At 65.7% G+C, this 56,774-nt stretch carries 49 protein-coding genes, 1 tRNA gene and 1 pseudogene (2 of these 51 cut by a window edge); 18 read left to right on the top strand and 33 right to left on the bottom strand.

Annotated elements, in window-relative coordinates; all coding sequences use genetic code 11:
• Positions 1-993, bottom strand: the 5' portion of a protein-coding gene (locus tag QTI04_RS10590; RefSeq protein WP_286615562.1) for a beta-ribofuranosylaminobenzene 5'-phosphate synthase family protein. Its footprint begins 63 nt before the window's first position; 993 of the gene's 1,056 nt are visible here — the first part of the coding sequence; the start codon lies at positions 991-993; the stop codon falls past the left edge of the window.
• A gap of 173 nt (positions 994-1,166) precedes the next feature.
• A complete protein-coding gene (locus QTI04_RS10585) occupies positions 1,167-1,556 on the bottom strand; it encodes a 4a-hydroxytetrahydrobiopterin dehydratase (RefSeq protein WP_286598640.1) in 390 nt (129 codons plus the stop codon).
• Between the two features lie 102 nt (positions 1,557-1,658).
• Here QTI04_RS10585 and QTI04_RS10580 point away from each other — a divergent pair, with 102 nt between their 5' ends.
• Together QTI04_RS10580 and QTI04_RS10575 are read left to right on the top strand one after the other, a co-directional pair.
• Entirely contained in the window at positions 1,659-2,459 is an 801-nt protein-coding gene (locus tag QTI04_RS10580) for a pentapeptide repeat-containing protein (RefSeq protein WP_286615561.1), read from the top strand.
• 68 nt (positions 2,460-2,527) lie between these two features.
• A complete protein-coding gene (locus QTI04_RS10575) occupies positions 2,528-3,316 on the top strand; it encodes an SDR family NAD(P)-dependent oxidoreductase (RefSeq protein WP_286615559.1) in 789 nt (262 codons plus the stop codon).
• Between the two features lie 17 nt (positions 3,317-3,333).
• Here the strand turns inward: QTI04_RS10575 and QTI04_RS10570 are convergent, their stop codons facing one another.
• The gene (locus tag QTI04_RS10570) at positions 3,334-3,546 is read right to left on the bottom strand and encodes a hypothetical protein (RefSeq protein WP_286615557.1); all 213 of its coding nucleotides are present in this window, start codon (positions 3,544-3,546) and stop codon (positions 3,334-3,336) included.
• 123 nt (positions 3,547-3,669) lie between these two features.
• Here QTI04_RS10570 and QTI04_RS10565 point away from each other — a divergent pair.
• Positions 3,670-3,746 (top strand) — tRNA-Arg (locus tag QTI04_RS10565).
• Between the two features lie 10 nt (positions 3,747-3,756).
• Here QTI04_RS10565 and QTI04_RS10560 read toward each other — a convergent pair.
• The gene (locus QTI04_RS10560) at positions 3,757-4,581 is read right to left on the bottom strand and encodes a helix-turn-helix domain-containing protein (RefSeq protein WP_286615737.1); all 825 of its coding nucleotides are present in this window, start codon (positions 4,579-4,581) and stop codon (positions 3,757-3,759) included.
• 74 nt (positions 4,582-4,655) lie between these two features.
• On the opposite strand from QTI04_RS10560, the gene QTI04_RS10555 reads away from it, so the two are divergent.
• Positions 4,656-5,903 (top strand): MFS transporter, encoded by a 1,248-nt coding sequence (locus QTI04_RS10555; RefSeq protein WP_286615735.1) that lies wholly within the window; start codon positions 4,656-4,658, stop codon positions 5,901-5,903.
• A 23-nt stretch (positions 5,904-5,926) separates the two neighbouring features.
• On the opposite strand, the gene QTI04_RS10550 is transcribed toward QTI04_RS10555, so the two are convergent.
• A complete protein-coding gene (locus QTI04_RS10550; protein WP_286615555.1) occupies positions 5,927-7,804 on the bottom strand; it encodes a hypothetical protein in 1,878 nt (625 codons plus the stop codon).
• Between the two features lie 236 nt (positions 7,805-8,040).
• Here QTI04_RS10550 and QTI04_RS10545 point away from each other — a divergent pair, with 236 nt between their 5' ends.
• A complete protein-coding gene (locus tag QTI04_RS10545; protein WP_286615554.1) occupies positions 8,041-10,233 on the top strand; it encodes a polysaccharide biosynthesis tyrosine autokinase in 2,193 nt (730 codons plus the stop codon).
• Here QTI04_RS10545 and QTI04_RS10540 read toward each other — a convergent pair whose 3' ends face one another.
• From QTI04_RS10540 to QTI04_RS10485, 12 genes are all read right to left on the bottom strand, one after another.
• Positions 10,234-11,061: an FkbM family methyltransferase gene (locus QTI04_RS10540; RefSeq protein ID WP_286615552.1), complete on the bottom strand. Its 828-nt coding sequence runs from the start codon at positions 11,059-11,061 to the stop codon at positions 10,234-10,236.
• 37 nt (positions 11,062-11,098) lie between these two features.
• Positions 11,099-11,995: a glycosyltransferase family 2 protein gene (locus tag QTI04_RS10535; protein ID WP_286615550.1), complete on the bottom strand. Its 897-nt coding sequence runs from the start codon at positions 11,993-11,995 to the stop codon at positions 11,099-11,101.
• Between the two features lie 12 nt (positions 11,996-12,007).
• Entirely contained in the window at positions 12,008-12,892 is an 885-nt protein-coding gene (locus tag QTI04_RS10530; protein WP_286615546.1) for a glycosyltransferase family 2 protein, read from the bottom strand.
• Between the two features lie 3 nt (positions 12,893-12,895).
• Positions 12,896-14,083 carry a glycosyltransferase family 4 protein gene (locus QTI04_RS10525; RefSeq protein WP_286615545.1) on the bottom strand — a complete coding sequence of 396 codons (1,188 nt, stop codon included), beginning with the start codon at positions 14,081-14,083 and terminating at the stop codon, positions 12,896-12,898.
• Between the two features lie 19 nt (positions 14,084-14,102).
• A complete protein-coding gene (locus QTI04_RS10520) occupies positions 14,103-16,250 on the bottom strand; it encodes a glycosyltransferase (RefSeq protein WP_286615544.1) in 2,148 nt (715 codons plus the stop codon).
• A complete protein-coding gene (locus QTI04_RS10515) occupies positions 16,231-17,793 on the bottom strand; it encodes an oligosaccharide flippase family protein (RefSeq protein WP_286615542.1) in 1,563 nt (520 codons plus the stop codon). Before QTI04_RS10515 ends, QTI04_RS10520 begins: the two co-directional genes overlap by 20 nt.
• Complete coding sequence (locus QTI04_RS10510) at positions 17,780-19,264, bottom strand: hypothetical protein (RefSeq protein WP_286615540.1); 1,485 nt, start codon at positions 19,262-19,264, stop codon at positions 17,780-17,782. Before QTI04_RS10510 ends, QTI04_RS10515 begins: the two co-directional genes overlap by 14 nt.
• A gap of 12 nt (positions 19,265-19,276) precedes the next feature.
• Positions 19,277-20,377, bottom strand: a complete 1,101-nt coding sequence (locus QTI04_RS10505) for a glycosyltransferase (protein ID WP_286615539.1) — start codon at positions 20,375-20,377, stop codon at positions 19,277-19,279.
• Positions 20,378-20,413: 36 nt separating this feature from the next.
• On the bottom strand, positions 20,414-21,835 hold the full coding sequence (locus tag QTI04_RS10500; protein WP_286615537.1) for an undecaprenyl-phosphate glucose phosphotransferase: 1,422 nt from the start codon (positions 21,833-21,835) through the stop codon (positions 20,414-20,416).
• A 332-nt stretch (positions 21,836-22,167) separates the two neighbouring features.
• Positions 22,168-23,736, bottom strand: coding sequence for an AMP-binding protein (locus tag QTI04_RS10495; protein WP_286615536.1), 1,569 nt, complete (start codon positions 23,734-23,736; stop codon positions 22,168-22,170).
• 16 nt (positions 23,737-23,752) lie between these two features.
• Entirely contained in the window at positions 23,753-24,886 is a 1,134-nt protein-coding gene (locus QTI04_RS10490; RefSeq protein WP_286615533.1) for a DUF5938 domain-containing protein, read from the bottom strand.
• Between the two features lie 11 nt (positions 24,887-24,897).
• Positions 24,898-25,701 carry an SDR family NAD(P)-dependent oxidoreductase gene (locus tag QTI04_RS10485; protein WP_286598663.1) on the bottom strand — a complete coding sequence of 268 codons (804 nt, stop codon included), beginning with the start codon at positions 25,699-25,701 and terminating at the stop codon, positions 24,898-24,900.
• A 158-nt stretch (positions 25,702-25,859) separates the two neighbouring features.
• Between QTI04_RS10485 and QTI04_RS10480 the strand changes: the two genes are divergently transcribed.
• On the top strand, positions 25,860-26,567 hold the full coding sequence (locus QTI04_RS10480) for a TetR/AcrR family transcriptional regulator (RefSeq protein WP_286598665.1): 708 nt from the start codon (positions 25,860-25,862) through the stop codon (positions 26,565-26,567).
• Here the strand turns inward: QTI04_RS10480 and QTI04_RS10475 are convergent.
• Complete coding sequence (locus QTI04_RS10475) at positions 26,486-27,418, bottom strand: helix-turn-helix domain-containing protein (RefSeq protein ID WP_286615531.1); 933 nt, start codon at positions 27,416-27,418, stop codon at positions 26,486-26,488. The two genes, QTI04_RS10480 and QTI04_RS10475, sit on opposite strands and share 82 nt — an antisense overlap.
• Positions 27,419-27,529: 111 nt before the next feature.
• Here QTI04_RS10475 and QTI04_RS10470 point away from each other — a divergent pair, with 111 nt between their 5' ends.
• Genes QTI04_RS10470 through QTI04_RS10460 form a run of 3 tightly spaced genes read left to right on the top strand, consistent with a single transcriptional unit; the run spans position 27,530 to position 30,715 of the window.
• Positions 27,530-28,519 (top strand): Bug family tripartite tricarboxylate transporter substrate binding protein, encoded by a 990-nt coding sequence (locus QTI04_RS10470; protein WP_286615529.1) that lies wholly within the window; start codon positions 27,530-27,532, stop codon positions 28,517-28,519.
• A gap of 4 nt (positions 28,520-28,523) precedes the next feature.
• Entirely contained in the window at positions 28,524-30,254 is a 1,731-nt protein-coding gene (locus QTI04_RS10465; protein ID WP_286615527.1) for a thiamine pyrophosphate-binding protein, read from the top strand.
• A 35-nt stretch (positions 30,255-30,289) separates the two neighbouring features.
• Complete coding sequence (locus QTI04_RS10460) at positions 30,290-30,715, top strand: heme-binding protein (RefSeq protein WP_286598669.1); 426 nt, start codon at positions 30,290-30,292, stop codon at positions 30,713-30,715.
• Positions 30,716-30,736: 21 nt separating this feature from the next.
• Here the strand turns inward: QTI04_RS10460 and QTI04_RS10455 are convergent, their stop codons facing one another.
• From QTI04_RS10455 to QTI04_RS10435, 5 genes are read right to left on the bottom strand one after another with little or no spacing between them, the layout of a single operon-like run.
• Positions 30,737-31,711, bottom strand: a complete 975-nt coding sequence (locus QTI04_RS10455) for a tripartite tricarboxylate transporter substrate binding protein (RefSeq protein WP_286615525.1) — start codon at positions 31,709-31,711, stop codon at positions 30,737-30,739.
• 35 nt (positions 31,712-31,746) lie between these two features.
• On the bottom strand, positions 31,747-33,306 hold the full coding sequence (locus QTI04_RS10450; protein ID WP_286615524.1) for a bifunctional 3-(3-hydroxy-phenyl)propionate/3-hydroxycinnamic acid hydroxylase: 1,560 nt from the start codon (positions 33,304-33,306) through the stop codon (positions 31,747-31,749).
• A 4-nt stretch (positions 33,307-33,310) separates the two neighbouring features.
• Positions 33,311-34,174: a fumarylacetoacetate hydrolase family protein gene (locus tag QTI04_RS10445; protein WP_286615523.1), complete on the bottom strand. Its 864-nt coding sequence runs from the start codon at positions 34,172-34,174 to the stop codon at positions 33,311-33,313.
• Positions 34,171-35,082, bottom strand: coding sequence for a VOC family protein (locus QTI04_RS10440; RefSeq protein WP_286615521.1), 912 nt, complete (start codon positions 35,080-35,082; stop codon positions 34,171-34,173). The genes QTI04_RS10445 and QTI04_RS10440 overlap by 4 nt, the downstream gene beginning before the upstream one ends.
• Positions 35,083-35,092: 10 nt before the next feature.
• Positions 35,093-36,148, bottom strand: a complete 1,056-nt coding sequence (locus QTI04_RS10435) for an amidohydrolase family protein (RefSeq protein ID WP_286615519.1) — start codon at positions 36,146-36,148, stop codon at positions 35,093-35,095.
• Between the two features lie 143 nt (positions 36,149-36,291).
• Here QTI04_RS10435 and QTI04_RS10430 point away from each other — a divergent pair, with 143 nt between their 5' ends.
• The 5 genes from QTI04_RS10430 (at position 36,292) to QTI04_RS10410 (ending at position 45,695) form a co-directional block, all read left to right on the top strand.
• Positions 36,292-37,194, top strand: coding sequence for a LysR family transcriptional regulator (locus QTI04_RS10430; protein ID WP_286615518.1), 903 nt, complete (start codon positions 36,292-36,294; stop codon positions 37,192-37,194).
• 95 nt (positions 37,195-37,289) lie between these two features.
• The gene (locus QTI04_RS10425; RefSeq protein ID WP_286615516.1) at positions 37,290-42,608 is read left to right on the top strand and encodes a GAF domain-containing protein; all 5,319 of its coding nucleotides are present in this window, start codon (positions 37,290-37,292) and stop codon (positions 42,606-42,608) included.
• A 1-nt stretch (position 42,609) separates the two neighbouring features.
• On the top strand, positions 42,610-42,951 hold the full coding sequence (locus QTI04_RS10420; RefSeq protein ID WP_286598680.1) for an Hpt domain-containing protein: 342 nt from the start codon (positions 42,610-42,612) through the stop codon (positions 42,949-42,951).
• Complete coding sequence (locus tag QTI04_RS10415) at positions 42,944-43,996, top strand: adenylate/guanylate cyclase domain-containing protein (protein WP_286615515.1); 1,053 nt, start codon at positions 42,944-42,946, stop codon at positions 43,994-43,996. Before QTI04_RS10420 ends, QTI04_RS10415 begins: the two co-directional genes overlap by 8 nt.
• A 175-nt stretch (positions 43,997-44,171) precedes the next feature.
• A complete protein-coding gene (locus QTI04_RS10410; RefSeq protein WP_286615513.1) occupies positions 44,172-45,695 on the top strand; it encodes an alpha/beta hydrolase in 1,524 nt (507 codons plus the stop codon).
• A 43-nt stretch (positions 45,696-45,738) separates the two neighbouring features.
• Here QTI04_RS10410 and QTI04_RS10405 read toward each other — a convergent pair whose 3' ends face one another.
• On the bottom strand, positions 45,739-46,383 hold the full coding sequence (locus QTI04_RS10405; RefSeq protein ID WP_286598684.1) for a Crp/Fnr family transcriptional regulator: 645 nt from the start codon (positions 46,381-46,383) through the stop codon (positions 45,739-45,741).
• A gap of 150 nt (positions 46,384-46,533) precedes the next feature.
• Between QTI04_RS10405 and QTI04_RS10400 the strand changes: the two genes are divergently transcribed.
• A complete protein-coding gene (locus QTI04_RS10400) occupies positions 46,534-48,189 on the top strand; it encodes a phosphatidylserine/phosphatidylglycerophosphate/cardiolipin synthase family protein (protein ID WP_286615512.1) in 1,656 nt (551 codons plus the stop codon).
• 34 nt (positions 48,190-48,223) lie between these two features.
• Here QTI04_RS10400 and QTI04_RS34280 read toward each other — a convergent pair.
• Positions 48,224-48,553 (bottom strand): annotated as a pseudogene (locus tag QTI04_RS34280) (cyclophilin-like fold protein); the annotation flags it as partial.
• An 8-nt stretch (positions 48,554-48,561) separates the two neighbouring features.
• Positions 48,562-49,527 (bottom strand): AraC family transcriptional regulator, encoded by a 966-nt coding sequence (locus tag QTI04_RS10395; protein ID WP_286615510.1) that lies wholly within the window; start codon positions 49,525-49,527, stop codon positions 48,562-48,564.
• A 179-nt stretch (positions 49,528-49,706) separates the two neighbouring features.
• On the opposite strand from QTI04_RS10395, the gene gdhA reads away from it, so the two are divergent.
• On the top strand, positions 49,707-51,050 hold the full coding sequence (gene gdhA / locus QTI04_RS10390; protein WP_286615733.1) for an NADP-specific glutamate dehydrogenase: 1,344 nt from the start codon (positions 49,707-49,709) through the stop codon (positions 51,048-51,050).
• A gap of 30 nt (positions 51,051-51,080) precedes the next feature.
• Here gdhA and QTI04_RS10385 read toward each other — a convergent pair whose 3' ends face one another.
• A complete protein-coding gene (locus tag QTI04_RS10385) occupies positions 51,081-51,254 on the bottom strand; it encodes a hypothetical protein (RefSeq protein ID WP_286598688.1) in 174 nt (57 codons plus the stop codon).
• Between the two features lie 95 nt (positions 51,255-51,349).
• On the opposite strand from QTI04_RS10385, the gene QTI04_RS10380 reads away from it, so the two are divergent.
• Positions 51,350-52,099, top strand: a complete 750-nt coding sequence (locus QTI04_RS10380; protein ID WP_286598689.1) for a metallophosphoesterase — start codon at positions 51,350-51,352, stop codon at positions 52,097-52,099.
• Between the two features lie 5 nt (positions 52,100-52,104).
• Here QTI04_RS10380 and QTI04_RS10375 read toward each other — a convergent pair whose 3' ends face one another.
• The 4 genes from QTI04_RS10375 to QTI04_RS10360 all read right to left on the bottom strand — a co-directional run bounded on the left by QTI04_RS10375 (position 52,105) and on the right by QTI04_RS10360 (position 55,454).
• Positions 52,105-52,587, bottom strand: a complete 483-nt coding sequence (locus QTI04_RS10375; protein WP_286615508.1) for a Crp/Fnr family transcriptional regulator — start codon at positions 52,585-52,587, stop codon at positions 52,105-52,107.
• A gap of 7 nt (positions 52,588-52,594) precedes the next feature.
• Positions 52,595-53,530: a DUF5996 family protein gene (locus QTI04_RS10370; RefSeq protein ID WP_286615506.1), complete on the bottom strand. Its 936-nt coding sequence runs from the start codon at positions 53,528-53,530 to the stop codon at positions 52,595-52,597.
• 20 nt (positions 53,531-53,550) lie between these two features.
• Positions 53,551-54,111, bottom strand: coding sequence for a peroxiredoxin (locus QTI04_RS10365; protein WP_286615504.1), 561 nt, complete (start codon positions 54,109-54,111; stop codon positions 53,551-53,553).
• Positions 54,112-54,188: 77 nt separating this feature from the next.
• A complete protein-coding gene (locus tag QTI04_RS10360) occupies positions 54,189-55,454 on the bottom strand; it encodes an NUDIX domain-containing protein (protein WP_286615503.1) in 1,266 nt (421 codons plus the stop codon).
• Positions 55,455-55,581: 127 nt separating this feature from the next.
• Here QTI04_RS10360 and QTI04_RS10355 point away from each other — a divergent pair, with 127 nt between their 5' ends.
• Entirely contained in the window at positions 55,582-55,779 is a 198-nt protein-coding gene (locus QTI04_RS10355; RefSeq protein WP_286615502.1) for a hypothetical protein, read from the top strand.
• A 24-nt stretch (positions 55,780-55,803) separates the two neighbouring features.
• On the opposite strand, the gene QTI04_RS10350 is transcribed toward QTI04_RS10355, so the two are convergent.
• Both QTI04_RS10350 and QTI04_RS10345 read right to left on the bottom strand, forming a co-directional pair.
• Positions 55,804-56,049 (bottom strand): DNA-directed RNA polymerase subunit alpha C-terminal domain-containing protein, encoded by a 246-nt coding sequence (locus QTI04_RS10350; protein ID WP_286615500.1) that lies wholly within the window; start codon positions 56,047-56,049, stop codon positions 55,804-55,806.
• A 151-nt stretch (positions 56,050-56,200) separates the two neighbouring features.
• Positions 56,201-56,774 carry the 3' portion of a LysR substrate-binding domain-containing protein gene (locus QTI04_RS10345; RefSeq protein ID WP_286615498.1) on the bottom strand. 326 nt of this gene lie beyond the right edge of the window, so 574 of the gene's 900 nt are visible here — the last part of the coding sequence; its start codon lies beyond the right edge, outside the window — the gene reads right to left on this strand; it ends in the stop codon at positions 56,201-56,203.

The following is a 56,774-nucleotide window of genomic DNA, read 5'->3' as shown; positions in this document are numbered from 1 at the left end:
GCCGGACACGACGCGCAGGGTCAGCGACGGGGCGACGATGCCGGCGGCCAGCATGGCGTCGATTGCGGCTTCCGCCCGCGCCTGCGATGGAAAGATCGCGAAGCCGGTCGGGCCCCAGGAACTCTGGCCGATGCCCGCGAGGTGCTCGGCACGGTGCTGCAAGACCCATCCGAGCAGGCAGCCCACGGATTCGCTGGCGAAGGCACGCCCCCCTTGTGCGGACGCGAAGTGCTCGCCCAGAACCTGCTGGATTCGCGTGACGCCGCAAGCAAAGGGCGCGAAGTCGGCGGTGGCGGCGCCTGGCAGCACGCGCATCAGCACCTGGTGGCAGATGTCCGCGGCAAGTGCCTGGGACATGGGCGGCAAGCCGGCAATGCGCCGTTTTTCGTCCTCTCCAGCCAAGCCCTTCTGTGCACAGTCCTGAACGATCAGAACGCGCCAGTCTTCGGGCAGCGGGATGCGCGACAACACGACCGCAGGTGCGCCGTTCTCGCCCGGGCCGCCATCGACGATCAGCCCCCCGTGGTCGAACCCCGCTATGCCGATGCCAGACCGCAGTCCACGACCCAGCCATTGCGCCAGCGTGGCCGTGGGCACACCCACGCCGTGCCACAGCGCGAACGCCCGCCCGATCGCCAGCGCCAATTGCGTGCCCGAGCCGAATCCGGCATGCGCGGGCAATACCTGAAGCAGCCGGAGATGCAGCGGGTCGCGGCGGCCCGTATGGGCTTGCAGCAGGCTTACACAGGTGGCCGCGCGCTCGATTTCAGCATGCGCTGCAGGTCCACTCGCTGTGATCCGGTCGAAGGGCGAGGCGCTGATCTCGACTTCCGTTTCGAAACCGCCAATCACGAGCCCCACGCTGCCAAAACTACGTCCCAGCGAACCGGCAGGGTCGAGAAAACCCAGGTGCAGACGCGCAGGAGCACGCAGCGCAACGGTCGCTGCGCGATCGACGAAACTCGCTTCGGGAAAATTTCGAGGGCGATCCATCGTGTTGGAGGCGGGTTGAAATTCAGTGGTCGTGCAGGGCTTGCAAAGCAAGGTCTGTTCCGCTGATATCTCTCCAGCGACCTCCGGAGACCTCGCGCCCGGCCTTCGCGATGCGGTCCGCCGCTGTATCGACTTGAGGACACTGTGTCACCACGCGGCCTCCTCAGCCGAGGTCAGTCGTACTTCAGGTACTTGAAACGCGGATCGTCCGGGGTGCCTTCGAGCGACGATCCTTCCACGGCACCGGGCTGCCACATCACGACTTCTTCGATCTTTCTGGCGAGTTCGAAGTCTTTCTCGGTGATGCCCTTGGCGGCGTGGTTCATGAGTTTCACCGTGACGAAGGCATATGACACGGTGAGGTCCGGATGGTGCCAGGCCGCCTCCGCGAGATGACCCACGGTATTGACCACCATCAGCGTCCCCTTCCAGCCGCTGGTCTTGAACTTGCGTCGAATCCAACCGTCCTCGAAATACCATTTCGGCAGCTCTTCGGCGAGTCTTGCGGTGGTCTCCTCGGGCGTGAATACCTCGGATGCGGACTGCTTGCGCCATTTGGTCATGACGGCCCCTTGCAAAGTGGCGATCATCGAATGCTATGGCGCCGCCGGCCGCGGCGCTCGTCGACCCTGCGGATAGCCGCGACGCCAAGAGAGGAGTCCCCCATGAACCGCATCCAACACCTTGCGATCTCGGCTCTGTCCACCGCGACCGCGCTACTGGCCGTGGTCGGCACCATGAATGCCGCGGCGGCGGATCTATCGGTGGACCAGGTCAGGGACGCGCTCAAGAACGCATCGCCAGCCAAGCCGGTCGATCTGTCCGGCAAGGACCTCTCGGACCTCGACCTGAGCAAGCTCGACTTTCGCAACGCCAACTTGCGGGGCGTCAGCTTCTTCGGCAGCAAGCTCGTGCTGTCCGACTTCCGCGGCGCGACGCTGGAAGGGGCGAACCTGAACGGTGCCTGGCTGATGGGCACGGACTTCACGGGCGCCAACCTGAACCGCGCGAGCCTGCTTTCGGTCGTCGTTCTCGGTGGCGAGGTCAAGAAGATGCCGATCTTCAAGGGCGCCACCATGACCGGTATCCGGATGATCGCGGATCTGCCGGGGGCCGACCTCTCCGGGGCCAACTTCAGCAATGCCGTCGTCGGCGTCAACATCAAGAACCAGGGGATGGGGCAGATGCGGACCGATCTTGCCGGGGCCAACCTGGCGGGCGCGACACTGGCGGGCGCCGACTTCAATCGATCCCTGATGGCTTTTTGCAACCTCAAGGGCGGCAATCTCCGCGGCGCCAACTTCTTTCGAGTCAAACTGGCAGGCGCCGACCTCACAGGCGCCGACGTAACCGGTGCCGACTTCACCGAGGCTGATCTGGACGGGACGGTCTTTCGCGATGTGAAGGGCTTCGCCGAGGCCAAGGGCATGGACCGCGCCACGAACCTCGACAAGATCATTCGTTGAGCGCTCAGGATGAGTCCCCGTGGCTTGCATCCACAATCGAAGCCCGACCATCAATCCACGGAGCCTGTATGGATCTTCAACTGACCGGAAAGCATGTGCTGGTGACGGGCGGCAGCCGAGGCATCGGCCTCGCCTGCGCTCGCGCTTTCCTTCGCGAAGGTGCGCGAGTCAGCATCGCCGGGCGAACGCCCGCCCACCTCGACACCGCCGCCGCGCAACTGCTTGCCGAAGGACACTCGGTCGGCGGCTACAGCGCCGACCTGAGCGACGCGCGCGCTGCCCTGCACATGCTGGACGCCATACAGGCCGAGTCGGGCCCGATCGACATCCTCGTCAACTCCGCCGGGGCGGCGCGCCGCACGCCTTTCGACGAACTGCAGCCGCAAAACTGGCACGACGCCATGCAGGCCAAGTTCTTCAGCTACATCCATGTGATGGACCCGCTCATCAAACGCATGGGCGAGCGCGGTTCAGGCGCCATCGTGAACGTCATCGGCATGGGGGGCAAGGTCGCTTCGCCGACGCATCTAGCAGGCGGTGCCGCCAATGCGGCGCTGATGCTCGCCACCGCAGGCCTGGCGGCCGCGTACGGCCCCCGCGGCGTGCGGGTCAACGCGGTCAATCCCGCGATGACGCTGACCGACCGTATGGCCGAAGGCATCGCGGCCGACGCGCGTCTGCGAAAGGTGACCGAGGAAGAAGTGCTGCGCGACGCCGAAGCACGCATGCCGCTGGGACGCCTGGCCAAGCCGGAGGACATCGCCAATGCGGTCGTGTTCCTCGCCTCGCCGAGCGCCGGCTACATCTCGGGCGCCGTCATCTCGATGGACGGCGCGGCCGTGCCAATAGTGGTCTGAGCCTGAACCGGGCCAGGTCAACTGGCCGGGAACTGCTCCGGCATCGGCTCGACGGGCGCCGACGGCGGATCCTCATTCTTCGCCTTGTCGCGTCCGAGGTCCTCCATCATTTTTTCGCCAACCTCGTCCTTGCCATCGGAAGGAATCGATTCCTCGAAGGCAATCTCGGGTTCTTCGTTGACTGCGGCCTGTCTGTTCGGTGAATCCGCACGCGTGGTGTCGTTGGTCATGCTGGGCTCCATGGAAAACCCGAGATTTGCACCTCAGACCATCCCGGCAACCGGGCAAACTCGCCACCGACTGTCGGCCGGCGCTGACGGTTTCAGGAGCACCGTAAAATCGCGCTCCCAACTCTGCCCGTAGCTCAGTTGGATAGAGCACCTGCCTTCTAAGCAGGTTGTCGGGGGTTCGATCCCCTCCGGGCAGGCCAATTCAAGCGTTCACGACCACCCTTCAGCAGCAAAGAACTGACTGGGCGTCTGATCGAACTGCTTGCGGAACATGGTGGCGAAGGCGCTGGGACTTTCGTAACCCAGTGCCAGGGCGACGTCGATGACCTTCTCGCCGACCGCCAGGAGTTCCAGCGCGCGCAACAGGCGTGCCTGCTGCCGCCACTGGCCGAAGGTCATGCCGGTCTCCTTCACGAAGAGGCGTTGGATGGTCTTCACGTCCAGCATCAGGCGCCGCGCCCAATCGGCCATCGTGGAGGGGTCGTCCAGGCGCTGTTGCAGCAGTTCGCAAATCCGAAGCAGCCGCGGGTCGGACGGCATCTGCAGGTGCAGCGGAAGTACCGGCAGTGCGCGCAACTCGTCGAGGATGAGGCGCATGAGGCGACCGTCGCGGGTACCCGGCACATAGGGTTGTCGCACCTCCATGGCCGCACGGATGAGTTCACGCAGCAGAGGCGATATGCCCACTGCTTGCGTCCCGTCCAGCAGCTTCGGCGCGGCCTCGGCCGCGACGAGCAGACTGCGCATGTGCACTTCGCCCACGCAGCGAATCTCATGGGTCATGCCAGCCACCATCCAGATGGCGCGCGTGGGCGGCACCACCCACCGGCCGGCGTCGGCTTGAACCACCATGACGCCGCGCACGGCATAGATCAGCTGATGCTTGGTGTGGGCATGGGGCTCGATGTACCAGCCGCCCGGGTAGTCGGTTGCGCGACCGGTGATGGGCGAGGACTCCCCCTCGATCTCTTTGAGCACCTCGGGAAGGGCTTTGGGTCGACGGGACGGGTCCATGTCCTTTTTGCAATGGTTGATGGCCAATTGGCGCAAGACAGGCATTGCGCATCTTCCCATAATCCAGCTCAGATTTCTGACTGAAAGCCCCCTTGATGACGACTTCCGCGACAGCCACCCTCGGCAGCAACGGCACACCCATCGATGCCGTCCCGAGCCCCGCCGCCAGCCCCGCAAAGCCCAAACCAGCCTTCGGCATCCTGGGCGCCATCAGCAGCGCGCACATGGTCAACGACATGATGCAGTCGCTGATCCTGGCGATGTATCCCATTCTGAAGGGCGAGTTCTCGTTGAGCTTCGCCCAGATCGGGCTGATCACGCTGACCTACCAGCTGACCGCCTCGCTGCTGCAGCCGCTGGTGGGCCTCGTCACGGACCGCCGGCCGCAGCCGTACTCGCTGCCCCTTGGCATGTTGTCCACCCTGGTCGGGCTGATGCTGCTGGCCGTCGCGCCCAACTTCAGCGTGTTGTTGCTGGCGGCTGCTTTCATCGGCATCGGGTCGTCGATCTTCCACCCGGAATCGTCGCGCATCGCGCGTCTGGCCTCGGGCGGGCAGCATGGCTTCGCGCAATCGGTGTTTCAGGTGGGCGGCAACATGGGAACGGCCATCGGGCCGTTGCTCGCAGCCGCAGTGATCGTGCCTTTCGGTCAAGGCAGCGTGGCCTGGTTCGGCCTGGCCGTCCTGCTCGGCATCGGCTTGCTGCTGCAGGTGAGCCGTTGGTATGCCGCCCACCACATCGCCGTCGGTGGTAGCAAGAAGGCCGCTGTCGGGTCGCCGTATCCGCGCAAGGTGGTGATTGGCGCCATCGCCGTGCTCCTGGTGCTGATCTTCTCCAAGTATTTCTATGTGGCGGGCCTCAGCAGTTTCTACACGTTCTACCTGATGGAGCGCTTCGGCCTGACCGTGCAGAGCGCGCAGTTGCACCTGTTCTTCTTCTTGTTCGCTTCGGCCGTGGGCACGGTGCTCGGTGGCCCCATTGGCGACCGTATCGGACGCAAGCCCGTGATCTGGGTGTCGATCCTGGGCGTGGCCCCGTTCGCGCTCCTGCTGCCGCATGCCAATCTGTTCTGGACGACGGCGCTGACCATCGTGATCGGCCTGGTGCTGTCTTCAGCCTTCTCGGCGATCCTGGTCTATGCCCAGGAACTGATGCCAGGCAAGGTGGGCATGGTGTCGGGCCTGTTCTTCGGCTTTGCCTTTGGCATGGGCGGGCTGGGCGCTGCGGTGCTGGGACTCTTCGCAGACTGGACCAGCATCGCCTTCGTCTACCAGACCATCGCCTATCTGCCGTTGCTGGGCCTGGTGGCGGCCCTGCTGCCCAAAGGCGTTCGCCGGGCCTGACGCTTTGGGTCCGCTCGACCGGCTCACCGGCTCACCGTCACTCGCCGAATGCTGAACTGCGAATGCGCGGGCCCGTCGGAATCAAGACAGAAGTTGTAGCCATACAGGCCGACGAAACGGGCGTTGGGCACGGTCCATGTCTTCTCATGGAAGGTGGTTCCCTCGACACGGAACCACCCCTCGCTGGATGACACGAGGCCGTTGACGTCGGCCGAGGCGATCAATGCGTCGGATTCGTATCGGAGATTGAAGCCAGGGTCGCCGCGGCCGTGGCCGCGCAGCACGACGGTGATGCGGATCGGCGTGGTGCCATACAACGGCAGGAACGCGGGGTCCACTGCAAAGCAGGCGCCGGGAGTGCCTTCGAGGTTGAACTCGGCGATGTTGTTCACCACGGCGGCGGCGGGCGCGTCTTTCATGAAGACGCCCTCAGGCATGGCGCCGGCCGTCAACTGCACGGATGCAGCAGCGCTGTGGTCACCATTCCAGGGAAACGGCTTGCCGCTGCTGGCGGCAGCTTCGCTCAGCCATTGCTGTGCTTGTGCCGAGCCGGCCGGCGCGACGAGGATCGCGGGGGCCTCGGTGAGCGTGTGATCGCGGGTCGTGGTGGTTGCACCGGTGCGCGGGTCGACCACCGTGATGTCGGATGCCAGCGCCAGCACCGCCGATTGACCGGGCCGCGACCAAGCCGACAGCACCACGCCTTGCGGGCCCGTGAACACAAAGCCGTAGTAGGCATTGCCGGGTTGGGTCCAACCCGCGTAGCGGGGCCGCGCGCCCAGGTAGGTGGTCAGGCTGCGCAGCGCATGCCAGGCGGGCCGCTTCGTGCCGTCGGTGGTCGTCAATCCCATCGTCAGGCCTTCGCTGTCGCTCGGGTCGAACCAGTAGGTGCGCGCCACGCCCTGCGCGAAGGCCATGGTGTAGATCTTGATCAGCGAGTCGCTCTGCCGTTGCGGGCCGTTGCCGCCCGCGGCGGGCGGCGCGGCGGAAAACCCGATCTCGGTGAACCACAACGGCACGGCGGCCTTTTCGGGATCCTTGTCCTGCAGCATCTTGCGCACTCGCGGCACGATGGCCATGAACTGCCCTTCCCAGCCCTGAGGAAGCAAGGAAGCCACTTCGTAAGGATGAAGCGTCACGAAGTCGAACTTGCCCGCGGCACCGGCCGCGATGCTTTCGGCTAGCCAGTTGACGTGGTTGCTCTTGGCGGCCAGGCCGATTTGCACGGTCGGGTCGACTGCCTTCGCCGCATGGAAGGCGACGGCCACCACCTTGGCGTAGGACGCGGGCGATTGGTCGGCCGTGAAGTTGGGCGGCTCGTTCCAGACTTCCCAGTACTTGACCCGGCCCTTGTAGCGTCTGACCTGCGCTGTGACGTACCGGTGCCAGCCCTGAAGATCATTCGCCGGCAGCGCGAAGACGGGGCCGGAACTCCACTGCAGGAAGCCGACCGCCGACATGCCTGCAGCGGTGATTGGCGTCAATCCATCCACGTGGGGCGCAGCATGGAAGCCGCGCACGCTCGTGACGCCGGCATCGGCCATCGCAGGCAGCCAGGCCTCAGGGTTGTATGACAACGCTGCCGACGGCGCCACACCCCAGGGGTCGTCACGGCTTGCGGCGGCTGCCACGCTGTCGGCGGCCCAAGCAGCAGGCGGGCCCATGCGCGACGCCAGCGCCATCAACGCAGCGTTGCGCGCGTTGACCAGTACGCCAGGCTGCGGCTTGTCCAACGCATCCGCCTTGGCAGCAGCGTCGGCTGAGGCGGCCGATGAGGTGTCCAGCGGGCTCGATGATGGTGCATCGCCTCCGCCGCCACAGCCTGGCGACGACAGCACCCACGCGAGCAGAAGCGCCACAGCGGCGAGATGGCGGCGCGGCGCCAGGAGGTCGAGGTCCATCGGTGGAGACTCCTGCTGCGACGGCGGCCGCAAGTTGAACCCGACGATGCTAGCGGGAAGTGAAGAGCATGGCTCACGCTACACGTGAGAAGAAGTAAAGCACGCCCCGCATGACGCTCTTTCCAGACAATCGGCACGAATTCTGCTGACACTCACCTAGCATGTACCGATACCCCATTACCTCGACGCCCGGTGCTCCCCAGCGTGCACTCGCGGCTTCCGGTCAAGACACCGTGATGATCGATACAGAAGACGAGCCGCGCCTGTCCGAGTACAGGGACATCATGATCGACCACAAGTGGCTGATCGTTGGCACCATGGCGTTTGCTCTGCTTGCCGGTCTGACTTACGTGACGTTGGCCACACCGGTCTATCGCGCCAACCTCCTGTTGCAGATCGAAGATTCCGTGCCTGAGAGCAAGAGTTTTGTAACCGAAACTTCCGGCCTGTTCGAGCTCAAGACGCCGGCCACCGGCGAGATCCAGGTTCTTGCATCCCGCATGGTCTTGAACGCGGCGGCAGATCAGACTGAATTGCAGATCAGCGCCGAGCCGCGCTACCTGCCGTGGGTCGGACGGTGGCTCGCCCGCCGCGCCACCGGGCTTTCCGAACCCGGCTTCCTGGGCATTGGCGGCTTCGTGACGGGGACCGAGCGCATCGAGGTGGCCCGCTTCGACGTGCCCCCTTCGCTCGAGGACACCGAGCCCTTCACCATCATCGCCCAGGGTAACGGACGCTTCACCGTGCGCCACGAGTTGCTCGATGCACCGCTCGACGGCGTGGTCGGGCAGCCGCTGCGCAAGGCGCTGCCCGACGGTGTCCTGCAGATCCAGTTGAGCGAGTTGGCCGGCAAGCCCGGGGCCGAATTCAGTGTCTCGGTGGCCTCCCGGCTTCGCGCCATCGAGCGCTTGCAGGAGCGTCTGCAACTGAGCGAACAGGGCCGACAGTCGAACGTCATCGGCGCCACCCTCGAAGACAGCGATCGCATGCGCCTGGGTCGCGTCCTCAATGCCATTGGCGAGCAGTACGTACGACAGAACATGGAGCGCAAGTCGGCAGAAGCCGAGAGAACGCTCGCATTTCTCAACACGCAGTTGCCGGTCTTCCAGCGCCAGCTTCAGGGCGCGGAGGATGCCTTTGCGCGCTTTCGCAACAAGAACGGCACCGTGGACTTCGACGAGGAAGCCAAGGTCTGGCTGAAGAGGACTTCGGACCTTCAGAGCAATCTGCTGGATCTGCAACAACGCCGTCGGGACGCAGAAGTGGCCTTCACTGACCAGGCCCCGCGCATTCAGCTGTTGGACAAGCAGATCGGGGCCGTGCAAAGCGAGCTCAACGGGCTCAATACACGTATCGCCAGCATGCCCAATGCGCAGCGCGATGCATTGAGGCTCGAACGCGATGTGCGCGTCAACAGCACGCTGTACCAGTCCCTGCAGAACAACATCCTGCAGATGCAACTGGTCAAGGAAGGAAAGATCGGCAACGTGCGATTGCTGGACAAGGCCGTGGTGTCCAAGTTCCCGGTCAAGCCGCAGAAGACGCTCGTGCTCGCCTTCGCGCTGCTGCTGGGGGCCCTGGTAGGGCCGGCGCTGGCGATACTGCGCACGCGTATGAGACCCGGCATCCACAATCCGGACGAGATTGCGGCTCACACGGATCTGGAGGTCCATGCTGTCGTGCCTCTCAGTCCCGAGCAAACCCTTCTCGATCGGCGAGTCGACAGGCGCGCGTCCGGCACCGTGCTGGCCGATGTCAATCCCCACAGCCCTTCCATCGAAGCGTTGCGCGCCCTGCGCGTCGGGCTCAAGCCCACCATGGCGGAAGCTTCCAACAATCGCATTCTCATCACGGGTGCCACGCCCGGCGTCGGCAAGAGCTTCATCGCCAGCAACTTCGCGACGCTGCTGGCGCAGTCCGGCAAACGGGTGCTCCTGGTCGATGCCGACCTTCGCCAAGGCGATCTCAGCGGGGCATTCGGCCTCCCGCGCGAAGGAGGGTTGTCCGAGCTGGTCGCCGGCGGGCTCGGCGCGCAACAGGCCATCCATGGCCAGGTGCGTCCCAACCTGGACGTGTTGACCACCGGCAAGCTGCCGGACATGCCCTCCGACCTGCTGGAGTCGGAGGCATTCACCGAGGCGCTCGACTCGCTCTCGTCGACCTACGACCTGGTGGTCATCGATGCCACGCCGGTGCTGGTGGCGGCCGATGCGGCGGCAGTGGCATCGGCGTGCGGCGTCGTGCTGCTCGTGGCGCGGTCCGGAAAGACTCAGCTGGGAGAGTTGAACGAGAGCATTCGACGGCTGGTCCAGGCCGGTGCGTCGGTCAGTGGCGCGCTGTTCAACGGGATGGACTTCAGCCGGCGATACAACGGCAGCCACGGCTACCGCCATGGCGGCTACAGGCACGAGGACTACAAGAAGGCGTAGCTACGAGAGGGTGTTCGAAATGCTGAACACGTTCTCGTTGCGGTAGATGAAGTCCCTGTTTCTTTCCGCGATGGCGCGAAGGAAGTTGTTCGACGTGGCTCGCTTCGGAAGCATCCAGTCGTGCAGTTCGATGATCAGCAACGGGAAGGCATCCAGCCATTCGACGTTCTTCTCGAACAGGTTCTGCTCGAAGCCCTCGATGTCGATCTTGATGATGAAGGGGGTGCAGTCCTTGTATTCAGGGTCGCTCACGATCGAGTTGACGCTGATGATTTTCGTTCTTCCTTCGGCGCTGGTTTCGGTCCGGTAGCCCCAGTTTCCCGCGCCGGGGTCCACGATGTCCGCTCTTGCGTCCGAGTTGCCAATGCCGGCCAGAAGGAACTGGATATTGGGGTCGTGGTTGTTCATTCTCGCCAGTGCCATGTTCTGCTCTTCCGGCTCGATGCAAACGACCACCGAACCCTTGTAGGTCTCTGAAAAATATTTGGTGGCCAGGCCGCTGTTGCCCCCGCAATCGATGATCAGCGGCTTCTTTCCAGAATCGATGATCTTGGCGTGGTACTGCCAGAGTGTTTCCGCGTGATCGGGGCTTTCGAGGGCGTAGTCTTCATTGATGAATATCTGGCGCACCACGGCCACATCGATGTCATCCCTCGACTTGACGGTGAAGAATGATTTGCAGGATCGGTCGTAGATCAGCTGATCCGAAAAGACGCCCGGCGTCAATTTCACGAACCTCGACTTCTTCTTCAATAGCGGGCTTGCGCAGAAGTTGGACAAGCCGTAGGCCCATCGCGCCAGCTCCTTGACGCGCTTCGAATTCGACATGGGTATCAACATCCTTGCAGCTCCTCGTCATGAGTCATCACTTCTGAGATCCAAGGTTGAATGCCTTCTTGAACCTCCCACCGTCGAGGCAGACGCCCGCATACCCTTCGGCGCGGCCCATGGCCACATTCAAGTAATAAAAACCCCGTTTGAGGTTGCCCTTCAGGAGGGACAGGCAAGCACCCCCGATGGGGCGAACGAGGTAGTTCGTCAGATACAGGATTCCGTAGCTGTGCTTTCTGATGACATGCCCCATTCCTCTGGCGTAGCGACGCCCCTTTGCCCGCATGGCGTCGTCCGGATCGCGGGTATTGAGTTCCGGGTGATGGGCATACAGCTCCGGGTCGTAATAGACCTTGAAGCCGGCATGAATGGCTCGAATGGTGATGTCCGGGCCTTCGCACGATTGCCACGGTGTCGACGCACCCACGCCGATGTCTTCGTCGAAGCCTTCGAGTTTCTCGAACACCTCGCGCCTGAAGAAGACAACCCATTCGATCTGGGTGGTGAACACGTTCCGGAGATCGACCGGCTGCGCACTCGTCTCGAACCGGCCGTTGATCGAGCGGCCATCGGGGGCTGCGGCTCGCCCGCAGACAATGTCTGAACCCGTTTCATCGAATCGTCCCAGGACTTTCCTGATCAATGAGGGCGGATACAAGCAGTCGTCGTCCGGAAAACAAAGAATCTCTCCGCTTGCTTTCGCGACGCCCATGTTCCGGCCACGGCTGCATCCCTTGGCATGAGGGCTTCGAAGGTAGTGAATCGGGAAATCGACGCTGACCGCACTGCACGCCATTTGCAGGCGCTCATCGGCGTTTTGATCGACGATGATCAACTCGAAGTCGTTGTGATCAAGCTGCTGCAACGCATGAATGAACTGAAGAACTTCGTCAATCCTGCCGAGCGTTGACATGACCAGTGACACTTTCATGGGGCGCATCTCTCAGAAACGAAGAATGCGCTCGGGGTCGACACGTCCCCGAACCCAGTCCCACACGGCCAGGGCGTTGCCTGCCAATCGACCGCGCCTGTCGACCCAGGGCTCCGGACTCAAGCTGCGCACGAGATTGGCGCCGATGTTTTTCAGGTTGCCGATGAGAGCCTGAAGGGGCGTCATATGGCCTTTGCGCATGATGTAGATGCGATTGGCCACCTGCGAATAGCCGAGGCGCTTGCCCGGGCTGCGCCCCGACCTCTTCGTTCCCAGGTGCACCCCTCTCAGCCCTGTCGCCTGCACGATGTCGCCATGGGGGGCCAGCTGCCTTGAAAAATCCACGTCCTCCAGCCAGCCGTACAAGGGCAGTCGCTCGTCGAAGCGGATGCCGTGCAGCCGCACCGGCGCAAGCCGGATCGCCATGTTGCAGCCATAGGCGTTGAAGATGGGCGAGAGCGACGGCGGGTTCGCATCGAGTCCTGTATTCGTCAGGAAGTGCACCCCTTCTTCGTGGGTGAACCCGGGCCCGAGGATGCCGTCTGCAAGCACCCTGCCCGTGGCCACGACGACCCCGGGGTGCACGGCAAACAGGCGCTCGGTTTCTTGCACGAAGTCTTCGGCAGGCAGGTAGTCGTCGTCGAAGAAGATCATCACATCCGCATCGGACGCATCGATGAGCGCGTTGCGCTGTGCCGAGCTTCCGATGGGGCCTGAGACGAGCCGAGCGGGGCAAGGAAAGCCGTCCAGGCACGTGGGTTCCACGTCCTCCGGCCGGGCCGGGCAGATGAGCAATTCGTCTGGCTGGCGCGACTGCCGCGCAAGGAAACGAATGGCGTCGGCCAGCACTTCGCGCCGGCCGGCAGTGGCGATGGCGACGACGATCTTCAGGCTCATGGATCAGTACGCCGGGAGGTTGTCGGTGCTCACGACGCGCGGGGCGGGTTCGCGTGCTGGCGGCATCAGGCTGTCCGTCAATGCAGCCAACTCGCGGGCGTTCCATGACGCCGCCGTCTGGAAAGCGGCTCGCCCTCGCTCGATGCGCTCCTGCTTGCCCCTGTAAAGGCGCAGCACGGCATCGGCAAAAGCCGATGCGTCACCGTCCGGGGTCACCAGCACGCCATGAAGGTCCGAAGGCCTGATTCCATCGACACCGAATTCCGTGCTGACCGCCGGAATGCCGTGTCCGAAAGCCTCGAGCAGCTTGATCTTGACGCCCGTGCCCTGCGTGATGCTGTTCACGAGGATCGGACCCTCGCGGAATGCATCGCGAAAGCGAGGCACGACACCGTACTTGACGACGCCAGGCGCGTCTGCGAGCTTGCGGCAGATGGTGCCCGAGACGAACAGCCTGAAGTTCGGTTCATGCTGCTGCACAAGGGGCAGGACGTTGTCGACGAACCATGCCAGCGACTGGTTGTTCTGCAAGAAGTCCGACCCGATGAAGGCCGCTCCCGCGCATCGCGACAGGTCGAAAGGCTCATCGATGTCGATGATGTGGCTGACCACCGAGACCGTGTTCGTCGAGGGCGGCAGCACGCGCCGGAAATACTCGGCTTCCTGATCCTGGATGGCCAGCACCCTGTGCGCCCGCAGGAGCCCTCGCCGCTCCTGTGCGATCGGTATGCCACCGGCAAAGCTGTCCTGGGTGTCGACGATTCGGAACGAGTGCGGCCCGAATGCATCGAAAGCACGGGTGAACGTCACGTACTGCGCAATGACGACATCGAAGCCGTGCTGGCGCTCCAGTTTCCTGAGCTGCGACGTGAATCCGGAAAAATAGGTCTCGTCGATATCGCTCTGCAGGAATCGACTTCGGGTCAGTTTTCGCCGGACCTTCCACATGGCCCGGCCGACGTAGTAGGCCGCGTCCGCAACCTGTCCGCGTTCGAGACAATGGAAGTTCCCGGGGCCGAGAAGCGCGACATGCGCTTGCGGATCGAAATCTCCCATTTGCCGCGATGGCAAGAAGACGAAGTGCACCTCATGGCCGCGCTCCTTGCACGTCTTGACCATGTGCAAGGTCCTGACCCTGTTGCCGCCGGTTGCGGGGTAGAGCGGGAATGGTGAAACGAAAACAATCTTCATCTGATTCCTATGCCTGCGCTCAGAAGCGAAGAATCCGCTGGGGATCGACCTGGCCACGCACACAGTCCCACATGGCCAGACAATTTCCTGCCAGCCGACCGCGCCGGTCGACCCAGGGCTCTGGTGACAGGCTGCGCATCGAATTGGCCAACAGGTTTTTCGCCATGTGCTTGAGCGCCAGGGACCAGCGCATCGTCCCCTTGCGCGCGAGGTAAAGGGGATTGGCCACCTGCGAGTAGCCGAGGCGTCGGCCCGGGCTGCGACCCGCGCCCTTGGTACCAAGGTGAACACCGCGCAGGCGCGCCGCCTGGACCACGCTGCCATGCGACGCCAGCTGCCGCGAAAAATCCACGTCTTCCAGCCATGCGTAAAGTGGCAATCGTTCATCGAAGCGGATGCCATCGCTGCGCACGGCCTGCATTCGAATCGCCATGTTGCATCCGTAGCCGTTGTAGGTCGACGTCAACGATCGCAGTTCGACATTCGGCCCGGCTTGATCAAGGATTCGAAGGCCCTCCTCGTAAACAATACCGGGGCCGAGGATTCCGTCGGCGAGCAACTTGCCCGTTGCGACGACCACCCCCGGACAAGTGGTGAACAGCATTTCGACCTCCGCAACGTAGTCGGACGACGGCAGGAAGTCATCGTCGAAGAAGATCACGACATCGGCGTCGCAGGCGTCGAGCAACACATTGCGTTGGAGCGGCAAACCGACCGGACCGCGGAGAACGCGAGCCTCGCCCGGATAAGCCCGCAGGCACAACGGATCGAAGTCCTCGACCCTGGCCGGACAGATCAGCAACTCGTCCGCCATGCGGGACTGGTTGGCGAGCAAGCCGATCGCTTCGGCAACCACGTCCCTTCGTCCTGCAGTGGCAATGGCAATCGCGATCTTGAGGCGCACCGCCTGCGTCAGGACGCATGCTTCCTCGCCGACCGGTGATGGACGGAAGATGGTGTTCGTCGCAGGCGCTGCCTGCATGAGACCGGTGTCGGCGAGCGGTTGACCGAGCACGGTTTCGAGCAAGCGACGTGCGGCCCTGTCCCAGGTGAATTGCGCGGCGTGCGCCCGTCCGCGGTCCCGCATGTCTTCGCGCTCGTCGTCGTCATCGCACATGCGGACAATCTGTCGAGCCCATTGAGCAGGGTCGTGCGGATCGGCCCACAGCACCGCGTCGCCACAGACTTCCGGCAGCGCGCCACACGGTGCGGCGATCGTCGGACACCCGAGCAACATCGCCTCCAGCGGGGGAAGGCCGAATCCCTCCGTCGTGGATGGAAACGCGAGCGCAACAGCCTCTCGCAGAAGGCCCGCCAATTGCTCATCGCTGACGAACCCCAGGAACTTGACGTTGGGTGGAACCGTGTGGCCTTGACTCTCGAAGTCCTCGCGTGTCGCGGGACCGAAGAGCGCCAGCGTCACTTCGCGCAGTGCGGGTGAATGGAAAGCCTTCAGGAGCACCGCAATGTTCTTGTGGGGCTGGACGTTCGCGAGCGCAACGACATACCGCCTGTTTGTCAAGCCGGCCGCCTCGATCTTCGTAGTGTCCGGGACGAGCCGCAGGACGTGGTCGCAGCCGTTGTGGATCACGTGGATCTGCACCGCATCGGCCACGCCGAAATGCGCCAGTTGCTTGCGCGAATACTCGGACACGGTCAGCAAACCCTTGTTGCGTTTGCCCACGCGCGGCAGCACGAACCGGTACCAGGTCCGAAAGGCACGGGAATAGGAAGCGGGCGCGCTGTAGACCTGCGCATCGTGGACCATGGTGAATGCATTGCGATACACGACCGGCCCGATGTTGCACAGGCTGATCAGCGTGTCGCCCTGGGCGTGCCGTGGCAGGACCAGTTGTTCCCACAGGGCGCCGTGCAGTCGATCCACGAAGGGGCCCCTTTCGCCCGCTTGACGGTCGCTTTCCACGCGAATGCGCGAAAGCCGGAGGCTGGCATCCTGCTCGCCCGGCACGATCAAGCGGCACGGCATGGCCGCGGCCAGCGCGGGGTTGTCGACGAGCACTGTGTCCAAGGCCACCAGCAGTTCGCGAGCCACGCGATAGACGCCCGATCGGCTGGTCGAGCGCTGCAGGAACTTGCCGTTGATGACCAGGCTGGGCATGGCCGTGCCTTGGGTGCGCGGCAGCGGGTCAATGGGGTTGCTTGGCATGGGCCTCCATGGCGTCGTTCGGCTTCGCTCGCGTGCGAGCGGCCGTTGGGGAGCGGCGAGCGCGAGCCCTGGCGAAGCGGGCGCGGATGGTGTCGAGCAAGTACCGTTCCAGTCCTGCCGGCCGACCCGCCAGCCGCCACACCAGCAAGACCAGGAGTGCATAGACCAACAGGTACAGCAGGCCGAGGGGCACTGCCCGCACCAACAGTTCAGGCAGACTGGGGGCGGCCATCACCATGGGCTTCGCCAGCCACAGAAGAGCACCCGCAGGCAGCATCGCCATCAGGGGCCGCCACAGGGTCATGAGTTGGGGCGCCAGGCGGGTCTCGATCAGGCGGCGCACGATGAAAAGCGCAGCGACCGTGCCGGATGCGGTGGCAATGGCGCTGCCGGCGATGGCGCCCGGAATGCCGAATTGCACGGCGCCCAGCCAAACGAGCGGCAACCGGACCAGCAATTCGATCAGCGTCCGGACAGCCACCCAACGCGTGCGATCCAGCGTCATGGCCAAGGGTCCCATCAGGATGGCTGGAAGCCCAAGCAATGCGGCCGCACTCATCCAGCGCAGCCATTCCGCCGCCGCAGCCCAGGCCGGCCCCAGCGCCACGCGGACCAGCACTTCAGGCCACAGGAGAGCCAGTCCCATGACGGGGGCCATCAACAGTGCGATGGCGCGAGACAACTGCAGATAGCGTGAACCACCCGCATGGCCGGCCGATGCCAGCGCCTGCATGACGGGGCGACTCAGCGGTTGGATCAGCGCCTGCATGGGGATCTCCGCCAATTGCTTGCCCATCGCGTACTCTCCGAACGCAGTGCTGGTGGTCAGTCTCGGAAGGAGCAATCGGTCGATCTGCCAGTTGAGCGCCATCCCCAACTGGGACATGAAGTTCCATCCGATCAGGCTCGAGAAATGCTCCCAATGGATGAAGGTCAGTCGAGGTCGCAACGGCGCGATGCAATACGACAGGAGCGTGGCCACCAGCGGCGCACACACGGTGGCGGCTGCGATGGCCCAGTAGCTGCGCGTGGTGACGGCAATGGTGACCGATGCGATGAACGCAACGGTCTTGCCAGACAGTTCGAGCACGGCGTCTGGACGGAAGTCGAGGGCACGTGCGTACTCGATCATCCGGGGATTGACGAGGCCACGCATTGCCGGCGCCAGCGCGAGCACCGCGAGCAAGGCCGTCAGCCGAGGCTCGTTGTTGAAGGCGGCGAGCGGCCAGGAAACCGCCAGCAGGAGCAGCCCGACGATGAGTCCACGCAGCAGGCTGAGCGTGAAGGCCGTGTGGAGCATGTCGGGCGTCAGTGCAGGCTCACGGATCAGTGCCGCAGCCATGGGCAGGTCGAACAGGGCTTCGACGATGAACACGGCCGCCATGGCCATGGCCACCAGGCCAAACTCGGCCGGACCCAGGAGACGCGCCAGGCACAGCAACATGGCGAGGTCGATCAGCTTGGCAGCCAGCCGCGTGCCCACCGTCCAGGCGCCAGCCCCGATCGCCCGGCTGGCCATGCTCGTGTGTTCAGTGGCTGGCATGCGCGCTCCGCTCGGTGACAAGGCGGGATGGCCGGTGGCGCGATGCATCGTTGATGCGGCGCACATCCGCGCGCCGCGCCGCGCTCTGCAGTCCCTTGTGCCCGATCGCCATGGCGATCCCGTAGAGGAATGCGTTGAACAAGCCGAAGTCCGGTGTGGTGCCGATCATCAGGCTGGTGAAGAACGGAGGCAGGTACGACCAGCGCACGGCCGACAGCAAGGCCTGCCCTTCCGCGTCGCCCTGCGGCGCCCGTCTCATCAACAAGGTCTGGAGCACGACGAGGAAGTAGAACGCCGCGCCAAGCAACCCGGCATTGCTGGTGAGTGCAACGGCAAAGTTGGAGGCGCGGGTGCCGCCCAGGCCGACGCCCAGACCGTGGGTTGCCACGAGCGCGTGCAAGGACACTTGGGTCCACATGCTGCGTTCTTCGAAGGAGCTGGTAGTGGACTTCTGCAGCACCATCACGTCGAACATCTCGCGCATCGGGGCCAGCATCCGGGGAACCGCGATGACGATCAGGACCAAGGCGCAGGTCGCCGCGGCGCCTAGCCAGAACTCGCTTGCGAGGCCGCGTTGAAGGAGCGGATTGCGGACCGCGGCGACCGCGCGCCAGCACCACTCCGCCGCCGCCGCCGCACCGAAGAGGCCCAGACCCAGGTAAGCCGCGGACGAGGTCGACAACCAGATCAGGAGGAGCAACAAACCCATCAAGACCGGAACCACGCGATCGCGCAGACGGCCCGGCGGCATCGCGCGCCGGAAGAAGTACAGCGACGCCAGGAATGCCAGCGCCAGGCCACCGAAGGCGGAGGCCTCCGGCATCAGGCCGACCACGCGCTTGCTGGTCAGGATTTCCACATCGGTAAGCAAGGCGTAGCTGGCGGTGCGAAAGAGCTCGAGCATCGGCTGGAGCGGCAGGTACTGCGAGGCCAGGTCGAGGCCGCCGGTGAGGACCGTCATCGCCGCACCCAGGCACAGCGCGGCCAGCGCGTGCCGCCGCATGGGTCGCGCGCGCAACAAGCGCGCGAAGCTGAAGACGGTGAGCACCGAAATGCTGATGTAGACGAACTGGGAAACGTTCTGCGTGGTGGGCACCAGCATCGCGGTATCCGCCAAGGCGCCGGCGCGCACCGGCACGATCTCGACAGCACCCGCAAAGAACCTCGGCATGAACATGGTGACGATGCCGGCGACGAGCCAGAAGAGAAACAGCAGCAGCAGGCCGGATGCCTTCAGCGCGGCGTCGAGCGCCTGCGCCAGGCCACGCACGCTGCCCAGCTGCCTCGCGATCAAGAGGATCGCGACGATCGGCGTCGGCGTGAGGGTGAGGCCTCCGGTCAACTCCGTCGGAACTGCTGCGAATGAACCGAAGGGCATGGCGGCGAAGAACAGGTACATCAGTGCCTGCTTCCTCCGGAACAACGTCCAGACGGCGATGCTCCAGAAGACTGCGATGGGAATGGCTTCCACGTGCTTGCCCGGTCAGGTCACAGGGCGCAAGTGACCGGCGACGAGCGAGTCGATGAGTTCGGCCATCCGCGTCCTGAATATCGCGGTATCGAAGGTGCGGGCATGCGCCTGCAGCACGTCCGGACAGAAGGTGTCCTTCATGGCCTCGAAGCGCTCGATCGCGTCGATCACGGCGTCTGCCGACTGATCGTTGAAGAACAGACCGGTGATTCCATCGACGACAGTTTCAAGCGCACCGCCCTTGCCGAAGGCGATGACCGGCCGCCCGCTCGCCATCACCTCCAGCGGAACGATGCCGAAATCCTCCACGCCCGGGAACAGCAAGGCCTTGCAATGCGCAAAGTGGTGCGCCATGGTCGCGTCGTCGACCGCGCCGAGGAATTCGACGCTGGGCCCTGCCAGGCGCCGTAGCGCGGGGTCGGCACCCGCGCCGATAACGACGAGCCGCTTGCCCGTCCGGGTGCAGGCCTCCACGGCGACCTCGACCTTCTTGTACGGCGTGATCTGGCCCGCGCAGAGGTAGTAGTCGCCCGCCTCGGCCGCAGGGGCGAAGCGTGGCAAGCTCACCGGCGGATGCACGACGTGCGAAGTGCGCCGGTAGTAGCGTTCGATTCGCCGGGCCACATAGGCTGAATTGGCGATGAAATGGTCGACGCGGTGCGAAGTGCTCACGTCCCATTGGCGCAGGGATGGCGCCGTCAGCGACATCACGGCGCGCGCAATGGGACCGGACGCCGCACGGTACTGGGGATACAGATCCCAGACGTAGCGCATCGGCGAATTGCAGTAGCAGATGTGGGTCGCGTCGGGACCCGGGATGATGCCCTTGGCAGGGCCCGACTCGACGGAAATGATCAGGTCGTAGCCGGTCAGGTCGAAGGACTCCAGCGCATAGGGCATCAGCGGGAGCATCTTCTTGTAGTGACGCACGCCGCCGATCCTCTGCAGGAACGACGTCGTGATGCGATGACGCCGAAGTTTTTCGGAAATTGCGTCGGGATCGCACACCAGGGTGAAGATGTCCGCGTCGGGGTACAGGTCGCACAGCGCCTCGAGAACCTTTTCGCCCCCGCGCATGCCAACCAGCCAGTAGTGGACCAATGCGACCTTCACGAGAGAACCTTCCTTCGTTGCGACATGGCGGCCATGTCAATAGGCGTTCTTGTTGACGAAGCCCTTGATGACCGTCGAGGCGATGATCTGGAGGTCGAATTTCAGGGACCAGTTCTCGATGTAGAAGATGTCGTACTCGATGCGCTTGGCCAGGTCGGTGGACCCTCTCCAGCCGTTGACCTGTGCCCATCCGGTGATGCCGGCCTTGACCATGTGCTTCTTCATGTAATCGGGGATCTGGTGCTTGAACTGCTCCACGAAGACCGGCCTCTCGGGCCGCGGTCCGACAATGGACATGTCACCGAACAGGACATTGATGAATTGCGGCAATTCATCGAAGCTCGTCTTGCGCAGGAAGGCCCCGACACGGGTGGATCGCGACTCCCCGGGCTTGGCCCAGACGGCGCCGGTTGTCTTTTCCGCGTCCACTGGCATCGATCTGAACTTGTACATCCAGAACGTTTTGTTGTTCCAGCTCACACGTTCTTGCCGATAGAACACCGGGCCCGGCGAACTGAGCTTGACCGCAACGGAGATGGCGAGCATCAATGGCGAGATCAGAACCAGGATCAGCGCGGACAACACCACGTCTTCCACGGCCTTCACCAGGCGCGCCGCGCCCTGCAAAGGGGTCTGTTGCAGTGTGATGACCGGCAAGCCGGCAATTTCTTCCACCGAATGGTTCAGCAAGTGCAGGCCAAACAGGTCCGGCACCAGCTTGATGTCCGCAGTCGAATGCTTCAGTTGACTGAGGGCGTAGGAGATCCTCGGCTGATCGCGCATGGGCAGTGCCAGCCAGACCAGGTCGACACCTCGGGACTCGACAAATCTGCCGAGGTTGTCGATGCCTCCGAGCATTGGAGCGCCGGTCAACTCGCTCCGGTCCGCATGCGTGGCAAACCAGCCGTGGACTTCGATCCCGCACGCATCGTCTCCGCGGATGGCATCGACCAGGCGTTGCGCATCCGGGTTCGCGCCGACCACGACCGAGACGCGTTTGTCGATCCCTTGCACGCTGGTCCACCGTGCGATGGCACGCGCAGCCACTCGCAGAACCATGGCGCCGCCGATGCTGAGACCCAGCCAACCGCCCCACCACAAGCGCGAGGTCTCATGACCATCCCTCATGGCCAGTGCATACACCGCCATGATGCAGAACATGAGGAGCCATAGCGTCACGAGCTTGGCGAACTCCGCGCCCATCGTGCGGCCACGCCAGCGTGGGTACAGCGAACTTCCGTTCAGGACGATGACTGCAAACAGCACGCCCCGACTCAGCGCATGCACATAGTCGGTGCCCAACTCCAGGGAGCCGAAGCGCAGTGCGAAGGCAATCATGCCGCTGATCACGAGAATGGTCACATCCCCCAATCTCAAGACCGCATCCAGCAAGGGATTGAATTTTCCCAACGCTGACAACGGAGTTTCGCGGAAGCCGGTTGCAGACGTAGACAGCATCAGACGTTCTCCGGAGGCCTTGATAGACCAGCGATGTAACCGACAGTAGTCGGGCTTGTTGTCTCCTTCCGCTTCTTGTTGATTCGAAGGGTGCAATATCGGTGCCAGAAGCATGGCCGCGCTCTCTTCGCTTACGCCATGTTCAGCCCCATCCTACAACGCGAGACATGACAGGGCGCACGTTCAGGCACGCAAGAAATTGCAACTGCGATGACTCGTTTTGCGACGATCTGCGATGCTCGTGCGTGCGGGTCGACATCAGCACCGTGAACTCGTCAGCGAAGAATGGTGATCCTTCGCCGTGATGCTTCAGCCTGCAAAGAAGGCTTCGCTCATGATTTCGCCGCGGCGTCGCGCAGCCGTTCGACGAGAGTCGAACGTATGTCCTTCTTCAGCACTTTGCCGACCCTGGAGCGAGGCAGGTCCGGCCAGATCTCGACTTGCTTGGGGGTCTTCACGCTGCCGATGCGTGCCTTGACGAAGGCCTGGATCTCCTCGGCGGTCTTGTCGACGTCGCTGCTGCGACCCGCATGCAACTGCACGACCGCGACGACGCGCTCCCCCCACTTGTCGTCGGGCAGGCCGACCACGGCACTGTCCTGCACGTCCGGGTGCTGCATCAGCGCCTGCTCGACCTCGACCGAGTAGACGTTGAAGCCTCCCGTGATGATCATGTCCTTCGCCCGGTCGACGATGTACAGGAAGCCGTCGGCGTCGAGCCGTCCGACGTCGCCGGTGTGATGCCAGCCGTGGCGCCATACCGCCTCCGTGGCGGCCGGATCCTTGTAGTAGCCCATCATCACCAGCGAGCTGCGAATCACGATCTCGCCGGTTTCGCCGATGGGCAGCAACGCACCGTCGGCGTTCATCGTCGCCACCTGCACGAGGGGTCCGGGCCGCCCTGCCGATGCGAGCCGCCCGCGCGCGACCGATCCGTCGGCGTTGAAATGGTCGCGCGGCGCCATCATCGAGATCATCATGGGTGCTTCGGTCTGGCCGAACAGCTGCGCCATGACGGGACCGATCTTTTCGAGGGCCTCTTCGAGCCGTGACGCCGAGATGGGCGCCGCGCCATACCAGAAGCATTGCAGCGAATCGAGCCGGGTCGAAGCCAGTCGCTCGTGCTGCAGCAGCATGTAGATCAAGGTCGGTGGAAGGAAGGTGTGCGTGACGCGGTGCCGCTCGATCAGCGCGAGAAACTCACCCAGATCGGGCCGGGGCATGATCACGACGCGCCCACCCAGCGCCATCACCGGCAGGCACAGCACGCCGGCCGCATGCGTCAGCGGGGCCAGCGCCAGGTACGTCGGCGGGCCGTCGAAGGGGTAGCCCATCAAGGTCAGCGCCGACATCGTCTCGAGGTTCCTGCCCGACAGCATGACGCCCTTCGGCTGGCCCGTCGTGCCTCCGGTGCCGGCGATCATCGCGAGGTCGTCCGGCGGCTCCACTTCCAGAGCACCGTCGCTCACCCCCTCGACCCACTGCGCCCACGAGGGCGCCCAAGGTTGGGGCGCGTCAAGGCAAACCAGCGTCGTGAGCTTCGGGCACGCGCCGCGAATCTCCTCAACCATCGCCGCATAGTTGCTGTGAAAGATGAGGCAGGTGCAATCGAAAGCATCGAGCACGAAGCGGTTCTCGTTCGCCTCGTTGCGCGGATTGATGGGACACCAGACGGCGCCCGCGCGCGAGATGCCGAACACGCAGGCGAAAGCGATCGCGTCGTTGCTCGCGAGCACGGCGACCTTTTGGCCGGGGCGGATGCCGGACCGCTGGAGTGCACGCCCTACCCGATGGCTGAGCGCCTGGACCTGCGCATAGGACAGGTCCCGGTCGCCCATCGTGAAGCACGGCGCACGTTCGCCCAATTGGGCGCCCTTGTCGAGATAGTCGATCAGGCGCATGGTGGCGCGCATCCGGTCAACGGTGCACGGTCAGCACGGGCGCCTGGACGAGTCCGAAGCTGCGCAATGCACCCAGCAGCTCATGATGGCCGAAGGCCTGGCAACCCGACGCAAAGCCCGCGCGCCTGGGCGGCTGCTGCAGCAATGAAGCGGCAGCGAAGGCTTGCAGCATGCCGGTCTGCTTGTAGTTGCAATTGCCGAAGATGACACAGTGCGCACGAGCCAGCGGCCCTGACGCGTGCACTGAATCCACCGACTTGTTGATCCGCGGGTTCTCTCGCGGAGGCATGCTGTTCATGACACCGGCGGCTGTCTTGGCGAGCGCCGCGTAGCGGTCGTCGGGGTTCATGCCTTCAGTGGCCTTGAGGGCGGCCGCAACGATCTGCGGAACACCCAGCATCAGCGGCTTGTTGAACACGCCGCCGAGCACCTTCACATTGGAGACGCGTGGGTCCTTCTTGAACCACACCGGGTGCGAAGTTCCGCCCCAGGGCAAGGCCAGCGCCGCCTCGTGCTGTCCGGGGATCGACAGGCTGTACAGGCCCGCGTCGGGCTGCCACTCGACATAGTTGTTCTGCTCGAGGTAGTAGGCCTTGGCCATCGCCGCATTGACGAGGATCGTCTGTGTCGAGGCGATCGTCGGGCTGCCGCCCCAGAACACGGCGATGTCGAGCGTATCGAGGCCCGGCGTCTCCAGGCACAACTGAGCGGCAATCTCGCCCGTGGTGTACATCTGCGCCAGGCCGGGCGAAAGCAACAGTCCGGCGGCGTCGAACTTGGCGTTGTATTGCTCATCGAGCGTGATCAGCCAGTCCTGCTCGCCCGTGGTGTCGGTGTAGTGGCACTTGGCCGCGAGACACGCCTGAACGACTTCCGGGCCGAACTTCGCAAAGGGGCCCACCGTGTTCAACACGACCGAGGCACCCTTGAAGAGTTCCGTGAGCGCATCGACCGTGTGGGGCACTTCGACAATCTCGTAGCTGGCGGTTTCGATGCCCGGCACATGGGACTTCATCGCGTCTTCGAGCTTGTCCTTGCTGCGCCCTGCGGCAACGAACGGGAGGTTGTATTCGCGCAGGTACTCGCAAACGAGTCGGCCGGTGTAGCCGGAGGCGCCATAGACCACCACGGGTTTCTTGCTCTTGCTCATGTCTTGTCCTTTCACATGCCCATGCCGCCGTCCACCGGCAAGCCGGCACCGGTGATGAAGCGCGCAGCGTCGGAGCAGAGAAACACGACCGCATCGGCCATGTCGCCGACTTCGCCCAGGCGCCCCGCCGGGGTCTGCTCGATGATCGAGCCCACCGCTGCATCGGGCGATGCGAAGAGCCCGGCCGCGACCACGTCGCCTGCCAGTTTCATGCCCATCTCGGTGGGCACCAGGCCGGGGTAGATGCAGTTCACGCGCACCCCGTACCCGAGCTTGCCGGCCTCCATGGCGCCGACGCGTGTCAGGCGGTCCACCGCCGACTTGGTTGCCGAATAGCCGGCGATCGCAGGGAAGGCGATGGTCGCCGCGACCGAAGAGATATTGACGACTGCTCCACCCTTGCCCGCGGCGCCCCTGGGGCGCATCGCGCGAAACGCGTGCTTCATGCCGAGCGCCGTGCCGACGATGTTCACGTCGAGCATGCGTCGCAGGTCGTTGGCATCGATGTCGGCCACCAGCGCGGTGATTTCGATGCCGGCGTTGTTGACGAGGATGTCGAAGCCGCCCAGCGTGTCGATCGTGGCCTGGACCGCCGAGGCCCAGTCCTCGTCCTTGGTGACGTCGAGCTGCACGAAGCCCACCTTGGCGCCGCCCGCCGAGAGTTTGCCCGCGGTCTCGCGACCGAGCGCTGCCAGAACGTCACCGATCATCACCGAGGCGCCGGCCGTCGCCAGCGCCTGTGCCATGCCTTCGCCGAGGCCTCGCGCCCCGCCCGTCACCAGGGCCTTGCGGCCGGACAAGTCGAACTTCCGCATGATGTCTCCTGCATTTTTTGGACGATCGTCAAGGAACGCGCAGTGATGCTAGAAGTAGCCTTGACGACTGTCAAGATTTATCAGGACAGTCGTCAAGACACACGGGTTTTCACTCATGGGTGGGCTCGAATGCCGGAAGCGCTCTCTACAATCGGCTCATGTCGAAGACGCCCCGCCTACCCGACGCCAAGTTCACCGAGCGCCGCGCCGAGCTCGGCGAAGCTGCGATGCAGACACTTGCCGAACTCGGCTATGCCCGCACCAGCCTGCGCGAGATCGCACAAAATTCCGCCTTCTCGCACGGCGTGCTGCACTACTACTTCACCGACAAGCTCGACCTGATCCTGTGCAGCGTGCGCCAGTACAAGGCACGCTGCGTGACCCGCTACGACGAGGTCACGGCCGAAGCGGCTTCGTTCGACGAACTGATGGAAGGGTTCACGGCCGGCCTGGCCGCAACCGTCCGCCAGGACGCGAGCATGCATCGGCTCTGGTACGACCTGCGGGCGCAATCCTTGTTCGAGCCGGCGTTCCGTGCCGATGTCGCGGAGATCGACAAGAGCCTGGAGCGGATGATCTGGCGCGTGCTGTCACGCTTCGCCGAACTCAGCGGCACGCCGGTGCGGGTTCCCAGCAACGTTGCCTACGCGATGTTCGACGGTTTGTTCCAGCAGTGCCTGATGAAGCACCTGGCGGGTGATCGTCGTGCGGTCGCCGCGCTGAAGTCACAGGTCCGGCTGGTGGTCGGCCAACTGGTCGGGACCGTCACCGGCATCCCCGTTCGTCAGCCCCGACACTCGCCGGTGATTCCCCGCGCGGCTCGACGCGGTGCAGCCGCAAGCCCCGCAGCCAGCGCCTCGCGATAGGCCGAGGGCGCACTGCCCGTCGTCGCCTTGAAGAACCGGCTGAAGTAGCCCACATCGTCGAACCCGAGCCGCTCCGCCACGTCCGCCACCGTCAGGTCGACGTGAGCCAGCATCCGCTTGGCTTCGAGCGCGACGCGCGCATGCAGTAGCTCCAGCGCACTGGTACTGGTGGTCGCCCGGCAGACGCGGCTCAAGTGATCCGCGGTCACACCGAGCGTGCCAGCATAGAAACCCAGCGGCCGGTGCTCCGCGAAATGCAGTTCGACCAACCCGCGATAGCGTTGCACCAGCGTGTCGCGCGATGCCCGCAGCCGGCCGCTGCCACTGATCGCTTCCCGATGCCGAAGGAACCACAGCGCAAGCAGAATGACATGCGATTGCAGTGCTTCGGCCCGTCCGGCACGCTGCGCCATGAACTCGTCGCCCAGCATCGCAAAGCGCTGCGCGCAATCGGCCAGGCCGGCGCCAAGGGCCACTTCACCGAGGACCAGCTTCTGCGACAGACGCTGCTGGATCGCGGGCGAATGCGCCGACAGCGATGCGAGCGATTCACTCGGCACGGTCACCTGGGAACCGGCGCTGTCGGGCTCGTACACGAAACTGTGCACCACGCCCGGCGCCACCATCACCGCGGCCGGCGCCTTCAACGCATGCCGCTCGCCATCGAGCATGCCGACCATCCCGCCCTCGGTCAGCAACTGGAACTGGTGCAGGCCTTCGTGGCGATGTGCCGGAATCGTCCATTGGTGCTGGCTGGCGCGAACACGGATCGCCTCGAAGTGCAGACTGTCCTCGGGCCCGAAGTGGCGGACTTCGCGAAACGGGACAACGAGAAGTGGAGTGGCAGGCATGTCGGATCGAAAAAGGATGCCGGAAATCTACATGGCCCGGACCCCTTCGTCCATGGCACTGCCACCAAGGACTGCCTAAGCTTCATGCACTACAAAACACCGGAGACAACCATGTGGAATCGGCGTGAGGTGCTGCTGCGCAGCGCCGGGCTCTCGGCGCTTGCGACACTCGGCCTGCCGAGGCTGGCGCTGGCCCAACTCAACGGCAATGCGGCCATCGTGTCCGGCTTTCCGGCCGGCGGCATGGGCGACAACGTGGCGCGGCCGGTCGCCGAAAAGCTGCGTGGGCACTACGCGACCAGCCTCACGGTGGAAAGCCGAACCGGTGCGGGCGGCCGCATCGCGGTGGAGTACGTCAAGCGCGCCGCGCCGGACGGGCTGACCATCCTGCAGATCCCCAGCTCGCCGATGGTGCTGTACCCCCACACCTACAAGAAGCTCAACTACGACCCGCTGGTCGACTTCACCCCCGTCACCTCCACGGTCACTTATGCGTTCTCGTTCACTGCCGGCCCCGGCTTGCCGGCCGAGATCAAGACCGTGGCCGACTACGTGAAGTGGGCGAAGGCCAATCCCAAGCAGGCCACCTACGGCGTGCCGGCGGCGGGTTCGGCGCTGCACTTCGCCGGGATGATGTTGCAGAAGGCGGCCGACATCGAAATGACCAGCGTCGCCTATCGCGGCGGCGCACCGCTGCTCAACGACGTGATGGGCGGCCAGGTGCCGGTGAGCTTCAACGTGGTCGGCGAGGTGATGCCGCACATTCGCTCGGGCAAGTTGCGCTCGCTCGGCGTCACCAGCGCACAACGTTCGCCCTTTCTGCCCGAGGTGCCTACGCTCGTCGAGCAGGGCTACAAGGACATCGCGGTGCAGGAATGGCTCGGCTGGTTCTTGCCGGCCAAGACGCCTGCGGCCACCGTGCAGCGTCTCAACACGCTGGTGCGAGAGGCCTTGCTGGCGCCCGACTTCATCGCCGCCCTCGCCACCTACGGGCTGGAGCCGGTGCACCAGTCGCCCGAGGAATTCGCACGCCGCGTCAAGGCGGACTACGACCGCTGGGGCCCGATCGTGCGCGCCACCGGTTTCACTGCGGAGGACTGAGCCCGTGCTGCGATTGACTGGCGCCCAGGCCCTGGTGCGCATCCTGACCGCGGAGCAGGTTCCGTTCGCCTTCGGCATCGTCGGCGGCAAGCTCGCGCCTCTGATGCACGCGCTGTCGCAACAGCAGGCGGTGCGCTTCGTCGGCGTACGGCATGAAGCGACCGGGCCGATGATGGCTGCGGCGGTGCATGCGGGCTCCGGCCGCATGGCGGTTGCCATTGGCGAGATGGGACCGGGGGGGCTCAACCTCGCGTCAGGTATGGGTGTCGCTTTCAACAACAACCTGCCGCTGCTGGCCATCACGACCAACCAGCATCGCGCCGCGGCCTATCCGCACAGCGGCATGTTCATGGACCTCGACACGCGCGCCGTGCTGGCGCCGCTCACCAAATGGAATGCCGTGGTTCACGACCCGAGGCGCGTGCCGGAACTGACGCGGCGTGCATTTCGCGAAGCGCTCTCGGGCCGGCCCGGGCCGGTGCATCTCGACGTGCCGCAGGACGTGCTGTCGGCCGTCGCCGAATTCGCGGACGACGAATTTGATCTCACCCCTTCCCGCTACCGCGCCACGATGGGGCCGCGGCCGTCGGCATCGACTGTCGAGGATGCGGCGCAGTTGCTCCGTCAGGCCAGGCGGCCGGTGGTGGTCGCCGGTGGCGGTGTCATCACCAGCGGCGCAGCGGACCTCGTGCGTGACATGGCGCGTCGCCTCGGCGCGCCGGTGGTGCCGACGCAGATGGCGCTCGGCGTGGTCGCGAGCGACAGCCCGCACTTCATTGGCCATGGCGGGCTGATCGCCGGCGAGGCCGTTCGCGCGGCCTTCGATGGCGCCGATGTCGTGCTGAGCATCGGTTGCCGCTTTTCGTCCTGGATGTGGGACGACCGCGGTCCCTTCGCGCGGCGGCATCACCGCACCATCAACGTCAACATCGACCCTTCCGCGCTGGGGCAGCCGGCCTTCCATGAAGTGGCCATGCAGGCCGACGCCACGCAGGCACTGGAAGACCTGCTCGCCGCGCTGGACGATCAGCCGGCACCCGGCGCCGAGGCCGGATGGCTGGAGGGCATCCGCGCAGTACGCGCCGGCCATGAATCCAGACTCGCGGCGATGGCGAGCGAATCGACGGAGGTCATGCACCCCGCAGCGCTCGCCAAGGCCATCGCCGATGCATTGCCTGCCGATGCCCTCGCCGTGTTCGATGGCGGCCACACCACCTTCTGGAGCAACGACTTCACGCCCGTCAAAGAAGTGCGCACGCGCCTGCACGAGCCCGGCATGAGCCATCTCGGCTTCGGCCTGCCCTACGCCATGGCCCTGCAGTTGCAGCACCCCGCGCGGCCGGTGGTCCACATCACGGGCGATGGCTCCTTCGGCTTCACGCTGAATGAACTCGACACCGCCCGGCGGACCCGACTGCCGGTACTCACCATCGTTCACAACAATGCCTCGTGGGGCATCATCCGATCCGGCCAGAAGGCGCAACTGGACTTCGAGTTCGCTACCAGCCTGGAGGGCACGGACTACGCCGCCATTGCGCGCGGCTTCGGTTGCTTTGGCGAGGCCGTCACGCGCGCGGAAGACGTGGCGCCCGCGATGGCCCGTGCGCTCGCATCGGGCCTGCCGGCCGTGCTGGACTGCCACACGCGTTTCGTGCCGCACCCCGCCGGCCCCGCTTTCGGCAGCATGAACCGCTTCGGCTTCGACGCACTGACTCGACCGGCGCCCACAGCCTGACAATCCCTTCCCTACTCCCACACGCATCGCGCACCATGACCTCACTCACACTCGACCAGGCCAACCAGATCATCAGCGCCGCCCTCGCCGCATCGAAGCAGGCCGGCTATCAGCCCATGGGCGTGGTGGTGCTCGACGACGCAGGGCATCTCAAGGCCTTCGCGCGTGAAGACGGTGCCAGCATGTTTCGTTTCGAAGTGGCCCAGGGCAAGGCCTGGGGTGCGGTCGGTATGGGCGTGTCGAGCCGCACGCTCGGCGAGCGCGCAAAGGGCAACCCGAACTTCTTCGTGTCGCTCGCAGCCACCTCGGGCGGCCGCTTCCTGCCGCAGACCGGTGCCGTGCTGATCAAGGATGCGCAAGGCGCGGTGCTTGGCGCCGTGGGCGCCAGCGGCGGCACCGGAGACGAGGACGAGGCCATCTGCATGGCCGGCGTCAAGGCGGCGGGCTTCGTGCCCGGCTGAATACCGCCGCAAGACCAGAGACTATTCCGGCAGCAAGCCGATCTCCGCGGCGATCTGCCCGAGGCGGCGATGCTCCCCGCGCAGGAAGGCATCGAACTGCTGCGGCGACTGCGGCGGCGCGGCAATCGGCCCGATCGCCAGCAGCTTCTCGGCGAAGGCCGGGTTCGCGAGCATGCTGTTGATCCCCGCGTTCATGCGCGTGACGATGGGCTCCGGCGTACCTGCTGGCGCGACGACCGCCAGCCATCCCACCATGTCGACGCCAGGTAGAGTCTCGGCCAGTGCGGGCACGTTGTCCCAGCCCGCGATGCGCTTCGGCGAGGTCACGGCGAGCATTCGCAGCCGCCCCTGCCGCACCAATTGCGCGGTCGACGCCACGTCGGCTACCAGCGCCTCCGAATGCCCGCCCATGAGATCCTGCACGCCCGTTCCGATCGAGCTGTAGGCGACCAGGTTGGCGCCGGCCTTGGCGCGTGCGTTGAACAGGCGCGCGATCATGCCGCCGAAGGTGCGCGGGCCTTCGTTGGCCAGCGACAGCTTGCCCGGCTCGGCCTTGCTGCGTGCGATGAGTTCGTCTACCGACTTGATGGGCGAATCGGCATTCACCAGCAGCGCGAACGGGCTGTTCGCGACGAAGGCCACCGGCACGAAGTCCTTCAGCGGGTCGTAGGGCAGCGTCTTGAAGAGGTAGCTGTTGGTCACCAGCGCGGCGGTTGTCGCGAAGTAGAAGGTATAGCCATCCGGCGCCGCCTGCCTGGCCGCTTGCGCGCCGATCACGTTCTGGCCGCCCGGCTTGTTGTCGATCACGAAGGGCTGGCCGATCGACTGCGCGAGACCGTCGCCCAGCAGCCGCGCGATGTTGTCGGGCCCGGAGCCCGCCGGCTGCGAGAGCACCACCTTGATGGGCTTGACGGGCCACGGCTCCTGCGCGCGCACCCATGCATGCGGGCCCAGCGCCGCAGCGGCAAGCGTCAGTTGAAAGCCTCTTCTGTTCATCACTTTGTCTCCGTTGTTTTGAATGGGATGAGCGTTCAGCCAAGCCGGGCCGCGAGCGCGCTCAGTTGCGCATCGAGTTCAGCGGCGTTCGAGGCCACGCCGTACACGTAGCGGTCGGGTCGCACGATGGCGGCTCGGCAACCGTGGCGGCGAAACCAGTCGGCGGCCACGCCCTCGGTCTCGCGCAGTGCGTCGCCGAGGCGCAGGATGGTCATGGCGGGCACGCCGCGCGCCAGCGCCTGCGCATCCATGGCGTCGAAAGCCGGATCGAGCACCAGCCACCAGCCATTGCCGGCCAAGGTGTCGAAGCGCACACGCGCCTCGCCCTGCTCGACCCAGGGCTGCGGAAAGATCGTTCCGTTGGCCCCATGCGGCGCGGGCGACAGCAATCCAAGCTCCAGCCCCGGCAGCACGTCTTGCCGCGGCATGTCGCGCACCACGCCACCGCATTCGGCCAGCATGCGGGCGTCGCGCTCGCGCGCCTTGGTTTCGTCGCGCTCGCAGATCACGGCGCCGATGCCCTTGATGCGGCTGGTGAGCTGGCGCACGTGCTGCGCACGTTCGATGCCGTAGCTGTCGAGCAACGCCTCGGCCGCCGCACCCCGCACTTCGCCGTGGCACACCGCGGCCAACTTCCAGGCTAGGTTGGCGACATCGCGCACACCCTGGCACATGCCCTGCCCCAGGAAGGGCGGCTGCTGGTGCGCCGCATCGCCGGCGACGAACACCCGGCCGCTGCGCCAGCGGTCGGCCACCAGCGCATGAAATCGATAGCTTGCCTGGCGCCACAGCTTCCCGTCTTCCGGCGTCAGCCAGCGGGACAGCAGCTTCCATGTCTCGGCCGGTTCGACGACCTTCTGCGGATCTTCTCCGGGCTTGAGCGAGATCTCCCAGCGCCGGTGATTGCCGGGCCCGATCACCATCGTGCAGGGCCGATCCGGCTCGCAGTACTGCACGCTGGTCGCAGGCAGCTTCGCCATACCGCGCGCATTGGCCAGCACGTCCACCACCAGCCACGGCTCGTCGAAGGAAAGGTCTTCCAGCGCCATGCCCACTTGCTCGCGCACGCTGCTCGACGCACCGTCGCATGCCACGACCCAGCGCGCGCGCGTGCGGCCCTCCTCCCCGTCGTCACGGCGCCATTGCAGCGTGACGCCTTCATCGTCCTGATCCAGCGACGTCACCTGGGTCCCGAGCTCCACCGTGGCATTGGCGTGCCCCTGCACATGCGCACCCAGTGCGGCTTCGACCGGCGGCTGCGTGAACACGTTCGACGGCGTGTAGCCCAGCGGGTATGGCGGCGCGACCATGGTCAGCCGCTTGATCAGCTGGCCGTCCACGCCGAAGTACTCCGACGGCGTGAAGGGCTCCAGGTGCGGCGCCACGGCATCCATCACGCCGAGTTGCTGGAACACGCGAAGAATCTCGTGGTCCACGGCAATGGCGCGCGGCTTGTCATAGACCTCACGCGAACGGTCGCATACCCACACACGCAAGCCCATGCCGGCGAGCAGACCCGCCGCCACCGCCCCGGACGGACCGAAGCCGACCACCGCGACGTCGAAGTCGACGCCGCGTTGAACCGATGAAGCCATGCTTTCAGTCCTCGGCGCGGATCGGGTTCACGAGCGTGCCGATGCGCTCGATCTCGACCTCGAAGGTGTCGCCGGCCTTCATCCATACCGGCGGCGTGCGCGCCTGGCCGACGCCGGCCGGCGTGCCCATCACGATCACATCGCCCGGCTCCAGCGTGAGCACGTCGCTCAGCAGGGAAATGGTTTCGGCGACGCCCCAGATCATGTCTGTCGTGTTCGCGCTCTGCATCACCTCGCCGTTGAGACGGCCCTGGATCTTCAGTCCGGCAGCCGCGGGCGGCAGCTCATCGGAGGTGACCAGCACCGGACCGAAGCCGCCCGTGCCGTCGAAGTTCTTGCCGATGGTCCATTGCGGCGTACGCTTCTGGTAGTCGCGCACCGACATGTCGTTGAAGCAGGTGTAGCCGAACACGTAGCCGGGTGCATCCTCCTGCGACACATGGCGTGGCACGCGACGGCCGATCACCAGCGCCAGCTCGGCCTCGTAGTCGAACTTGCCCGACACCTTGGGCAGGATGCCCGGCGCGCCATGTGCCACCAGCGAGGTCGCGCCGCGGAAGAAGAACCACGGGTACTCGGGCTTCTCGCGCCCGCCTTCCTTCGCATGGTCGAAGTAGTTGAGGCCGAGGCAGATGATCTTGCCCGGCTCGGGCACCAGCGGCGCGAACTTCTGGCCGGCCAGCGGGAGGCGCGGCGCGGTCGACGCGATGGCCGCCTCGGCCGCTGCCGCCAGATCGACGCCCGCGGCCAGCGCGGCGCGCAGGTCCGATGGCACCTGCGGCTGGGCCGCCTGCAGGTCGATGAGCTGGTCGCCGTCGACCACGCCGAGGCGCGCGTGCCCGTTGTGCAGGAAGGTGGTGAATTTCATGAATGCTCCGGAGTCGGGATGAAGAAAACCTGTCGCTGCGCTTCCTTGAGGCGCGCCGACGGCGGCTGCGAAATGCCCCACTGGTCGACACGACCGGGCGGCCACGTCCAGTCGGCCGGGCCGCCTGCGACGTAGCTGTCGTCGATCTGCTCGACCTCGGCCGTGTACTCGATCACTTCGCCGAAGGGGCCGATGAAGTAGTTGAAGGTGTTGTCGCCAGGTCCGTGCCGGCCGGGGCCCCATTCGATCGCGTGGCCCGCGTCCTTCATGCGGCCGCCGCCGCGCATCACCGATTCGAGGTCGGGCATCACGAAGGCGATGTGGTTGAGCGCATCGTTGTCGGTGTCGCCCAACGCCACGCTGTGGTGGTCGGCGTTGCAGTTGAGGAAGGCCATGATCCGCGTGCGATCGGCCAGCCGGAAGGCCAGGGCCTGCTCGAAGAAGGCTTGCGTGCCCGCTACGTCATGACTATTGAGGACCACGTGCGCGAGGCGCGATGGCCGGTCCTCGGCTTCGTGCGCATCGGCGTGCAAGGCATCGCCGTGCACCACTTGCAACAGGCGGCCGTGCGGATCGCGCAGCGTGAGTCCGATGCCGCCGCCGGGCTCGGCAATGGGCGCCGGCCCTTCGACGACCCGGCCTCCGGCGCGCACCGCCGCTTCGGCCACGGCCCGCAGTGCCTCCGAACTGCGCGCACGCAAGGTCACGTGCCGGATCGCGCACACCGCGCCGCCGCGGTGAAGCGCCAGCAAATGGTGGTCGGCACCGGTCCCGCGCAGATAGATCGCATCGTCCGTGCGCGCCGCGACCTGCAGGTGCCAGACGCGGGTGTAGAAGTCCTCGGCGCGCGCGAGGTCCGGCACGTCGAGCGCGACGCTGCGCAGGCCGCTGATCCAGGGTGAACTCATGGGCGCTCCTTCAATGCTTCGTCGATGCGAAGGCGCGCGCGAGAAAGCGCCGCGCATTGCCGTCGATCAAGTGATCTGCCACGTCGGCTCCCAGGCCGGCCGATTCGATCCGCGCCAACGGCGCGTGCTCGTGGAAATTGAACGGGTAGTCGGTGCCGACCATCAACTGCGTGGCGCCGAACTGCGCCACCAGATGCGCCAGCGTGGACGAATCGAATACCAGCGTGTCGTAGAAGAGGCGACGCGCCTGCTCGACCGGCGATGCCTGCACCTGCTCCTTCAACGCCGGGAACACACCCCACCCTTGCTGCAGGCGCGGCAGCAGCATGGCAAGCGTGCCGCCACCGTGGCTGAAGGCGATGCGCAGCTTGGGCCGGCGCATCAGCAGATTGCCCGTAATGACGGACGCGGCGGCCAACCCGACATCGGTTGGATAGGCAAGCACCTGCTGCAGAGGGGCCGGCCCCACCAGCCGGTCCATGCCGGTCGGCTTGAGCGCATGCACGAACACCGCGGCGTCAAGCGCCTCGCAAGCCTCGAAGAAGGGATCGAATCGCGGATCGCCGATGGGCGTGCCATTGACGTTGCTGCCGATCTCGACACCAGCGAATCCCAGTGTCTCGACGGCATGCCGAAGCTCGGCGATCGCGAGGTCGATGTCCTGCAGCGGCACGGCGCCCATGCCGATCAGCACTCCGCCCGACTCGGCCACCATCGACGCGATCTGCTCGTTGAGGTAGCGAAGAAGCTGCTGCGCATCGGGCGGCTCCATCCAGTACGACAGCAATTCCGGCATCGGCGAGAGGGCCTGGTGCGCCAAGCCCATCTCCGGCAGATCGGCCAGACGGCGCGTCACGCTCCAGCACTTCTCCGAGACCGTCCGGTAGTTCTTGCCGGCGATCATCACGCGGCGATGGCACAGGCCCCCTGCATCGGGCGCCGCAGCGGTCGACGGCCATTGCGCCGGCACCTTGCTGCCGAGGTAGGCCGGGAACTCCGCCGGAACCATGTGCGCGTGCACGTCGATGCCGCAAGCGCAGCGCAGGCGCGGCGTGCCCTCAGCCATGTGCGGCACTTTTCCAGATCCGATGAACCATGTTGTCTCCTGTCACCGCGTCGCAACCACGTCGGCGGGGCTGTTGGAGGCGAAGTCTAGGGAGCGGCAGGCCATTTATGAAGTGGATTTGCCGTATACATAGAATCCACCGCATGGATATCAGGCAAGTCGACCTCAACCTCCTGGTGGCCTTCCACGCCATGTCGGAGCACCGCAGCGTCACCCGCGCCGCGGAGGCCATCGGCCTGAGCCAGCCGGCCATGAGCGCGGCCGTCTCCCGGCTGCGGCTGCTGTTCAACGATGCCTTGTTCGTGAAGACCGCCGCCGGCATGCAGCCCACACCGCGCGCCGCCGAGCTCGATGGTGCGGTGCGGCGCGTCATAGAAACCATCAAGGCCGACATCCTGCCGGCACCTGGTTTCAATCCGCTGCAGGCCAGCAAGTTGTTCACCCTCGTCACGCCAGACATTGCCGAAGTGCACTTCCTGCCGCGCATCCTGGCGGCCTTCGCGCAAGAGGCGCCGCATTGCGACCTGCGCACCCTGTCGATGCCACGCCAGGCGGCGGCCGAAGCGCTGGAGACCGGCGCGGCCGAACTCGCCATCGGCTACCTGCCGGACCTGCAGAAGGCGGGCTTCTTCCTGCAGAAGCTGTTTCGCAACGACTACGTGTGCATCGTGCGCGGGGAGCATCCGACCATCGGCGAGCGCCTGACCCTCAAGACCTACCTGGCCGCCTCCCACGCCGTGGTGAGCCCCGACGGCCGCGAGCATCTGCTCGACCAGTTCCTGCAGCGCCGGGGACTGAAGCGGCGTGTGCTGGTCGGGCTGTCGCACTTCATGAGCCTGTTGCCCATCATCGAGGCATCGGATCTGGTCGCGACCGTGCCGCGCGACCTGGCGAACATCTGCATGCGCTACGCCAGCATCCGCATCGTCGACCCGCCCTTCAAGGCGCCCGTGGTCGAGGTGCACCAATTCTGGCACCGGCGCTTTCACCAGGACGCGTCCAACATCTGGCTGCGCGGGCTGGTGCAGCGGCTGTTCGTTTCCTGATCGGGGGGCTGCGCATCTTCCCGCCGCTTCGCTAGACTCCACGCGGTGATGCGCCGCCCGCGCACCATCCCCCTGATCGCAGGAGCCAATGCCCCATGGCAGAGTCCCGGTCCCGGCCACTGTCGATGCACGCGCTGCGCGCCGACGCCGACCCGCGCGAGCCCTTCGAGCGGCTCGTCGACAGCGGCCTGCGCCTGAACGGGGCGCGCAGCGAGAGCGAGTTGCACGACTGCCTGATCCGCGAGGCGACCGATCTCGGCGGTGCGCAGCGGGTGCTTCTGGTGCTCGATGCCGACGACAGCCTGCGGATCGCCGGCTCGATGCTGCCGCGCGACGAAGATGCCGCCGCCCTGCTCTGCGCCATCGAACCCTGGCTTGCCGAATCCCGCCGCACGCGGATTTCCAGCCTGCGGCACGGACCTGGCGGCGCCAAACCCGCTGCCCAGCGCTCATGCCTGATCGCACCTTTGATGGTGGGGGACGAGCTGCTCGGCTTTCTCTATGCCGACATCGAAGGCGCGGTCGGCCGGTTCCATGACACCGACCGCGGCCTGCTGGGCGCATTGGCGAGCCAGGCCGCAGTGGCCTTGTCCAATATCCGCTCCCGCGAAGACGTGGAGCGTCGGCTGGCCCGACGCACCGCCGAGCTCGCGCAGCGCGCAGGCGCCCTCACGCTCATCGACAGCATCCAGGAGGGCATCGCGGCCCGGCTGCCGTTCGAAGCCATCATCCACATGGTGGGCGACAAGCTGCGCGAGGTCTTCGACTCCGGCGACGTCAACATCCTGTGGTGGGACGACAAGACCAACCTCGTGCAGGCGCTGTACCGCTATGAGCACAACCTTCCGCTGCCCTTGCCGCCGGCACGGCCGGTGAGGCCCGGCGAGGTGCTGGAACAGATCCTTCGCGACCGCCAGGTCCGCGTTGCGAACACGCGCGATGAGCAGACCCGGGCTGGCCTTCACCCCTCGCCGGGGACCGACTGGGCGCATTCGATCGCCGCCGTACCCATCATCGGCAGCGACCGCGTCCTCGGCGCCCTCGGCCTGCAGAACCACGAGCGCGAATACGCCTTCGGGGCCGACGAGATCCAGCTCCTCGAAACGGTGGCTGCCAGCATGGGCGTCGCGCTGGAGAACGCTCGCCTGTTCGACGAAACGCAGGAGACGCTGGCGCACCAGACCGCGACGGCCGAGGTACTGCGGGTGATCGGCAGCTCCGTCGCCGACCCCGGCCCGGTGTTCGACAAGATCCTCGAGTGCTGCGAACGGCTGTTCGACGTCAGCTCCTTCGCGCTGATGATGGTCGACGACCAAGGCCGGCTCGCGCTCACGCGCTGGATGATGACGCCCGCCGGCCGGGTGGCGATCGGCGAGGCCCGCGCCGCCCAACTCCAGCCCGTGATGCAGGCGAGCTATCCGGCGGCGCCGGGCGACACCTCGGCCGAACTGGCTTTCCGCAGCGGAGACCTGGTGGAATTCGCCGACGTCCTGAACGACCCCGCTGCACCGCCGGTGCTGCGCCGCAATGCCCTGCAACTCGGAAGGAGCTTCGCGAACGTGGCCGCGCCGCTGATGTGGCAGGGCCGCGGCATCGGACTGCTGAGCATGCAGCGCAGCGAGGTGGGCCCCTTCCGGCGCAGCGAACGGGCGCTGCTCAAGACCTTCGCCGACCAGGCGGTGATCGCGATCCAGAACGCGCGCCTCTTCAACGAGACACAGGAGGCGCTGCACAAGGTGGAGGAACGGACCGCCGAGCTGACAGAGTCGCTCGAATACCAGACATCGATCAGCGACGTGCTGCGCGTCATCAGCGAATCACCAACCGACGTGACGCCGGTGTTCGAGGCCATCCTGGATTGCGCGACGCGACTCTTCGGCAGCCCGACTTCCGCCATCTTCAGCTACGACGGCCGGCTTGTTCACCTGGCCGCGACCCGGAACTGGTCCGAAGCGGCGCTGGCATCCGCACGCGAGGTGTGGCCCAGTCCCCCCAGCCTGCAGCAGTTGACCGGCCGAGTCATCCAGGAACGAAAGGCGCTCAGCATCGAGGACACGTGGTCGGAGCCGAACTACGACCGCAAGCTCGCGAACACCGGGAACTGGCGCCGGATCATTTCCGCGCCGATGCTCAAGGATGGCATGCCCATCGGCGTGATCTCCACCGCCTGGCCCGAGCCCGGCGTGACGCCGCAACGCCAGATCGACCTGCTCAAGCTCTTCGCCGACCAGGCGGTGATCGCGATCGAGAACGTGCGACTCATCAGCGAGACACGCGAGGCACTGGAGCGCCAGACCGCCACCTCCGAGGTGCTGAAGGTCATCAGCGCCTCACCGACGGACGTGCAGCCGGTTCTCGATACGGTGGCCGAACGCGCCGGCATCCTGTGCCGGTCCGAGGGCAGCCGCGTGTGGCTCGCCGTCGACGGCAAGTTGCGCGCGATGACGAGCTACGGGCCGGCGTACGAAGCCGGCGCCATGGGCGTGGAGCTGCCGCTCCGTACCGGGTCGATCGCGGGCCGCGCGTTCCTGGAACGCCGTTGCGTGCACGTAGAGGATGTCGTGCCCCTCATGGACACAGAGTACCCGGACGTGCGCGAACTCCAGGCGCGCAACGGCTTTCGCACGGTGCTGGCCGTGCCGATGCTTCGCGACGGCCAATCGATCGGCGCGATCGCGCTGCTGCGCAACCAGGTGCGGCCTTTCGCGCCGGTCGAGATCGGGCTCGTGCAGACCTTCGCCGACCAGGCGGTGATCGCGATCGAGAACGTGCGACTCATCAGCGAGACCCGCGAGGCTCTGGAGCAGCAGACCGCCATTGCCGAGATCCTGCGCGTCATCAGCAGTTCCCCGACCGAGACGCAGCCCGTCTTCAATGCCATCGTGCAGGCCTGCCAGCACCTGTTCGAGGGCCGCGCGGTCGCATTCTGCATGCCGCGCGACGGCATGATCGAGACCGTGGCGTTTGCCGACGACGGCACGCGCGGCGAGCGCCAGGGCGGGTTCCTGAAGCCCTGGCCGCTGGATCGCGGCAGCGGCGCCGGCGCCTGCATGCTCGATGCGCGTGTCATCAATGTGGCGGATACCCAGGCGGGCATCGAAGAGTTCCCGCGCATGAAGGACCTTGCGGTGGCGCTCGGCTATCGGTCGGGTCTCTTTGTCCCGCTGATGAAGGATCACAAGGCCATAGGGTCGATCGTCGTCCTCCGGGACACCCCAGGAGCGTTCAGCGACCAGGAAACCAAGCTCGCGCGAACCTTCGCCGACCAGGCCGTGATCGCCATCGAGAACACGCGCCAGTTCAACGAGACGCGCGAGGCGCTGGAGCAGCAGACTGCGACATCGGAAGTGCTGCAGGTCATCAGCGGCTCCATGGAAGACGCACAGCCCGTGTTCGAGAAGATCCTGGAAAGCTGCCAGCGGCTGTTCTCAGGCCGCCAGATGGGCATCTCGCTGCTCGGTGCAGACGGGCTGGTGCACCTGGGCGCCCACCGCGGGTCGGCGCGCGAAATACTCGAGCAGTTCTATCCCCGCCCCATCGACCGCCCGCCGCCCGGCGGCCTGTCCATGGGCGGCCCCGACGTCCTCCACGTTCCGGATGCGCTCGCCGAACCGGCGCTTCCGCCGTTCATGCGCGAGATCGCCAGGACCATCGGCACCTACGCGATCATGATTGCCCCGCTCCTCTGGGAAGGCAGCTACATCGGCTCGATACACGTCACGCGCCAGCCGCCGGGCCCTTTCGCCGACAAGGAAATCAAACTGCTGAAGACGTTCGCGGACCAGGCCGTGATCGCGATCCAGAACGCGCGGCTGTTCAACGAGACCCGCCAGGCGCGTGCCGCGGCCGAGGCCGCCAACGCCGCGAAGAGCGCCTTCCTGGCGATGATGAGCCACGAGATCCGCACGCCGATGAACGCGGTGATCGGGATGAGCGGCCTGCTGCTCGACACGACGCTCGACACCGAGCAGTTGGACTACGCCGCGACCATCCGCGATTCGGGCGACGCATTGCTGACCATCATCAACGACATCCTCGACTACTCGAAAATCGAGGCCGGCCGCATGGACATCGAGGAACATCCCTTCGACCTGCGCGACTGCGTGGAAACCGCACTCGACCTCGTGAGCACGCGCGCGACCGAGAAGGACCTCGACACCGCCTATGTCTTCGAGGGCGACGTGCCGCCAGCGGTCAACGGGGACCTCACGCGGCTGCGGCAGATCCTGCTGAACCTGCTGAGCAATGCGGTGAAGTTCACCGAGACCGGCGAGGTCGTGTTGACCGTGAGTTCCGAGCCCGCCTCCGCCGGCAAGGTGGCCCTGACCTTCGCCGTGCGAGACACCGGCATCGGCCTGTCGGTGGAAGGCATGGGCCGGCTGTTCCAGTCCTTCTCACAGGCCGACTCCAGCACCACGCGCAAGTACGGCGGCACCGGACTGGGACTGGCAATCAGCAAGCGGCTGGCCGAGCTGATGGGCGGAACCATGTGGGTCGAGAGCGATGGGCCGGGAACCGGTTCGACCTTCTTCTTCACCATCGAGGCACCGATCGCGCAACTGCCTCCGAGCTCCCGGCGCGAGTTCATTGGCGTGCAGTTCGAGCTGAAGGGCAAACGCGTACTGATCGTCGACGACAACGCCACCAACCGCCGCGTGCTCGCGCTGCAGTCAGGCAAGTGGGGCATGGACCCGCGCGACACCGATTCGCCAGCCGAGGCCCTGAGCTGGCTTGAACAAGGCGAACGCTTCGATCTCGCGATCGTCGACATGCACATGCCGGAGATGGATGGCGTCACGCTGGCACGGCGGATTCGAGCAAGCCATGCCACGCTGCCGCTCGTGCTCTTCAGCTCGCTGGGCCGACGCGAAGTCGGTGACGCCGAGTCGCTGTTCAACGCCTATCTGTCGAAACCGATTCACCAGTCTCAACTGTTCGACACGCTGGTGAGTCTGCTCGCGCACGACACGCCCGCGAAGCCAGCCTCCAGCGCTGCGGCCAAGCCGCAGATCGATCCCTCCATGGCCGGACGCCATCCGCTGCGCATCCTGCTCGCGGAGGACAACGCGGTGAACCAGAAGCTCGCATTGCGCCTGCTTCAGCAGATGGGCTATCGCGCCGACCTCGCTTCCAACGGCATCGAAGCCGTGGAGTCGGTCCAGCGGCAGGCCTACGATGTGGTGCTGATGGACGTGCAGATGCCCGAATTGGATGGACTGGATGCGACCCGGCAGATCTGCACGCTGCTGGATGGACCGATGAGGCCGCGCATCGTGGCGATGACGGCCAACGCCATGCAGGGCGATCGGGAGATGTGCATGGAAGCCGGAATGGACGACTACCTGACCAAGCCGATTCGCGTCGACCGGCTGGTCGAAGCACTGAACAGCGTGCCCGCACGAAAGGACCGATGAGATGAGCGACGCGACCATCGACCACGCAATTTTTTCGGAGTTGCAGGAGGCTGCAGGCGCCGACTTCGTGAAGGAACTGGTGCAGACCTTCCTCGAAGAAGCACCCACCATGCTGCAGGAGCTTCGCGATGCCCTTGCCACGGGCGACGCCGATACCTTCCGGCGTGCGGCGCATTCGCTGAAGTCGAACAGCCTCACCTTCGGTGCCCTCACGCTCGGTGCCATGGCACGCGAACAGGAACTCGGCGGCCTGCCGGCTGCGCAGCCATCGAACGCGCTCGATGCGCTGGCGCAGGAATATGCCCGCGTCGCCGCGGCCCTCCAGGAGCTGACCCATGGTTGATCTTCGCCATGCGCCGGCCCGCCTGCTGGTGGCGGATGACAACAAGGTCAACCGCCTGCTGATGACCCGCAGCCTCGAACTCCAGGGCCACAGCGTCCGATGCGCGGAGAACGGGCGCATCGCCTTGGAGATGCTCCGGCGCGACGCCTTCGACCTGATGCTGCTCGACATGGAAATGCCCGAGATGACCGGCTTCGAGGTGCTGGAACACCTGACCGCCGACGTCAAGCTGCGCGACTTGCCGGTCATCGTGACCTCGTCGCTCGAGGGTGTGGCCGACATCGCGCGCTGCATCGAGCTGGGCGCCGAAGACTACCTCCACAAGCCCGTCAATGCCGTGCTGCTGAAGGCCCGCATCGGCGCCAGCCTCGAGAAGAAGCGCTTGCGCGACCAGCAGAAGGAAATGGTGCGCCGCTTCGCGACCTCAGAGGTCGCGCAGGACCTGCAGCAATCCGGCTTCGCGCTGGGCGGTCGCCGGGTGCAGGCCACGGTGATGTTCTGCGACATCCGCGGCTTCACTTCGCTGGTCGAGTCGCAGCCGCCCGAAGAGACCATCGAGCTTCTGAACACCTACTACACCCTGATGTTCGATGCGATCAACGGCCATGGCGGCGTGGTGAATCAGATGATCGGCGACGGGCTGATGGCGATCTTCGGCGCGCCGCTGCCGCTGCCCGACCACGGCGCCGCCGCCGTGCGCGCGGCGCTCGACATGGTCGAGATGATCGAATTGCTGAACGTCGAGCGCACGGCAGCGAACAAGGCCGCGATCCGCATCGGCGTGGGCGTCGCCTCCGGCGAGATGGTGGCGGGCTACACCGGCACGCACCAGCGCGCGACCTACACCTGCATCGGCGACACGGTGAACCTCGCCGCGCGGCTCGAGGAGCACACCAAGCTCGCGAAGCGGACGATCCTGATCGATCCCGCGACCCGCCTGGCGCTCGAAGGCCGCATCGTCGTGGACTCCCTGGGGCCGGCTTCGTTCCGGGGCAAGGCGGCACCCGTCGAGGTGTACGCCGTCGCGGCCGCCGCCATCGGCTAGCTCCGCGACTCCGTGTCGCATAGGTGATAGCGCCTCCGGGTTACTCCGCAACGGCGTCTCCGCAGGCGCCCCCTACGCTCCGACCGCCGGCGCCGCGCTGTCCAGGCAGCGCGGCGCCGGTTCGTGTGTTCCCCGAGCTTGCAGTCCAACCACAAGAAATCCCGGAGACAAACCCATGCAAAAGAATCGTGTCCAGCTCCTGGCGCTGGCAACCACCCTCAGCCTTGCCGCGTGCGGTGGCGGCGGCAACGGAGGGGCCTTCCTCCCGATCGCGGCAGCCCCTGCGCCCGCCCCTGCCCCTGCGCCGGCGCCCGCGCCCGCGCCGGAAGAAAAGCGCGCGCAGGACGACCGCAGCTTCGCACCCGCGGCGCCGACGGCGACCACCTTCGACCCGCTGGCAGCCGATGCCGGCGACACGGTCGACAACACCACGACGAGCCGCTGGGCCGGCGTGCTGGGCGCCGCCGCCTACCGCGTCGAGGTGCCGGCCAACTGGAACGGCAAGCTCGTGATGTACGCCCATGGCTATGCCGGCGTGGGCAGCGCACTGGGCGTGAGCAATCCGTCGATCCGCCGCTACCTGATCCAGAACGGCTACGCCTGGGCCGCATCGAGCTACAGCAAGAACTACTACGACGTGCGCGTGGGCGTCGAGGACACCAACGCACTGGCCCTGGAGTTCAACAAGATTGCAGCCGCGGCCGGCCGCACGCTGGCGGCGCCGAGCAAGATCTACATCACCGGCCACTCGATGGGTGGCCACATCACGGCCGCGGCCATCGAGGACGAGGCGTTCGCGACGGCCAACCACAAGGTCAAGTACAACGGCGCGGTGCCGATGTGCGGCGTGGTCGGCGACTCCGAACTGTTCGACTATTTCGCCGCCGCGCAAGTGACTGCGCAAGCCCTGGCCGGCGTGCCGAAGTACCCGTTCACCAGTTGGGCGGACATCGCGGCGCAGGTGACGGGGACCTTGTTCTCGAGCTTCCCATCCCCCGCAGCCCCGACGGCCGCCGTCACGCCCACGGCCACGGGTGCGAAGTACGCATCGGTGATCAAGAACCTCACGGGCGGCGAGCGGCCGTTGTTCAACCTCGGCTTCGCGAATGGCGGAACCTTTCCCCTCGTCTGGGGCGTGTTCGGCGGCGATGGCACGGTCAACGGCATTCTCAACAAGAGCGGCGTCGACACGAACCGCTTCACCTACGTGATCGACGGCGACACGGCGGGCTCCGCCGCCCTCAACGCAGCAGCCCTCAAGCTCACCGCCGAGGCAGACGCCAATCGCCTCCGCAGGGACGGGCTGCGCTGGATCCCCAAGGCCAATGGCGAGTTCAAGATCCCGGTCGTCACCCTGCACACTCTGGGCGACATGTACGTGCCATTCAGCATGGAGCAGATCTACCAGAAGCGTGTTGCGGCCAAGGGCAATAGCGGATGGCTGGTGCAGCGGGCGATCCGCGGGGCTTCGCATTGCGATTTCACCGTCGCGGAGCAGGTCACCGCATTCGACGACATGATCAAGTGGGAGCGTGACGGCGTGACGCCGAGCGGCGACGACGTCGTGACGCCGGCGACCGTCGCGCAGCCGAGCTACGGCTGCACCTACACGAAGAACGTCTTCGGGCCGGACGACGTGACGAAATCCACGAAGGACTTGCGTGCCGCGATTGCGGCTACCGCCGCCTGCCCGTCCTGACCGGCACGCATCCGGCGTGCTGCCGGCGTCGACAAAGGCCCGCCTACCACGACGCCGGCAGCTTCTTCAGAATCACCATCCGCCCGTCGCGCTGCCCGACATAGCCACCGGCGGTGAGTTCCTTCATCACCCGGTTCACCATCTCGCGTGACGAGCCGACGCGGTCGGCAATGTCCTTCTGCGTCAGCTTGTGGCGCAGCACGCGTTCGTCGCCGACCGGTTCGGACAGTTCCGTCAGCACGCGCACCATGCGGCCGTAGACGTCCTGCAGCGCGATGCTGCGCACCTGCTCGGTCAGGCGCCTCACCATCCGGATCAGCTTGCGGGTCAGGTGGAATGCGAAGTCGGGGTTGTCCGCGAGGAACTGCCGCAGCTCCGAACCCTGAACCACCCGGCAGATGCACGGCTCGATCGCCTTGATCGATGCCGAGCGCCTTTCGCCATCGATGGAAAGCTCGCCGAAATAGCCGCCGGGACCGTACTCGGTAAGCACCAGTTCGCGGCCGTCGTCCGAACTCGCGTAGACCTTCACCCGCCCGCTGAGAACGATATAGAGCGAATCGGTCGTATCCCCCTCATTGATGAGGATCGCGTGCGCCGGGAACGAGCGCGTGTGCCCGTGCGGCGCGATGGCGTCGAGCAGGGACTGCGGCAGGCGGTCGTCGGGGCCTTCGACGGGGGAGCTCATCGAACAATTATGGGACGACGCGGAGGGGATGTGACCCATGTCACATCCGCGCTGCGCACTGTTTCCTCGCGGAAACGGCGGGCTTTGCATAGATTCCGTCCTACAACCAGGGAAGAACCGATCTCACACCTTCGCCCCGTCGAGCCTGCCATGAAGACCACCCTCAAACGCTGGCCCATGCTGATCGCCCACAGCATCGGCATGCGCCTGATGGAGATCGGCCTGGCCCAGGCCCGCGCAGGCGTGGCCCTCCTTGTCTTCGCGGTAGTGCTGCTGGGCATGCTGACGGGTTGCGCCAGCCTGCCGGACAACGTCCCCCGGCCCGCCTCCCAGACGATCACCGACGTGTCCGCGACCCGACTTGCCTCCGTGGCGGCGGCATCGATGCCCGCCGATGAGCCGCAACTCTCGGGCATGCGTCTGCTGCCGGCAGGCGACCAGGCCTTCGAGGCGCGCATCGCCCTCGCCCGTGCCGCCGAGAAGTCGATCGACGCGCAGTACTACCAGATTGCCGACGACACGTCGGGCCGGCAGTTCCTTCGAGAGCTGAGCGATGCAGCCGCCCGCGGCGTGCGCGTTCGCATCCTGCTCGACGACCTGCACGCCACCGGCGAGGACGCGCTGCTGGCCGGCCTCGCCGCGCAGCCCAACGTCGAAGTGCGCATGTTCAATCCGCTGCCCGTGCGCAACGGAAGCGTCCGCTCGCGCGTGCTTCTCTCGATGCACGAGTTCTCGCGCATCAACCGCCGCATGCACAACAAGCTGTTCATCGTGGACAACGCCTTTGCCATCAGCGGCGGCCGCAACATCGGCGACGAATACTTCGGCCGCAGCGAACCGGCCAACTTCATCGACATGGACATGCTCTCCACGGGCCGGGTCGTGCCGGAGATGGCGGCGGTGTTCGACGCCTACTGGAACAGCCAGCACGCCTACCCCATCGAGAACCTTGGCGCGCCAGCCGCCGACGTGGCGGCCGCGCGGCGCCGTTTCGAGCAGTCCGTCCGGGACGCCGGCGTGGTGGCGATGCCGATCAGGGCGCGCGACTCGCTGGACCAGAGCAGCGTCGCCACGCAACTGGCCGGCGGCCGCGTGGACCTGCACATGGCGGCAGTGCGGGTGGTGGCCGATGCGCCGCGCAAGGTCGATGCGGGCAACGGATCGCTGACGGACGGCGTGGTCATGGACGGCAACCTGGACCTGCTGCAGTCGGCGCGCTCGGAAGTGCTCCTGGCGTCGCCCTATTTCATCCCTGGCCGCCGCACGATGGAAGTGCTCCAGCAGGCCGCTGATAGCGCCGTGAGCGTGTCTGTCATGACCAATTCGCTCGCGACGACGGACGAGCCGCTGGCACATTTCGGCTACGCGCGCTACCGCGTCGCGCTGCTGAAGATGCGCGTCGCGCTCTACGAGTTGATGCCCGATGACGACGACGACGAACGGGCGTCCATCGCCGATGGCCCGCACGGCTCGCTCGGTCGCCTGCATGCCAAGCTCGCAGTGGTGGACCAACGCTGGCTCTCCATCGGATCAATGAACATGGATCGCCGCTCGGCGCACTCCAACACCGAGATGAGCCTGATCATCGACAGCCCGGCGCTGGCCGCCCAGGTCACGACGCTCCTGCGCACCGAGCGGATGCCGCAGAGCTACCAGGTCCGCTACACGGATGACAGCCAACGCCTTCAGTGGGTCGAACAGAACGGCCGGAACCCGGTGGTGTACGCCGGCGAACCGGACTCAACCTGGGGACGGCGGCTGCGGCTTTCGGTGCTGGCGACCCTGGTCGACGAAGATCTTCTTTGATCCGGATCCGGGGCGCCGGAACTTCGATGCTCACCTCGATCGGGCCGGGCACGCCAAATTCCTCCGCCCCGAAATCGAGCTTGCCGAGAAGATGGCACGCGCCGCTGATCGTCTGGCCGTCATGGCGATGGAAGATCGTCAAGTCGGGGCCAGGCGCCCAGCAGATCAGGTCGCCGACCTCGTAGGACCGGGTGTGCGTGCCCCGGCCCGAAATCGCGCCGGGGAGCGGGCCGAACTTCTCTCGCCTGAATAGATCGTGCATCGTGATCGTCAGCGGCAGCATGGCAATGAATTCATGCGCAGTGGCGTTGTCCTGGAGGGTTGCCGGAAACACCCGGCCGTTCAGTTTGAGATGGATCTTCATGAGGGACCTCAGGTGCTCGTTCGGCCCAGTTGAAGCTCGCGCAGGCGTTTGACGTCGCGTGCGGGAGGCAGGCCGAAGAAGCGGCTGTATTCGCGATTGAACTGTGACTGGCTCTCGTAGCCGACGCGGTGGCCGGCGGTGGCGGCGTCCACGTGTTCGCTGATCATGATGCGCCGCGACTCCTGCAGGCGCAGTTGCTTCTGGAACTGCAACGGGCTCATCGCGGTGACGGCCTTGAAGTGCTGATGCAGCGACGACACGCTCATGTGGACTTCATCCGCCAGGTCTTCGACACGAAGCGGCTCCTGGAATCGCATCGACAGCACGCTGATGGCCTGGGCGATGCGCTGGCTGTGGCTGTCCACCACGGCCATCTGGGCGAGCCGCCAGCCATCGGCCGACTTCAGCAGGCGGTACAGGATCTCGCGGGTGATCAGCGGGGCCAGGGCCGGCACGTCCTCGGGCGAGTCCAGCAGCCTGACCAGTCTCAGTACGGGATCGAGCAGCGTAGTGGACAGTTCACCGGTGAAGATGCCCCGCTGCGATGCCCGCATCGGGAGAGTCTCGCCAAGCTGGAGGTCGAGCGCGAGGGCCGCGATGTCCTTGACGTCGAAACTCAACCGCAGGCCCAGGTACGGCGCCTCCGGCGACGCATCGATCACCTGGCCCGACACGGGCAGGTTCTGCGACACCACCAGGTATTGGCTGCTGTCGTAGATGTAGACCTCGTCGCCAAGAAGCACCCGCTTGCTGCCTTGCGCCAGCACGCAGAAGGCCGGCTCGTGGATCGCGTGGACCGGGTGCTGCATGTGCGAAGCCCGGGCCAGAGTCAGGCGCGGAACCGCCGTCTCGCGCGCGCCATCGGTGACGGTGATCCGGTCGATCATCGCGGCAAGCTCGGCTCTCATGACGGTGGTCTGCAGTTGATCGACGGGGCGATCGCCGCGCAGTGCATTGGAGGTGGATGTCAGCATGGAGCGGAGCTTAGGCATCTCGCCGCCGCTTGTCTCGACTCCCGCGAGTCAACCGGAGGATCGTGCAAACATCTTCAACGATCCTGCAAGGGACGCCGTCCATACCCTGCGCTCGACAGTGGGGCTTGTCGACCTCGATAAGATCTGCGGCCTGTCCCCGTCCACACGATCCCCCAGCTATGAAGTACAAGTCGTCCGAAGAGTTCATGCACGGCGCCGCCGCGCGCAATCCCGGCCAGCCCGAGTTTCTGCAAGCCATTGCCGAGGTAACGGAAAGCCTGTGGCCGCACATTCAGCGGCATCCCAAGTATGCAGAACACGGACTGCTGGATCGCCTGATCGAACCGGAGCGGGTCATCATGTTTCGCGTCTCCTGGGTGGATGATCACGGCGAGGTGCAGGTCAACCGCGGCTACCGCATCCAGCACAGCTCGGCCATCGGCCCCTACAAGGGCGGGCTGCGCTTCCATCCCTCGGTCAATCTGTCGATCCTGAAGTTTCTCGCCTTCGAGCAGACTTTCAAGAATGCGCTGACGACGCTGCCCATGGGCGGCGGCAAAGGCGGCTCCGACTTCGATCCAAAGGGGCGCAGCCCTGGCGAGGTCATGCGCTTCTGCCAGGCCTTCGTGAGCGAGCTGTTCCGTCACGTCGGCGCCGACCGGGATGTTCCGGCCGGTGACATCGGCGTCGGCGCGCGCGAAATCGGCTTCATGGCCGGCATGATGAAAAAGCTCGGCAACAGCGCCGACTGCGTCTTCACCGGCAAGGGACTGAGCTATGGCGGTTCGTTGATGCGGCCCGAAGCCACGGGCTATGGCACCGTTTACTTCACCGAAGAGATGCTCAGGCAAAAGGGCCAGACCCTCGAAGGGCTGCGCGTCAGCGTCTCGGGCTCGGGCAACGTGGCGCAGTTCGCGGTCGAGAAGGCCATGGCGCTCGGCGCCCGGGTGGTGACGGTGTCCGACTCGAGCGGCACGGTCTACGACGAAGCGGGTTTCACGCAGGACAAGCTGGCGCAATTGATGGAAGTGAAGAACCATCTGTACGGGCGCGTCGACGACTATGCCCGTCGCGTCGGCGCCGAGTTCCATGCCGGCGAGCGTCCGTGGCACATACCGGTCGACGTCGCCCTGCCCTGCGCCACGCAGAACGAACTCGACGGCAAGGATGCCGCCACGCTGGTCCGCAACGGCGTGCGCTGCGTCGCGGAGGGCGCGAACATGCCGTCCACCATGGACGCGATCCGCACCTTCGAAGGCAGCGGCGTCCTGTTCGCGCCCGGCAAGGCCAGCAACGCCGGCGGCGTCGCGACCTCGGGCCTCGAAATGAGCCAGAACGCCATGCGGATTTCGTGGCCGCGCGAGGAAGTGGACACGCGGCTGCACGGCATCATGCGCAGCATCCACGAGGCCTGCCTCCAGCATGGCCGGCGCGAGGACGGCACGGTCAGCTACGTGAATGGGGCCAACGTCGCCGGATTCGTGAAGGTGGCCGACGCGATGCTCGCGCAAGGGGTCATCTGATCGCTGGCCCCGGGGGCCGGTCGTGGATGCTCAGATGGTGACCAGGTCCACGATGCCGTACCCGATGATCGCCAGCAGACCCAGAATGCCGGCCATCATGAGCGGCGTGCCCCAACGCGTCGCTCGCGCGGCAAAGCCCACCGTCATGACGCCTGCCGCGATGCACGTTGTGATTGCGGCAGTCTGGAGCGTGAATTCAGGCATCCGTCGATGCTACCCGGAAGGCCCGCTGCGCGAAAAGAACGTCGCGCGGCACTCCGCCACCCCACAATGCGAGGTCCGTCGCTGCAGCTCCTGCCGTGCGCATCCTCCTCATTTCCGACCTGCACTACACGCTGCCCCAGCTCGATTGGGTGGTCCGGGTCGCGCCATCCTTCGATCTGGTGGTGCTGGCGGGCGATCACCTGGACGTGAGTTCGCCGGTTTCGCTCGACGCGCAGTCGGTCGTCCTGCTGCGCTACTTTTCGCTGATGAACCCGGGTCATTCGCTCGTGCTGGCCTCGGGCAATCACGACCTGACTGGACCGGACCGGCATGGTGAACGGGCGGCGCTATGGCTGCCGGAAAGCCGCCGCGACGGCGTCTTCACGGACGGCGATTCGTTGGCGATCGGCGACACTCTGATCACGATCTGCCCCTGGTGGGACGGGCCGGCGGGCCGGGCCGCCCTCGAAGAGCAACTGGCCGTGGAGGCACAGAAGCGACCGGCCCGCTGGGTCTGGATCTATCACTGGCCTCCGCTGGGCTCGCCCACCTGCTGGACCGGCAAGCGCCACTATGGCGACGCCGATGTGGCCGAGTGGATTGCACGCTACCAACCCGAACTCGTGCTGACCGGCCATGTCCACGAGCCGCCATTCAAGCGGGCGGGTGCCTGGGCCGACCGCATCGGTCCCACCTGGGTGTTCAATGCCGGCAGGCAGATCGGGCCGGTGCCCGCGCACATCGTGATCGACCTGGCAGCGGACACCGCGTCATGGCGCTCGATGATGGGCGAGGAAGCGCTGGAACTCGGCGCCGAACAGGCGCCCGCGCGATCGGTTTTCTGAGGCGCTCAGTAGTCGGGGTTTGGCTCTCGCACCGAGCCGGGGCGCGCAGCCGGGCCCTGACGGTGCGTCAGTTGATCAAGCACTTCGGAGACCATCGCCAGGCCGGGCGCATCGCCGTACTGGTGCTTCAGGTCGACGAGATAGGTCGTGGCGAAATCCAGGCGCTCTGCCAAACCTGCGGCGATCAACCGGGTGATGGCCGGCTCGCTGACCAGCAAGGCGCGACCATCGGCGGCATGGCGGAGGATGCTCGGTGCACCCGCGACGACCGTGGCCGTGTACGGCGAATTCAACAGCAGCGAGATCTCGCCGATCGCCGCGCCCGGCCGGCTGATCGACGTGATCGCCATGCCTGCCTTGCTGATGTGCAGCGTTCCCGACACGAGAATCCACAGACCGTCGCCGGACTCGCCCTCGCGCACGAGCGTGTCCCCGACTGCCAATGTGATTTCAGGCAGGCCTGCAGTGCGTTGCAGCAGTTCGTCCATATCGACCTCAAGGCCAGAGCGACGATAGCCGATCGAGCACCGCCCTGTCCCATCGCCCCAGATCCGCAGCCGCGTCGTAAGTCGATTGAAGGAACGCCAGGAGCGCGGCGTCCGGGTCCGCAGCCAGACGGACGGCCTCGTAGGGCAGGATGAACTCGCGCATCTGCGTGTCGTAGCGCGCACCCGCGGGAAGGACCGCATGGCTGGCATAGCCCGGCGGCTCCGGATACGCATAGGCATAGAACGAAGCTTCCGCAACAGGACCTCCGCCGGGCCAGAACCCGCAACTCGCGCACTCATGCGAATAGGCCTCGACCATGACGTGGTCCGGACAGTTCGGAACGCCACCCGGATGACGCGGCGCCGGCCGGCCGGAGAAGCGCGTGGCCGCCAGGTCGAAGGCGCCCCAGAAGAAGTGCGCCGGACTCTGCTTGCCGCCGAAGCGCCCCCGGAAGCGCTTCAGCACGCGATCGGCCTGCGCGACGATGCGCCACCACCGGTGCGCCGCATCCGGGTCGTAGGATGCGTGGGTCCGGTCGTCGGCGAAGGGAACGGCGGTCTCGACCTCCACCGGCGAGGCCATGAGCTTCGGCTCGACGCCGAGCGCCCGCAGTGCCGACTGGTATTGGGCAAACCAGTCGGCGACGGACATGGGCGCCAGGGCAAAGCCGCGCTCCGCGCCGTCGCTGCATTTCAACGCCAATGCATGCGAGATGAAATCGAACTCGACCGAGAGGGTTCGATCGCCGCACGGCATGGCCGAGGTCGTCAGCCCGCGCGGCGTGACATAGAAAGCGACCTGCCACCAGTGGTTCTCCATCGGCGCGAGCGCCAGGCGCGTCTTGCCGACGATCTGCGTCCACATGTGCAGCGTGGCGTAGGTATCGCGCCACTCGGAGAGCGATAGCGCGGGCCAGGCCGGGGATGTCTGCGCTGCGTTCATGGCATCGGGCCTTTCAGCGTCTACTTCTTGTCGCGGTTCTGCGGCAGTTCCTTCACCGCTGCGAGCATCTTCTCGACATGCTTGTCCGGGTTGAGGTTCTGGTAGTGGGCGGCGACCGTTCCATTGGGCGCGATCACATAGGAGATGCGGTTGGCGTAGTCCGGGCGCGTCTGCATCAGCGCGTCGAAAGACTGGCTGATGGACTTGGTGGCGTCGGAGGCGACCGGGAACTTGCCCTGGCAGGCCTGATTGGAGAACTTGGTCAGCGTCTCGATGTCATCGGTCGACACGCCGATCACCGTGGTGCCCAGCGCGGCGAACTTGTCGATCGCCTCGGCGAAAGCATGCGCCTCGAGGGAGCAGCCCACAGTGAAGGCCGCGGGGAAGAAATAGACGACGACCGGCCCTTTGGCCAACGCCGCCGACAGCGAGTAAGTGAAGGGCTTGCCGCCAAGCGCGGCGGGTGCGCTGAATGCCGGGGCAGGCTGGCCGACATCGAGTGCAGCCTTGGCGGGGGCGACGACGCCGAAAGCAAGCACCATGAACGCCGAAGCAACTGCTCTTCCTGCCAATGACTTCATGTCTTCGTTCCCGGTGGGTGGACAGGTCGCATGTTATTCCGAGGAGATCGAAAGGGAGTATCTGCTCCCGTCTGCTATCAATAGCGACGAAGGAAGCCGTTGGCGGGCGCCAGCCACTCGAACTCATCGGCATCGAGTCCGGAGGACGGATCACCACTGCCGGTGAAAAGCGTCCTTTCTTCCTCCAGCAGGAAGCACGCAAGCCACTCCCCCTGGCCCGGCTGGCGCAGCACACGCAAGGTGCAGCCACCGAGATCGATGCGGTGTCCATGCGGCAGCGGCGCACCGTGCAGCGCCAAATTCCATCGCACCGGCCCAGGGGCGGATGCCCGCAACGTGGCCTCGTGGGCCACATCGCCCTGCCCGCCATCGATCAATGCCCACTCGTTGCGGTCCCCGCCAACAAAGTAACTGTTGACCAGCGCATCTCCGCACAAGGCCGTCACCCGCAGCACGCGCGGCGACAACTGCATCGCCAGCCCCGCGGCGAGCTCATACCGGCCATGCCCCAGACCTTCGGGATCGATGCGAGACAACTCGTCATAGGCGGGCTCGCCCGGATTCACCGGCCTGCGACCACCCGGCCCGTCCGCAATGCGCGGCATGATCAGCGGGATGTCCCGCGCGCCGCGCGCGTATTCCATGCACGCTTCGGCGGTGTCGAAATTCGCGAGTTGCAGAAGAATCCGCCGCTGGACATTCATCAGTTTGAGCCCGCGCGCGGGATCGACCGCGTCGGCAGGACGCAGCCACATGTGCTCGACCGTTTCGCGCCCGTCCGGTCGGGCGCTCTGCCGCCGCGGTGCCAGCGCCACGAAGAAACGGGTGTCGAATCGACGCGGCATGCCGAGCGGCGTGAGCCAGTGGCTGAAATAGGCCAGCCGGTCGACCGCAAGCCGCCAACCGCGCTCGGCGCACAGTTTGCGCAGCGCATCGGCACCCTCTTCCACCGCCAGGCGCAGTGCGATGAGTTCCTGAGGCGCCATCTCATCGAGTTCCACCAGCCGGCCATCCGCATCGCCGGCGAAGAGCAATCCGGCCTCTTCAAAGCACTCGCGCACGGCTGCGGCGTAGTAGTCCAGGCCGTTCTCGGGGATGCCCAGCCGCAAGGAGGCCGCCGTATCGTCCATGCCATTGCAAAGCGCGTGTAGCGCGCGGTCCTGCGCATCGAGCGTGCCGCCGGGGAAGACGCTGGCGCCGCTGTTCTGGTCGGCCTCTTTCTCGGCCCGCCGCAGCATCAGCACCTCCATGCCGGAGGCGCCATCGCGCAGGACGATCAGGGTGGCGGCGACGCGCACAGGGCGCGTCGGGGCGGTCGGTGGGGATGGGGTAGGCGTTGTCATGAGCGCCGCATGTTTTACCAGCAAGCGCCCGTGCAACCCGTCGCGGTCACGACGCCATCGCCTCGTCAGTTTTGGGGAGGCCAGCGAATGTCGGTTGCCTCACACTCTTCTCGTCGACGGAGGTGTCGTGGTCAAGAAGATTCAGCTCAACGAAGAACAGTGGAAAACGCTCGAGGCCCTGCGTGAGGCCCATGCCCGGGGCTGCCCGACCGATTCGATCAAGATCTCCGAGCGGCTGAGGTCGAACGGGCTGGTCGCGTCGGACCGACATGGCTACAAGTTCCTGACCGAACAAGGACTCCAGCGCCTGAACCAGGGCCGCTGAGCGCGCGCCCCGCTGGCCCGGCCCTCAGTCCGCGAGACGCAAGCCCTTCTGGTTGACGCTCTCGACGATCTCCCGCAGCGAGTTGCGGCCCAGCCGCGAGAGTGCGAAGAGCTTCCTGGCGGGAACGCGGGTCACGTCCCGCACCGTGTGCAGCTGATTCACGCGCAGGACGTTGGTGGTGCGAAGCGACAGCTTCAGGACGGCGATGTCAGCGTCCAGGACCGGGTCGGCGGCAGATCGGGCGATGACGGTGGCGGGACGATGATCCATGGTGTGACTCCTGAAAACGATGGCTGGAACTTGCACAGTTCGTGCCATCGCGCGAGAGGCATGAAACATGGGCGTTTCATTGGAGAATTCGCCAAATTCGCCTGAAATCGAAACAGTGCGCTTGCCCAAGTTTTCTACATCTGCATAAGTTTTATGCAGGGTTTTCCAGACCGAGCCTTGCCCCGATGAAATCCAGGAAGCATGTGATCCGCGCCGATAGTTGCGTGTTGCGGTAGTAGACCGCGCTGATCGGCTGGCGCACTTCCACCGTGTCACGCGCCAGCACCTGCACGAGGTCGCCACGCACCGTGTCGGCGGCCGTCATGTAGCCGGCGAGGCAGACGATACCGACGCCCTCCAAAGCCAGTTGCCGCAGCGTCTCGCCGCTCGACGCCGTGAGCGCCGGCGTGATGGGCCACTCGTCGCCGTGCCCACCACGCAACGGCCAGCGATTGAGCGACTCCGGCTGCGTAAACCCGAGCAAGGTGTGGCGGGCCAGGCTCGCCACGCTCTTAGGACGCCCCTGCGCCGCCAGATAGCCCGGGCTCGCCAGCACGCGCAGCCGGCTGGTCGCGATCGGGCGCGCATGCAGCGTCGAATCCCGCAGCTCGCCGATGCGGATCGCGATATCGGTCCGACGCTCGAGCAGGTCGATGTTGAGGTCGTCGGTATCGAGTTCCAGGTCGATCTGTGGAAACGCCTGCCTGAACTCCGCCACCAGCGGC

Origin of the sequence: Variovorax sp. J22R115 (genome assembly GCF_030317005.1) — a bacterium.
Lineage (GTDB): Bacteria > Pseudomonadota > Gammaproteobacteria > Burkholderiales > Burkholderiaceae_C > Variovorax.
This window is presented reverse-complemented; position numbering and strand designations above follow the sequence as displayed.

What these genes read in the sequence shown, in the direction of transcription:
- QTI04_RS10585 (WP_286598640.1), bottom strand. Translation starts at nt 1,556, where the DNA reads ATGACCAAATGGCGCAAGCAGTCCGCATCCGAGGTATTCACGCCCGAG.
- QTI04_RS10360 (WP_286615503.1), bottom strand. Translation starts at nt 55,454, where the DNA reads ATGACAACGCCTACCCCATCCCCACCGACCGCCCCGACGCGCCCTGTG.
- QTI04_RS10485 (WP_286598663.1), bottom strand. Translation starts at nt 25,701, where the DNA reads ATGCGGAAGTTCGACTTGTCCGGCCGCAAGGCCCTGGTGACGGGCGGG.
- QTI04_RS10415 (WP_286615515.1), top strand. Translation starts at nt 42,944, where the DNA reads ATGGTTGATCTTCGCCATGCGCCGGCCCGCCTGCTGGTGGCGGATGAC.
- QTI04_RS10545 (WP_286615554.1), top strand. Translation starts at nt 8,041, where the DNA reads ATGATCGATACAGAAGACGAGCCGCGCCTGTCCGAGTACAGGGACATC.
- QTI04_RS10480 (WP_286598665.1), top strand. Translation starts at nt 25,860, where the DNA reads ATGTCGAAGACGCCCCGCCTACCCGACGCCAAGTTCACCGAGCGCCGC.
- QTI04_RS10570 (WP_286615557.1), bottom strand. Translation starts at nt 3,546, where the DNA reads ATGACCAACGACACCACGCGTGCGGATTCACCGAACAGACAGGCCGCA.
- QTI04_RS10470 (WP_286615529.1), top strand. Translation starts at nt 27,530, where the DNA reads ATGTGGAATCGGCGTGAGGTGCTGCTGCGCAGCGCCGGGCTCTCGGCG.
- QTI04_RS10580 (WP_286615561.1), top strand. Translation starts at nt 1,659, where the DNA reads ATGAACCGCATCCAACACCTTGCGATCTCGGCTCTGTCCACCGCGACC.
- QTI04_RS10525 (WP_286615545.1), bottom strand. Translation starts at nt 14,083, where the DNA reads ATGAAGATTGTTTTCGTTTCACCATTCCCGCTCTACCCCGCAACCGGC.
- QTI04_RS10540 (WP_286615552.1), bottom strand. Translation starts at nt 11,061, where the DNA reads ATGTCGAATTCGAAGCGCGTCAAGGAGCTGGCGCGATGGGCCTACGGC.
- QTI04_RS10385 (WP_286598688.1), bottom strand. Translation starts at nt 51,254, where the DNA reads ATGCCTGAATTCACGCTCCAGACTGCCGCAATCACAACGTGCATCGCG.
- QTI04_RS10365 (WP_286615504.1), bottom strand. Translation starts at nt 54,111, where the DNA reads ATGAAGTCATTGGCAGGAAGAGCAGTTGCTTCGGCGTTCATGGTGCTT.
- QTI04_RS10445 (WP_286615523.1), bottom strand. Translation starts at nt 34,174, where the DNA reads ATGAAATTCACCACCTTCCTGCACAACGGGCACGCGCGCCTCGGCGTG.
- QTI04_RS10535 (WP_286615550.1), bottom strand. Translation starts at nt 11,995, where the DNA reads ATGAAAGTGTCACTGGTCATGTCAACGCTCGGCAGGATTGACGAAGTT.
- QTI04_RS10350 (WP_286615500.1), bottom strand. Translation starts at nt 56,049, where the DNA reads ATGGATCATCGTCCCGCCACCGTCATCGCCCGATCTGCCGCCGACCCG.
- QTI04_RS10450 (WP_286615524.1), bottom strand. Translation starts at nt 33,306, where the DNA reads ATGGCTTCATCGGTTCAACGCGGCGTCGACTTCGACGTCGCGGTGGTC.
- QTI04_RS10400 (WP_286615512.1), top strand. Translation starts at nt 46,534, where the DNA reads ATGAAGACCACCCTCAAACGCTGGCCCATGCTGATCGCCCACAGCATC.
- QTI04_RS10520 (WP_286615544.1), bottom strand. Translation starts at nt 16,250, where the DNA reads ATGCCAAGCAACCCCATTGACCCGCTGCCGCGCACCCAAGGCACGGCC.
- gdhA (WP_286615733.1), top strand. Translation starts at nt 49,707, where the DNA reads ATGAAGTACAAGTCGTCCGAAGAGTTCATGCACGGCGCCGCCGCGCGC.
- QTI04_RS10530 (WP_286615546.1), bottom strand. Translation starts at nt 12,892, where the DNA reads ATGAGCCTGAAGATCGTCGTCGCCATCGCCACTGCCGGCCGGCGCGAA.
- QTI04_RS10460 (WP_286598669.1), top strand. Translation starts at nt 30,290, where the DNA reads ATGACCTCACTCACACTCGACCAGGCCAACCAGATCATCAGCGCCGCC.
- QTI04_RS10455 (WP_286615525.1), bottom strand. Translation starts at nt 31,711, where the DNA reads ATGAACAGAAGAGGCTTTCAACTGACGCTTGCCGCTGCGGCGCTGGGC.
- QTI04_RS10370 (WP_286615506.1), bottom strand. Translation starts at nt 53,530, where the DNA reads ATGAACGCAGCGCAGACATCCCCGGCCTGGCCCGCGCTATCGCTCTCC.
- QTI04_RS10425 (WP_286615516.1), top strand. Translation starts at nt 37,290, where the DNA reads ATGGCAGAGTCCCGGTCCCGGCCACTGTCGATGCACGCGCTGCGCGCC.
- QTI04_RS10490 (WP_286615533.1), bottom strand. Translation starts at nt 24,886, where the DNA reads ATGAGCAAGAGCAAGAAACCCGTGGTGGTCTATGGCGCCTCCGGCTAC.
- QTI04_RS10435 (WP_286615519.1), bottom strand. Translation starts at nt 36,148, where the DNA reads ATGGCTGAGGGCACGCCGCGCCTGCGCTGCGCTTGCGGCATCGACGTG.
- QTI04_RS10555 (WP_286615735.1), top strand. Translation starts at nt 4,656, where the DNA reads ATGACGACTTCCGCGACAGCCACCCTCGGCAGCAACGGCACACCCATC.
- QTI04_RS10430 (WP_286615518.1), top strand. Translation starts at nt 36,292, where the DNA reads ATGGATATCAGGCAAGTCGACCTCAACCTCCTGGTGGCCTTCCACGCC.
- QTI04_RS10550 (WP_286615555.1), bottom strand. Translation starts at nt 7,804, where the DNA reads ATGGACCTCGACCTCCTGGCGCCGCGCCGCCATCTCGCCGCTGTGGCG.
- QTI04_RS10495 (WP_286615536.1), bottom strand. Translation starts at nt 23,736, where the DNA reads ATGCGCCTGATCGACTATCTCGACAAGGGCGCCCAATTGGGCGAACGT.
- QTI04_RS10440 (WP_286615521.1), bottom strand. Translation starts at nt 35,082, where the DNA reads ATGAGTTCACCCTGGATCAGCGGCCTGCGCAGCGTCGCGCTCGACGTG.
- QTI04_RS10515 (WP_286615542.1), bottom strand. Translation starts at nt 17,793, where the DNA reads ATGCCAGCCACTGAACACACGAGCATGGCCAGCCGGGCGATCGGGGCT.
- QTI04_RS10420 (WP_286598680.1), top strand. Translation starts at nt 42,610, where the DNA reads ATGAGCGACGCGACCATCGACCACGCAATTTTTTCGGAGTTGCAGGAG.
- QTI04_RS10395 (WP_286615510.1), bottom strand. Translation starts at nt 49,527, where the DNA reads ATGCTGACATCCACCTCCAATGCACTGCGCGGCGATCGCCCCGTCGAT.
- QTI04_RS10500 (WP_286615537.1), bottom strand. Translation starts at nt 21,835, where the DNA reads ATGCTGTCTACGTCTGCAACCGGCTTCCGCGAAACTCCGTTGTCAGCG.
- QTI04_RS10375 (WP_286615508.1), bottom strand. Translation starts at nt 52,587, where the DNA reads ATGGACGAACTGCTGCAACGCACTGCAGGCCTGCCTGAAATCACATTG.
- QTI04_RS10575 (WP_286615559.1), top strand. Translation starts at nt 2,528, where the DNA reads ATGGATCTTCAACTGACCGGAAAGCATGTGCTGGTGACGGGCGGCAGC.
- QTI04_RS10475 (WP_286615531.1), bottom strand. Translation starts at nt 27,418, where the DNA reads ATGCCTGCCACTCCACTTCTCGTTGTCCCGTTTCGCGAAGTCCGCCAC.
- QTI04_RS10405 (WP_286598684.1), bottom strand. Translation starts at nt 46,383, where the DNA reads ATGAGCTCCCCCGTCGAAGGCCCCGACGACCGCCTGCCGCAGTCCCTG.
- QTI04_RS10410 (WP_286615513.1), top strand. Translation starts at nt 44,172, where the DNA reads ATGCAAAAGAATCGTGTCCAGCTCCTGGCGCTGGCAACCACCCTCAGC.